We start from the raw sequence: 56883 nt of genomic DNA, 5'->3' as shown, positions 1-56883 counted from the left end.
CGTTGTCGTGCTTGTCCCGCATCAGCTCCAGCTCGTACTCCTTCCAGCCGAGGATGGACTCCTCCAGGAGCACCTCGGTGGTCGGCGAGAGGGTCAGGCCCTGGCCGGCGATCCGGCGCAGCTCCTCCTCGTCGTGGGCGAAGCCGGAGCCGGCCCCGCCCATGGTGAAGGAGGGACGGACCACGACCGGGTAGCCGCCGAGCTCCTCGACCCCGGCGAGCACCTCGTCCATGGTGTGGCAGATGACCGAGCGCGCGGACTCGCCGTACCCGGTCTTGCGGCGGACCTCCGCCACCACGTCCTTGAAGAGATCGCGGTCCTCGCCCTTGTTGATGGCCTCGACGTTGGCGCCGATCAGCTCGACGCCGTACTTGGCGAGGACACCGTTCTCGTCCAGCGAGATCGCGGTGTTCAGCGCCGTCTGGCCGCCCAGGGTGGGCAGCAGGGCGTCGGGGCGCTCCTTGGCGATGATCTTCTCGACGAACTCCGGGGTGATCGGCTCGACGTAGGTCGCGTCGGCGATCTCCGGGTCGGTCATGATCGTCGCCGGGTTGGAGTTGACCAGGATGACCCTCAGGCCCTCGGCGCGCAGCACGCGGCAGGCCTGGGTGCCGGAGTAGTCGAACTCGGCGGCCTGGCCGATGACGATCGGGCCGGAGCCGATGACCAGGACGGACTGGATATCGGTGCGCTTAGGCACGCTGGCCCTCCATCAGGGAGACGAAGCGGTCGAAGAGGTAGGCGGCGTCGTGCGGGCCGGCCGCCGCTTCGGGGTGGTACTGGACGGAGAAGGCCGGCTGGTCGAGCAGCTGCAGCCCCTCCACGACGTCGTCGTTCAGGCACACGTGGGAGACCTCGGCGCGGCCGAACTCGGTCTCGCTGACCTGGTCGAGCGGGGCGTCCACGGCGAAGCCGTGGTTGTGCGCGGTGACCTCGACCTTGCCGGTCGTACGGTCCTGGACCGGCTGGTTGATGCCCCGGTGGCCGTACTTCAGCTTGTAGGTGCCGAAGCCGAGGGCGCGGCCGAGGATCTGGTTGCCGAAGCAGATGCCGAACAGCGGGGTCCTGCGTGCCAGGACGGCGGCCATCAGGGCCACCGGCCCGTCGGCCGTGGCCGGGTCGCCGGGACCGTTGGAGAAGAACACGCCGTCCGGGGAGACGGCGTACACGTCCTCCTCGGTGGCGGTCGCGGGCAGCACGTGCACCTCGATGCCACGCTCGGCCATCCGCTGCGGGGTCATGCCCTTGATGCCGAGGTCGACGGCGGCGACGGTGAACCGCTTCTCCCCGACGGCCGGGACGACGTACGCCTCCTTGGTCGCGACCTCCTCGTAGAGGCTCGCGCCCTTCATGTGCGGCTGGGCCTGCACACGCGTGAGGAGCTCGGAGTCGGCGGCGACCGCCTCGCCCGAGAAGATGCCGGAGCGCATCGAGCCGCGCTCACGGAGGTGCCGGGTGAGGGCGCGGGTGTCGATCCCGGAGATGCCGACCACGCCCTGCGCGACCAGCTCGTCGTCCAGGGAACGCCGCGCGCGCCAGTTGGAGGGCACGCGTGAGGGGTCGCGCACGACGTAGCCGGAGACCCAGATGCGGCCGGACTCGTCGTCCTCGTCGTTCCAGCCCGTGTTGCCGATCTGCGGGGCGGTGGCGACCACGATCTGGCGGTCGTACGAGGGGTCGGTGAGGGTCTCCTGGTAGCCGGTCATGCCGGTGGAGAACACGGCCTCGCCGAAGGTCTCCCCCACGGCCCCGTAGGCGCGGCCGCGGAAGATCCGGCCGTCCTCCAGGACGAGTACGGCGGGAGTCGCCTTCTTGGCAGAGGCGGTTCCCCTGGTGGAGGTCGTCATCGTTCGGCGCCTTCCGTGCTGGGTGTCTTGATCATGGAGTTGAGGGTGTCGACCCACTCGGCGTGCTCGGCCGCGTGGTCGGACCGGAATCCGGAGTCGATCAGCCGGTCGCCGTGCTGCCAGGTCACCACGAGCAGTCCGCCCTCGGTGAGGACCTTGCCCGCGATGCCCTTGCCGAGCAGGGCCTCGCGGAGCGCGGCGGCGGGGATGAAGAAGTCGGTCGCCCCGGGGCGTACGACGTCGAGGCCCGCGTCGGTCAGGGTGAGCTCGGCCCGGCTGCGGGAGCCGAGGCCGTGGGCCACGATGCGGTCCAGCCACTGCCCGGCGGTGGTGGAGCCGTGGTAACGGCCGCTCATCGTCAGTCTCGCCGGGCCCGGGTCGTCCGGCGCGGTGGGCAGGTCCGGGAGGTCGCCCTGGAGGGTGCCGCGCCACTTCCAGCCCTCGCGCATCAGCCAGTAGACGAGCGCGACGAAGAGGGCGAGGCCGACGAGCCAGCCGATGCGCGCGGCCCAGTCGGTGACCGCGGCCGACTTCTTGTCGTCGGCCAGCAGGATCAGAGGTGTCACGTCAGCTTCCCGTCCACGAGCGTCGCCTTGCCCCGCAGCCACGTGTGGGTGACACGGCCCGGCAGCTCTCGCCCCTCGTACGGGGTGTTGCGGCTGCGCGAGGCAAAGCCCGCGGGGTCCACCGTGCCACGGTATTCCGTGTCGACGAGCGTGAGGTTGGCGGGCTCACCAGCCGAGACGGGGCGGCCGTGCCCGGCGGCCCGCCCGATCCGCGCGGGCTCGACTGACATCCGGTCGGCGACGCCGGCCCAGGTCAGCAGGCCCGTGTCCACCATGGTCTCCTGCACCACCGACAGGGCGGTCTCCAGACCGACCATCCCCATGGCGGCCGCGGCCCACTCGCAGTCCTTGTCCTCGTGCGGGTGCGGGGCGTGGTCGGTGGCGACGATGTCGATCGTGCCGTCGGCCAGTGCCTCGCGCAGGGCCAGGACGTCGCGCTCGGTGCGCAGCGGCGGGTTGACCTTGTAGACCGGGTTGTACGACCGCACCAGCTCGTCGGTGAGGAGCAGGTGGTGCGGGGTGACCTCGGCGGTGACGTCGATGCCCCGGGACTTGGCCCAGCGCACGATCTCGACGGACCCGGCGGTCGAGAGGTGGCAGATGTGGACGCGGGAGCCGACGTGCTCGGCGAGCAGGACGTCCCGCGCGATGACCGACTCCTCGGCGACGGCCGGCCAGCCGCCGAGGCCCAGCTCTGCGGAGACGACGCCCTCGTTCATCTGGGCGCCCTCGGTCAGCCGCGGCTCCTGCGCGTGCTGCGCGACGACGCCGCCGAAGGCCTTCACGTACTCCAGCGCGCGGCGCATGATCACCGCGTCGTCCACGCACTTGCCGTCGTCGGAGAAGACGGTGACCCCGGCGGCCGACTCGTGCATGGCGCCCAGTTCGGCGAGCTTCTTGCCCTCCAGGCCGACGGTGACGGCGCCGATGGGCTGGACGTCGCAGTAGCCGTGCTCCCGGCCGAGCCGGTAGACCTGCTCGACCACGCCTGCGGTGTCCGCGACGGGGAAGGTGTTGGCCATGGCGAACACCGCCGTGTAGCCGCCGCTCGCGGCCGCGCGGGTGCCGGTCAGCACGGTCTCGGAGTCCTCGCGGCCCGGCTCGCGCAGATGGGTGTGCAGGTCGACCAGGCCCGGCAGCAGCACCTTGCCGGCGGCCTCCACGACCTCGGCGCCCTCGGCGGACAGCCCGCCGCCCACCGCCTCGATGACCTCGCCGTCGATCAGGACGTCCTGCGGCTCACCGCCGAGCACCTTCGCACCACGGATCAGGATCTTGCTCATGGGTGTTACTTCTCCTCGATGGTGCGGGCGTGGCTGACGGCGGGTTCGTTGCCGCCGAGCAGAAGGTAGAGAACGGCCATCCGGATGGAGACTCCGTTTGCGACCTGCTCGACCACGGTGCAGCGGTCGGAGTCGGCGACCTCGGCGGTGATCTCCATGCCGCGGACCATCGGGCCGGGGTGCATCACGATGGCGTGCTCGGGCATCTTCGCCATGCGCTCGCCGTCGAGGCCGTACCGCCGCGAGTACTCGCGCTCGGTCGGGAAGAACGCGGCGTTCATGCGCTCGCGCTGGACGCGCAGCATCATCACCGCGTCGGACTTGGGCAGGACGGCGTCGAGGTCGTACGACACCTCGCAGGGCCAGTTCCCGATGCCGACCGGAACCAGGGTGGGCGGGGCGACCAGAGTGACCTCGGCGCCGAGGGTGTGCAGCAGGTCGACGTTGGAGCGGGCGACCCGGCTGTGCAGGACGTCGCCGACGATCGTGATGCGCTTGCCGGCCAGGTCCTGCCCTATCCCGGCGTCCCGGCCGACGAGCCGGCGGCGCATGGTGAAGGCGTCGAGGAGGGCCTGGGTGGGGTGCTGGTGGGTGCCGTCGCCCGCGTTGATGACGGCGGCGTCGATCCAGCCTGAGTTGGCGAGGCGGTAGGGGGCTCCGGAGGCGCCGTGCCGGATGACGACGGCGTCGACGCCCATCGCCTCCAGGGTCTGGGCGGTGTCCTTAAGGGACTCGCCCTTGGAGACGCTCGACCCCTTGGCGCTGAAGTTGATGACGTCCGCCGACAGCCGCTTCTCCGCGGCCTCGAAGGAGATCCGGGTCCGGGTCGAGTCCTCGAAGAAGAGGTTGACCACGGTGCGGCCGCGCAGGGTCGGCAACTTCTTGATCGGCCGGTCGGCGACCCGGGCCATCTCCTCGGCGGTGTCGAGGATCAGGACGGCGTCGTCGCGGGTGAGGTCGGCGGCCGAGATGAGATGACGCTGCATCTGTCAGGCTCCGTAACACAGTTCACATATCGGGAGATTACGGGCAAGCGTGGGCGCACCGGTGCGGTGCGGGCCCCGGGGCTTGCTAGGGGGTCGGCTTCGCGCCGAGCAGCACGGTGTCGCGACCGTCCTCCTCGGCGAGCAGGACCTTGACCGTCTCCCGCAGCGACGTGGGGAGGTTCTTGCCGACGTAGTCGGCGCGGATGGGCAGTTCGCGGTGGCCCCGGTCGACGAGGACCGCGAGCTGGACCGCGCGTGGGCGCCCGATGTCGTTCAGGGCGTCGAGGGCGGCGCGGATGGTGCGGCCGGAGAACAGCACGTCGTCGACGAGGACGACCAGCCTGCCGTCGATGCCGTCACCGGGGATCTCGGTGCGGGCCAGCGCACGCGGCGGGTGCATGCGCAGGTCGTCGCGGTACATGGTGATGTCGAGCGAACCCACGGGCATCTTGCGGTCGGTGATCTCCTCCAGCTTGGCGGCGAGCCGCCGGGCGAGGAAGACACCGCGGGTCGGAATACCGAGGAGCACCACGTCGTCGGCGCCCTTGGCGCGCTCGACGATCTCGTGGGCGATGCGGGTCAGTACCCGCGCGATGTCGGGCCCTTCGAGAACGGGCCGGGCATCGGATGCCTGGAGGTCTGGCTTTACTTGCTTGTCCATACGAAACGGACCCCCTTCTCCGCCTCACGGGACGGACCTTAAAGGACGTCGGATTTGCGCCATCCACCGTATCAGGCGCCGGAGAGGCCTCCGATCACCCCCTTGGCGTAATCGGCCACCGCGACCACGGAAGAGTCGGTGCGGACCATTCGGCTTGACGCGAGAGAGTAACGCTGCGTAACCTCACAGTGAGTTACCAGCCGCGCGGCGGGAACCAAAAGCCGGCCGCGTCGACACAGTGTCCGGGGAGCTATATGTCCAGCGAATACGCCAAACAGCTCGGGGCCAAGCTCCGGGCCATCCGCACCCAGCAGGGCCTTTCCCTCCACGGTGTCGAGGAAAAGTCCCAGGGTCGCTGGAAGGCCGTGGTCGTCGGTTCGTACGAGCGCGGCGACCGTGCCGTGACCGTGCAGCGACTTGCCGAGCTGGCGGATTTCTACGGGGTGCCGGTGCAGGAGCTGCTCCCGGGCACCACTCCCGGCGGTGCCGCCGAGCCGCCGCCGAAGCTGGTCCTGGACCTGGAGCGGCTGGCCACCGTGCCGGCCGAGAAGGCGGGCCCGCTGCAGCGCTACGCGGCGACCATCCAGTCCCAGCGCGGTGACTACAACGGCAAGGTGCTGTCGATCCGCCAGGACGACCTGCGCACTCTGGCCGTCATCTACGACCAGTCCCCCTCGGTCCTCACCGAGCAGCTGATCAGCTGGGGCGTCCTGGACGCGGACGCGCGCCGCGCGGTCGCGACCCACGAGGACGCCTGACCCCACGACGCTTCAGCAGAAACGTGCCGCCGGAGTGGCCGGAACTCGATGGTTCCGGCCACTCCGGCCGCTTTTTGTCATCGGCCGTCACGTGGTGACGGGCGGCCGCACGCCCCACCAGGGGCGCTGGGGGCACCCCAGGCCGAAGACCGGGGGAGGAACGGCCCGGCAAGCCCCCCACAGGCCCTGCAGCCGCCCGACGACCGCACCATGCGCCCCACGGGGCACACGAACGCCGGAGGGCCCGCAGCACACGGCTGCGGGCCCTCCGGCGTTCGTCGGCTCACGCCTCCCGGCGCAGCGACGGCTTGAGCTCCTTCAGCCGTCCGAGAAGCCCGTTCACGAACGAGGGCGACTCGTCCGTCGAGAACTCCTTCGCCAGCTGCACCATCTCGTCGAGGACGACCGCGTCCGGCGTCTCGTCGACCCAGATCAGCTCGTAGGCCCCGAGGCGCAGGATGTTGCGGTCGACGACCGGCATCCGGTCGAGCGTCCAGCCGACCGCGTACTGCGAGATCAGCTCGTCGATCCGCCGCGCGTGCTCGGTGTAGCCCTCGACCAGCTGCATCGTGTACTCGCTCACCGGCGGCTGTCGGGTGTCGTCCCGGGAGAGCCTGATCCAGTCCGCGAGAACGGTCAGGACGTCGGCCCCGCGCTGGTCGCCCTCGAAGAGGATCTGGAAGGCGCGCTTGCGGGCCGTGTTGCGGGCAGCCACGGTTAGCTGTTCACCCGGCCGAGGTAGTCGCTCGTACGGGTGTCGACCTTGATCTTCTCGCCGGTCGTGATGAACAGCGGGACCTGGATCTGGTGGCCGGTCTCCAGCGTGGCGGGCTTGGTGCCACCGGTGGAGCGGTCGCCCTGGACGCCCGGCTCGGTCTCGGCGACGACCAGCTCGACGGCGGCGGGCAGCTCGACGAAGAGCACCTCGCCCTCGTGCTGCGCGACGACCGCGGTGAAGCCCTCGATGAGGAAGTTCGCGGCGTCCCCGACGGCCTTCGGGTCGATGTGCAGCTGGTCGTAGGTCTCCATGTCCATGAAGACGAAGTACTCGCCGTCCTTGTACGAGTACTGCATGTCGCGCTTGTCGACGGTGGCCGTCTCGACCTTGACGCCGGCGTTGAAGGTCTTGTCGACCACCTTGCCGGACAGCACGTTCTTCAGCTTGGTGCGCACGAAGGCCGGGCCCTTGCCGGGCTTGACGTGCTGGAACTCGACGACGGACCAGAGCTGGCCCCCGTCGAGCTTGAGCACCAGGCCGTTCTTGAGGTCGTTCGTGGAAGCCACGGTTGCGGAATCTCCTGGACTGACGTACGACTTCGGGTCACGCGCTACAGCGCGAGCAGCTCCTTGGTCGTGATGGTGAGTAGCTCGGGTCCGCCGTCCGCCTCAGGGCGTACGACGAGCGTGTCATCGATCCGGACACCGCCCCGGCCCGGGAGGTGGACCCCCGGTTCGACGGTGACCGGCACGCAAGCGTCCAGTTTACCCATGGACGACGGGGCGAGCTGCGGGTCCTCGTCGATTTCGAGTCCGACTCCGTGTCCGGTGAGGGGCTGCAGTCCCCCGGCGTAGCCCGCGGAGTCCAGCACCTGGCGTGCGGCGCGGTCCACGTCACGGCAGGCCGCCCCTGGTACGAGGCCCTCCCGGCCGGCCCGCTGAGCGGCGAAGACGAGGTCGTAGAGCTCGATCTGCCAGTCGGCGGGCGAGGTGCCGATGACGAAGGTCCGGCCGATCTCGCAGCGGTAGCCGCGGTAGGCGGCACCGAGGCAGACGGAGAGGAAGTCGCCCTCCTCGACCCGCCGGTCGGTGGGGCGGTGGCCGCGGCGCCCCGAGTTCGGTCCGGTCGCCACGGAAGTCGGGAAGGCCGGGCCGTCCGCGCCGTGGTCGACCAGGCGGCGCTCCAGCTCCAGGGCGAGGTGCCGTTCGGTGCGGCCGACGAGGATCGACTCCAGCAGCTCCCCGAGGGCCTGGTCGGCGATCTCGGCACCGATGCGGAGACAGGAGATCTCCTCCTCGTCCTTCACCACCCTCAGCTGCTCGACGGCGCTGCCGAGGTCGGTGAGGCGGAGCCGGGGCGCGACCGAGGCGAGGGCGCGGTGCCGGGTCACCGTGAGGTGATGCTCCTCGACGGCGAGGGCGTCGGCGTCCTGGTCGGCGGCGAGACCGGCCGCCGCCACGGCGGGGTCGCCGCCGGGTCCCTCCAGGAGGTGCTGTCGAAGGGAGTCGTCGGGTCGGGCCTCGGTGGGGCGGTCGTCCTGCGGGCCGGGGCTGACGAGGAGGTCCTCGCGTCTGCCGAGCAGCAGGACGGAGCCGGCGGGAGCGGCGCCGGCGAGGTACCTCACGTTGGCCGGGCGGGAGACCAGGGCGGAGGCGCTGCCGCCGGCTTGGCAGCGGTCCCGTAGGCGGGCTCGGCGGGTGGCGTACACCTCTGACATGAGTCGAGCGTAGGAGTCGCGGGCGGTTTGTGCCGGTTGGGGAGAGCCGAGTGGGGTGACCGGGCGCTCCTGCCGCATGTGGGCTCCGGTGCGGATCCGGGTGCGGGTCCCGGTGCGGGTCGGCGGGGGCCGGTCGCGCGGTTCCCCGCGCTCCCGGAAGCACACCTGAACGCGCCTCCGGGGAATCAGCGAGCCGGTGCCACCCGTCCTCACCAGCTCGGTGGGCTCGCTATCGCCCGCGCCAGCACCTCGTCCAGCACCCGGGCCGTGCTCTCCACGTCCAGCTGGGAGTTGTCGATGATCGGGAGGCCCGAGCCGTACCATCCCGCCATGCGGCCGTGGATGCGGGCCACCTCCTCGTCGGTGAGGCGGCGGTTGCCCATGCGTTCGGCGTTGCGCTCCAGGACGATGTCGAGTCCGGGCAGCAGGACGACGGGGAGCAGGCCGGGGCCGACGTGGCGCTTCCAGCCGCCGAGGCCCACGACCGGGCGGTCGGGGAAGACCGCGTCGTCGAGGATGCACGAGATGCCGTTGGCCAGGAAGTTGCGCGCGGCGAAGCCGCAGGTGCGGCGGGCCAGGCGGTACTGGGCCTCGGAGTTGTCGTTCCACCCGGACTGGGGGTCGGCGAAACCGGAACGGACCCATTCGCGGACGTCGTCGAGGCTGATGTGGGCCGTGGGGACCCGGCGGTGGTCGGCCCAGTACTTGGCCACGCTGGTCTTGCCCGCGCCCGCCGGGCCGATGAGCAGGACGGCCAGGGTGGTGCTGGTCGCGTCGGGCACGGCGGTCGCGGCCGGGGGTGCGGCGGGGATGCCCACCGGCGCGCCCGGCGGCAGCGGCACATGACCCGTGGCGTCCGGGGGCGGCGGGGCCGAGGGCAACGGTGGCGGCGGAACCGGTGGTTGCGGCGGTGCGGCCGGGGGCGGCGGCACGGGCGCGGGGCCCTGCGGCGCTCCCGGGTGGTGTGCGGCCGGCGGCCAGCCGGTCGGTCCCTGCCCCGGCTGATGGGGCGGCGGCAGCGGAGATCCCACTGCGTGCTGCATCCGGTGCCACTCCGTCTCGTCATGTTCGGCTGCGCTCGTTACCGAACGGTACCGCCCCCGGTCGTCGTTTGGTGAAACGGCCGGGGGCGGTACGAAGTGCCCGTGCCGGGAGGCGAACCGGGCAGAAGGAACAGCCGCGGACCTACTGTCCGACCTCGCCGTAGGCGGCGAGCAGCACGGCCGGGTCCGGGCCCTCCAGGACGGTCGGCTTGGCGAGGCCGTCCAGGACGATGAAGCGGAGCAGGTCACCGCGGGACTTCTTGTCGACCTTCATGGTCTCGACCAGCCTGGGCCACTGGTCGTACCGGTAGTGCAGCGGAAGCCCCACCGACTCCAGGATCGCGCGGTGGCGGTCTGCCGTCGCGTCGTCCAGGCGTCCGGCCAGCCGGCCCAGTTCGGCGGCGAAGTGCATGCCGACGGCGACCGCGGCACCGTGCCGCCACTTGTAGCGCTCGTTCTTCTCGATGGCGTGGCCGAGCGTGTGGCCGTAGTTGAGGATCTCCCGCAGCCCCGACTCCCTGAGGTCGCAGGAGACGACCTCGGCCTTGACCCGGATGGAGCGCTCGATCAGCTCGGCCGTGTGCGGGCCGGCCGGGGTGCGCGCGGCCCCGGGGTCGGACTCGATGAGGTCCAGGATCACCGGGTCCGCGATGAAACCGGCCTTGATGACCTCGGCGAGCCCGGAGACGTAGTCGTTGACCGGGAGGGAGTCCAGCGCGGCAAGGTCGCAGAGCACGCCCGCCGGCGGATGGAAGGCACCGACCAGGTTCTTGCCCTCGGCGGTGTTGATGCCGGTCTTGCCGCCGACCGCCGCGTCGACCATGGCGAGGACGGTGGTGGGAACGGCGATCCAGCGGACCCCGCGCAGCCAGGTGGCGGCGACGAAACCGGCCAGGTCCGTCGTCGCCCCTCCGCCCACGCCGACGACGACGTCGGAGCGGGTGAACCCGGACTGTCCGAGCGCCTTCCAGCAGTAGGCGGCGACCTCGGCGGTCTTGGCCTCCTCCGCGTTGGGCACCTGGATGGCGACCGCCTCGTAGCCCTGCCCGGCCAGGTCCGCGCGGAGGGCGTCGCCGGTCTCGGCGAGCGCCTCGGGGTGGATCACCGCGACCCGCTTGACCCGCTCACCGATCAGCCCGCCCAGTTCGCCGAGCAGTTGCCGGCCCACCAGGACCTCGTACGGCTCGGTGCCCGCCGTGCCGCCGACCTGGATCCGGGTGACTGCCTCGCTCATGCTTCCTTCAACTCCAGTGCGTCCAGCGCTGCTTGGGTGACCTCTTCGGGCGTGCGCCCGTCGGTCGCCACGACGGCCGTGGCGACCTCCTCGTACAGGTGCCGCCGCGCCTCCATCAGCTCCCGCCACTGCTTGCGCGGGTTGATGGCCAGCAGCGGCCGGGCCGCGTTGAGGCCGGTGCGCTTCACGGCCTCCTCGACCTCCATGGAGAGGTAGACCACCCGCCGGCCGGCGAGCAGCGCCCGCGTGTCCGCGTCGAGGATCGCGCCGCCGCCGAGGGCGAGGACCCCCTCGTGCTCGGCCAGCGCCACCCGTACCGCCCGCTTCTCGATCTCCCGGAAGGCCGCCTCGCCGTCGGCGACGAAGATGTCGGCGATGGCGCGGCCCTCGGCGGCGACGATGTCCCCGTCGGTGTCGCGGTAGCCGATCCCGAGCCGCTGGGCGAGCAGCTCGCCGACCGTGGACTTGCCGACGCCCATCGGTCCGACCAGCACCACCCTCGGTGCGCGGTTCACCGGATGGCCAGGTTCTCGAGGTACGAGCGGACGTTGCGGCGGGTCTCGGGCACCGAGTCGCCGCCGAACTTCTCGGCGACCGCGTCCGCGAGGACGAGCGCGACCATCGCCTCGGCGACGATGCCGGCGGCCGGCACGGCGGAGACGTCGGAGCGCTGGTGGTGGGCCTGGGTGGCCTCGCCGGTGGTGACGTCGACGGTCTGCAGGGCGCGCGGCACGGTCGCGATCGGCTTCATCGCGGCCCGGACCCGCAGCAGCTCACCGGTGGACAGGCCGCCCTCGGTGCCGCCGGCGCGGCCGGAGGCGCGGCGGATGCCCTCGGGGGTGCCGACGATCTCGTCGTGCGCCTGGGAGCCGGGCACCCGGGCCAGCTCGAAGCCGTCGCCGATCTCGACGCCCTTGATCGCCTGGATGCCCATCAGGGCCCCGGCGAGCCTGGCGTCCAGCTTGCGGTCCCAGTGGACGTGGGAGCCGAGTCCGACCGGTACGCCGTAGGCGAGGACCTCGACCACGCCGCCGAGGGTGTCGCCGTCCTTGTGGGCCTGGTCGACCTCCGCGACCATCGCCTTGGACGCGTCGGCGTCCAGGCAGCGCAGCGGGTCGGCATCGAGCTTCTCGACGTCGGCCGGGGTGGGGTACACGCCCTTCGGTGCCTTCACGGAGCACAGCTCGACGACGTGCGAGACGATCTCGATGCCGGTCGTCTCCCTCAGGTACGACCGGGCGACCGCGCCGAGCGCCACCCGGGCCGCGGTCTCCCGCGCGGAGGCGCGCTCCAGCACCGGCCGGGCCTCGTCGAAGCCGTACTTCTGCATGCCGGCGAGGTCGGCGTGGCCGGGACGCGGACGGGTCAGCGGGGCGTTGCGGGCCAGCCCGGCGAGGATCTCGGGGTCGACCGGGTCGGCCGCCATGACCTGCTCCCACTTGGGCCACTCGGTGTTGCCCACCATGATCGCGACCGGCGAGCCGAGCGAGAGACCGTGCCGGACCCCGCCGAGGAAGGTGACCTGGTCCTGCTCGAACTTCATGCGCGCACCGCGCCCATAACCGAGCCGCCGCCGCGCGAGGTGGTCGGCGACCATCTCGGTCGTGATCGGCACGCCGGCGGGAAGGCCCTCCAGCGTCGCGACAAGTGCGGGACCGTGGGACTCCCCCGCGGTCAGCCAACGCAGCCTGCTCAACGGTGCTCCTCAGTGCTCGCGCCCTGGTACTGCCCTGCGTACACGCGTCCTCGCGTACGGCGACGGCCCGACCGGGTGCGCGGCCCCGGTCCGCCGTGTCCGATCCTCCCACGTCCGGGTGGTGGACCCGGTCCCCGGTCCAGCAGACGGACGCGGACGTGGACCGGGTCAGCGCTCGGCGAGCGCCTTCTCCCCGGCCCGGCGCATCGCCTCCACCGGCACCGGAACCCGTCCGGTCATCTGTTCGACCTGGAGCACGGCCTGGTGCACCAGGAGGTCGAGGCCGCTCACCACGGCTCCCCCGAACATGGACCAGCGTGCGGCCAGCGCCGTGGGCCAGGGGTGGTAGAGGACGTCGAAGAGGGTGGTGGGGCGCTCGGGTACGGCCACGGCGAGCGCGTCGGTGGCGCCGGCCGGGGTGGTGGCGATCACCAGGGGGGCGTGCAGGGCCTGGGCGGCGTCGGCCCAGTCGGCGGTGCGGACGTCGACGTCGAGCCGCTCGCCCCAGTGCCGCATCTCGGCGGCGCGCTCCTCGCTGCGGACGTAGGCGACGACCTCGCCGGTGCAGATCCGGGCGAGGGCGGCCAGCGCCGAGGAGGCGGTGGCCCCGGCGCCGAGGACGGCGGCGGAGTCGACCTGTTCGATGCCGTGCTCACGCAGCGCGGCGACCATGCCCGGGATGTCGGTGTTGTCCCCCAGGCGTCGGCCGTCCTCCGTGAAGACGACCGTGTTGACCGCGTCGACCGAGGCGGCCGTCTCGCTGATCTCGTCGACCAGCGGGATGACCGCCCGCTTCAGCGGCATGGTCAGCGACAGCCCCGCCCACTCCGGTCCCAGCTGCCCGAGGAAACCGGGCAGCCGGGTCTCGTCGACCTCGAAGCGCTCGTACGACCACTCGGTGAGCCCGAGTTCGTCGTACGCGGCCCGGTGCAGCACCGGGGAGAGCGAGTGGGCGATGGGCTTGCCGAGCACGGCTGCCCTGCGGGCGTCAGTGGCCCGAGGTGGCATTGAACTTTTCCTTGAGCTTCTCGAATTCGGTGTTGGTCTTGGCGAATTCGGTGTTGTTCACGCCGTCGGTCGCCACGAAATACATCCAGCCCTCGTCGGTCGGATTCAGCGCGGCCTTCAGCGCCTCGTCGCCGGGGTTGCCGATCGGGCCGGGCGGGAGACCCTTCTGGGTGTACGTGTTGTACGGGTCCTGGTTGCTGTTGATCTCCGACTCGCTGATGTGGATGTTGCTCGTGCCCTTCAGGTAATTGAAGGTCGAGTCGAATTGGAGCAACCGGTTCGTCTCGGTGTTCGTGGACTTGAGACGGTTGTAGACCACTTCCGCCATCTTGCGGAAGTCGTCGTGCGTCTTTCCTTCGGCCTGGACGAGGCTCGCGACCGTGATGACCTGCAGCGGGTTGTCCAGGTCGTACTTCTTGGCCTGGGCCGCGAGGTCGTAGGTGGCGTATTCCTCCTTCGCCGCGGCGACCATCTGTTTCAGGATCGCGTCGGGCTTCATGCCCTTGGCCGCGGGATAGGTACCCGGGAAGAGGAAGCCTTCCAGTGGGTCCATGATCTTACTGTCGGTGTTCGCGTAGCTCGGCAGCCCCAGGCTCTTGTATTCGTTCTTGGCGACCTTCCTGGTGGTGCCGGAGGAGAGGCCCAGCTGTTTGTCGAGGGCCACGTAGACGGCCGCCGCGCGCTCGCCCGGGGTGACCACCACATTGGCCTTGCTCTTCGGGTCGAGCATCAGCTGCACGGCACTGGCTGCGGACATCTCCTTCTTCAGGAGATAAGCCCCTGCCTGAATCGTTTTTCCGTCGGGATTCTGCGACTGGGCGGCCACGAACGCGTCGACGCTCTTGATGACACCGGCGTCCTTCAGCCGCCTGCCGATGTCGTATCCGCCCGCGCCCTTCGGAATCTCGACGGTCACCGAGCCGCTGCCGCCGCCCGCGTAGTCGGGGGCCGGGCCGAAACGGTTCTGGTAGAAGTGCCAGCCGTAGTAGCCGACTCCGGCCGCACCCCCGCCGAAGACCAGGCAGACCACCAGACAGGCGCAGCCGTTGCGCCGTTTCTTGGCTCCCTTGCCGCCCTTCGCGTCCTTGCCGCGGCCACCACCGCGACGCCCTTTCGGGTCGTCGTCATCATCGTCACCGTCGTCGGCACCCGTGAAGAAGGGGTGCTGGTCTTCCTCCTCCTCGACGGCGGGCTCCGGCTGCGGATCCGGGCGCCGGCGGCCGGGCGGCTCCGGCGGCGGGTAGGCGTCGTCGGTGCCGTAGAAGTCGGGCTGCTCCCCGCCGTACGCCACCGGCTGCTGGCCGTAGGGGTCGCCCGGGTCGGCGGCGTAGGGCACCTGGCCGTGGGTGCCGGTCGCGTCCCAACCGCCCTGGTGGTACTGCTGCTGTGTCTGGCCGGCGTGCTGCTGGTCGTACTGCTGCCGGCCCTGTCCGTCGGCGTACCGAAGCTGCCCCTGCTCGTCGTAGTACGCGTACTGCTGCCCGCCTTGGTGCTGGTCGTACCCGCCCTGCTGGTGCCGGCTCCACTCGCCGTACTGCTGCTGCGGCTGTTGCGGATAGTGCTGCGGCTGGCCGCCGTAGGGGGACTGCTGACCCACGTGGGCCTGCTGTCCTCCCCATCCGCCGTCCCCGTACAACGGGTCCTCCGGATGCCACGGTTCGGAGCCTTCGCCCCGGCCATACTCAGTCATCGATCCCCTAGAGCCGCGAGGCGGCGCGAAACGCGGCTGGTGGGCCGGTTGTCGTACCGACTCTTGCTGTGCGGTGGCTGTTCGAAAACCATCGCATCGCGCGGAACGTTACCGTATCGCGATCAGATGACCACTTCGACGCCCTCGCCGGGTGGTTTATCTGACACCCGTTCGGATTCCAACGCCTGTTGAAGGATGATGACCGCGGCCGCCTGGTCGATGACCGAGCGTCCCTTCTTGGACTTCACTCCCGAGGCGCGCAGTCCCTGACTGGCCGTCACGGTCGTCATCCGCTCGTCGACCAGCCGGACCGGCACCGGCCTGATGCCCTTGGCCAGCTCCTGGGCGAAGGCCCGGACCTTGACGGCGGCCGGACCCTCGCCCCCCTTGAGGGAGCGCGGGAGGCCGACGACGACCTCGATCGGCTCGTATTCCTCGACCAGCTGCCGCAGCCGGCGGTGGGCGGCGGGGACGTCCCGCCCGGGGACGGTCTCGACGGGGGTCGCCAGGATCCCGTCGGGGTCGCACGAGGCGACCCCGATCCGGGCGTCCCCGACGTCGACGGCGAGCCGACGTCCTCTGCGCATCCTCGTAACCGTTTCTTACTTGGCGGTCTCGGCCACGAGACGCTCGACGGCGTCGATGGCCTCGCCCACGGCGGCCGGGTTCTGGCCGCCGCCCTGGGCGACGTCCGGCTTGCCGCCGCCACCGCCACCGAGGGTCTTGGCGGCGGTACGGACCAGGTCACCGGCCTTGAGGCCGCGGTCGCGCGCGGCGTCGTTGGTGGCGATGACCGTGAGCGGCTTGCCGTTGTTGACCGCGAACAGGGCGACCACGGCGGCGCGTCCGCCCTGGATGCGGCCCCGCACGTCGAGGACCAGCTTGCGCAGGTCGTCCGGCGTGGTGCCGTCCGGGACCTGCCCGGTCACCAGGGCGATCCCGCGGACGTCCTTCGCCGAGTCGACCAGACCGCCGGCGGCCTGCAGCACCTTCTCTGCACGGAACTTCTCAATCTCCTTCTCGGCGTCCTTCAGCTTGCCGAGCATGGCGGAGACCTTCTCGGGGAGCTCCTCCGGGCGGCCCTTGACCAGCTCCTGGAGCTGGGCGACGACCGTGTGCTCACGGGCCAGGAAGTTGTAGGCGTCGACGCCGACGAGGGCCTCGATACGGCGCACACCCGAGCCGATCGACGACTCGCCGAGCAGCTTCACCAGGCCCAGCTGGGCGGTGTTGTGCACATGGGTGCCGCCGCACAGCTCCTTGGAGAAGTCGCCGATGGTCACCACGCGCACCCGCTCGCCGTACTTCTCGCCGAACTCGGCGATGGCTCCCTGCTTCTTCGCCTCGTCGATGCCCATGATGTCGGCGCGCACGTCCAGATCGCGGGCGAGCACCTCGTTGATCTTCTGCTCGACGTCGGTCATCACGGCCGTCGGGACGGCGGACGGCGATCCGAAGTCGAAACGGAAGCGGCCGGGCTGGTTCTCCGAACCGGCCTGGGCGGCCGTCGGGCCGAGGGCGTCGCGCAGCGCCTGGTGGGTGAGGTGGGTGGCCGAGTGGGCGCGGGCGATGGCGGTCCGGCGGCGCTGGTCGATCGCGGCGTGGGCCTTGGCGCCGACCGTCACCTCGCCGACCTGGACGACGCCCTTGTGGACGTAGACGCCGGGGACCGGCTTCTGGGTGTCGCGGATCTCGATGACGGCACCGGTGTCGACCTTGATCCGGCCGGTGTCGCCGATCTGCCCGCCGCCCTCGGCGTAGAACGGGGTGCGGTCCAGGACGACCTCGACCTCGTCGCCCTCGGTGGCGGCCGGCGAGGAGACGCCGTCGACGAGGATGCCGACGATCGTGCTCTCGCCCTCGGTGTCGGAGTAGCCGATGAAGTCGGTCTCGCCGGTCTTGTCGGCGATCTCGCGGTAGGCGCCGGCGCCGGCGTGCCCGGTCTTCTTGGCCTGGGCGTCGGCCTTGGCGCGGTCCCGCTGCTCCTTCATCAGGCGGCGGAAGCCCTCCTCGTCCACGGCCAGGCCCTGCTCGGCGGCCATTTCGAGGGTGAGGTCGATCGGGAAGCCCCAGGTGTCGTGGAGCAGGAAGGCCTTGTCGCCGGCGAGGACCGTGCCGCCGGACTCCTTGGTCTCGGTGACGGCGGTGTCGAGGATGTTGGTGCCGGCCTTCAGCGTCTTGAGGAAGGCGTTCTCCTCGGCGACGGCGACCTTCTCGATGCGCTCGCGGTCGGTGACCAGCTCCGGGTACTGCTGGCCCATCATCCGGATCACGGTGTCGATGAGGTCGAGGACGACCGGACCGGTGGCGCCGAGCAGCCGCATGTTGCGGATGGCGCGGCGCATGATCCGGCGCAGCACGTAACCGCGGCCCTCGTTGCCGGGAGTGACGCCGTCACCGATGAGCATCACCGACGTGCGCATGTGGTCGGTGACCACGCGCAGCGAGACGTCCGAGCCGTGCGCGTCGCCGTAGGCCACGCCGGTCAGCTCGGTGGCCTTCTCGATGACGGCCATGGAGGTGTCGATCTCGTACATGTTCTGCACGCCCTGCAGAATCATGGCGAGCCGCTCCAGGCCGAGGCCCGTGTCGATGTTCTTGCTCGGCAGCTCGCCGAGGATCTCGAAGTTGTCCTTGCCGATGCCCTCGCCACGCTCGTACTGCATGAAGACGAGGTTCCAGATCTCCACGTACCGCTCGTCGTTGACGGCCGGGCCGCCCTCGACGCCGAACTCGGGGCCGCGGTCGTAGTTGATCTCGGAGCACGGGCCACAGGGTCCGGGGACGCCCATGGACCAGTAGTTGTCCTTCATGCCGAGGCGCTGGATGCGCTCCTTGGGCACGCCGACGACCTCGTGCCAGATGCGCTCGGCCTCGTCGTCGTCCTGGTAGACGGTGATCCAGAGCTTCTCCGGCTCCAGGCCGTAACCGCCCTTGTCCTGGGGGCTGGTGAGCAGCTCCCAGGCGTACTTGATGGCGCCTTCCTTGAAGTAGTCGCCGAAGGAGAAGTTGCCGCACATCTGGAAGAAGGTGCCGTGCCGGGTGGTCTTGCCGACCTCTTCGATGTCGGGGGTGCGCACGCACTTCTGCACGCTGGTGGCGCGCGCCCACGGCGGCTTGACCTCGCCGAGGAAGTAGGGCTTGAAGGGCACCATGCCGGCCGGGACGAGGAGCAGAGTCGGGTCGTCCGCGATGAGCGACGCCGAAGGGACGACGGTGTGACCGCGCTCCTCGTAGAAGCTCAGCCAGCGGCGGCGGATCTCTGCCGACTCCATCAGTGGTCCTCATTCCGGTCGTACGAGTACGTCGTGTTCTCGATGTACTTCGGGTTGCTGCGGTTGTTCTCGATGGCGGTGAACCGCCGGGGTGCGGGGAGTTCGGGGTCCGCGTCGATGCCCAGCGCGTCGCCCAGCTCCGCTTCCCGCTGGGCCATGTTCTCGCGGACGTCGAGCGCGAAGCCGATCGCCCGGTCCTTGATCCGGTGGCCGGTCTCCAGCGCCTTGTTCGCGGCGGTGGCGGCGAGGCTCTCCGGGGTCAGCTGCCGGAGCTTGCGGTTGACCTTGGTGGTGGCCCAGACACCGGCGGCGACACCGGTGGTGAACCAGAAGGTACGGCGGAACATCTGCCTGGCTCCTACTTTCCCCGGTTCTTCCGCCGTGCGGCGGGCACGGTCCGGCCCACGATCACGGTACGCCTGGGCTCCCTGGCGGGCACGTCCGCCTTGCGGCCGGACAGTGCCCGGCGCACGCCGTAGCCGAACGCCGCGACCTTGACCAGCGGGCCGCCGAAGGTGGAGGCGACGGTGGTCGACAGCGCGGAGGCGTTGGAGGTGACCTCCTGGACGTCGGAGGCGATCGCGTCGACCCGGTCGATCTGGGTCTGCGCGGAGCGTACGGCCGCGGAGGCGTCGGCGAGCAGCGGGACGGCCTGGTCGGTCACGTCCGCCACGAGCTTGGTGGTCGCCCTGAGCGTCTGGGCCAGCCTCACGAGAGCCACCGCGAGGAAGGAGACCAGGATCGCCCAGAAGACGGCCACCAGGATCCCGGCCACCTCTCCACCGGACACCGCGCGCACCTGCTTCCCGCTCTTCCGCGAAAAATCAATGGAGCCCCGAGCCTATCGCGCGGGGCGTCGGGCTCCGAACCGGATTACCGCGCGCGAGCGGCGGAGTTGCGGGAACCGATTGTACGGACCGAACACGGTTAAGTACGCTCCGTGTCCCATGCGAGGTCCTCAGCGCCCCGACCCCCCGGCGGACGGCAATCTGCCCCTGGAACTGACCGCGTTCGTGGGCCGCTCGGCCGAACTCCGCGAGCTGGCCGGGGCCCTGGAGTCCGGCCGGCTGGTGACGGTGACCGGGGTCGGCGGGGTCGGCAAGTCCCGGCTGGCGGCGCGGGCGGCCGCCGCGGCGGCGCCCCGGGACGGGGTGTGGCGGGTGGAGCTGGCCGCGGTGCGCGATCCGCGGTTCGTGGAGTACGCGGTCGTGGAGGCGCTGGGGCTGACAGACCACACCACCCGGCTGCCGCGCGAGACACTCCTGGAACACCTGGCCGGCCGCCGTTGCCTGCTGCTGCTCGACGGCTGTGAGCACCTGGTCGAGAGGTGCGCGGACCTGGTGGCCGACCTGCTGCGGCGGCTGCCCGGACTGACCGTGCTGGCGGCGGCGCGGCGGCCGCTCGGCGTGGCGGGCGAGCGGCTGTTCCCGCTGGCACCGCTCGGCGAGGACGAGGCGGTCGAGCTGTTCGCCGAGCGCGCCGAGCGGCAGGGGCTGGGGGTCCGGGACGGCGTGGAGGTACGGGAGGTGTGCCGGCGCCTCGACGGGATCCCGCTGGCGATCGAGCTGGCGGCGGGCCGCCTGCGGATGCTGTCGCCGGGGCAGCTCCTGAAGCGGCTCGACGACCGGTTCCGGCTGCTGACCGGCGGCGGGCGCGACGGGCTCCCCCGCCATCAGACGCTGCGCACCGCGATCGGCTGGAGTCATGAACTGTGCACCCCCGCCGAGCGGTTGCTGTGGGCGCGGCTGTCGGTGTTCGCGGGCACCTTCGACCTGGAGGCCGCCGAGTACGTGTGCGGCGGGGACGGGCTGTCGTCCGAGGGGGTCCTGGACGTGCTGGCGGAGCTGCTCGCGCAGTCGGTGGTGTCCCGGGAGGAGACCCCGGCGGGGGTGCGCTACCGGATGCTCGACACCGTACGGGCGTACGGCGCCGACTGGCTGGCGGCGATCGGGGACGCGAGGCGGCTGCGGCGCCGGCACCGCGACTGGTTCATGGGACTGGCGACCTGGTGCGAGCTGGACTGGTTCTCGCCGCGGCAGGGCGAGGTGGCCGCGCGTGCCGAGGCCGAGCTGGCGAACCTGCGAGCCGCCCTGGACCACTGCCTGACCGAGCCGGACGAGGCGCATCTGGGCCAGTACCTGGCGGCCTCGCTGTGGTTCTACTGGGCCGGCTGCGGGCGGCTCTCGGAGGGGCGGCGCTGGCTGGAGCTGAGCCTGGAGCTGGACTCGGGGTACCCGCGGTCCCGGCTGAAGGCGCTGTGGGTGCTCGGCTACGTGGCGATCCTGCAGGGCGACGCGATGCCCGCGCTGGCCGCGCTCCAGGAGTGCCGTGAGGAGGCCGAACTGGCCGCCGACCCGACGGCGGTGGCGTACGCGGAGCACCGCACGGGCTGTCTGGCCCTGGTCACCGACGACATGGCCCGCGCGGAGACGCTGCTGCGCTCGGCGCTCGGCCGCTACCGGGAGATCGGCGAGCTCAACAGCAACGTCCTGATGGGCCAGGTCGAACTGGCGATGGTCCGGGCGTTCCTCGGCGATCTGCCGGACGCCGTGCGGCTGTGCGAGGACGTGCGGCAGGTGTGCGAGGACCACGGCGAGCGCTGGACCCGGTCGTACGCGCTGTATGTGCTGGCGTACGCGGCCTGGCGGGACGGCGATCACGCGGCCGCCCGCGAGCTGCTGACCGACTGCCTGGGCCATGCGCACGGCTTCCACGACCTGCTGGGTTCGGTGCTGGCGATCGAGCTGCTCGCCCTGGTGACGGTGACCGAGGGGGATCCGGCGGAGGCGGCGGTGCTGCAGGGTGCGGCGGGGCGGATGTGGCCGTCGGTGGGGCTGCCGCTGTTCGGCTCGGCCCACTACAACGCCCCGCACGAGCTGTGCGAGGCGACGGCCCGGCGGACGCTGGGCGAAGAGCGGTACGCGGAGTGCTTACGGCAGGGGGCCCTGCTGGACCGGGAAGCGGCGGTGGCCCGGGCCCTGGAGTACTTCGGGGTACGGCCGCTGGACGCGCTGCCGTCGCCGCGCGGGCCGGTACCGCGGCGGGAGGACGGTGCCGGCATGCGAAAGCCCGCCACCTCCCCCACCCGCAAGGGCGGGGAGACGGCGGGCTGACGCTGGAGTGCTGCGCCGGGGCTGGGATCAGCGGGCGTAGTACTCGACGACGAGCTGCTCGTCACAGATGATCGGAACTTCCTTGCGGTTCGGCTCGCGGTCCAGGCGGAACGCCAGGGCCTTGAGGTTCACCTGCAGGTAGCGCGGGATCTCGCCGTCGGGGGCGAAGCCACCCTCACGGGCGATCTGGAAGAGCGTCTTGTCCTTGGAGCGGTCGCGAACCTGGATCACGTCGTCCGGACGCACGCGGTAGGACGGCTTGTCGACCTTCTGACCGTTGACCTGGATGTGGCCGTGGACGACCATCTGGCGGGCCTGGTAGATCGTGCGGGCGATGCCCGAACGCAGGACCAGCGCGTCGAGGCGACGCTCCAGCTCGATGATCAGGGCCTCACCGGTCTTGCCCTGCACCTTGGAGGCACGCTCGTAGGCGCGGACGAGCTGGCGCTCGGACACGTCGTACTGCGCGCGCAGACGCTGCTTCTCGAGCAGACGGACCTTGTAGTCCGAGTTCTGCTTGCGGCCGCGGCCGTGCTCACCCGGCGGGTAGGGGCGGGCCTCGAAGTACTTGACGGCCTTCGGGGTCAGCGCGATACCGAGGGCACGCGACTTCTTGACCTTGGGGCGGGACTGGTTCGCCACTTGTCTCTTTCTTCCTTCTGATATCGGCTCGTCAGGGTTGAGGGAGGTCGCAATCCGCAGCCGGGGAGACCCTCCGGAACCCGTTGCCGGGCCTGGTGGGCAGCCGCTCCCCTGGTCTGGGCACATACGTGCAGCACGCGAGTGGCCCACCGGCCGGTCCCGCCGTGCGGCGAGGGGTGGTGGGCTGCCCGCGACACCGTTCGACGGTGCGCGACGCTCCTGGAACCCCCTTGCGAGGGTTCCGGCCGACTGTCCCGCTCTGACAGCGCGGGACTCAGCGCTGCGAGGGATTCTACAGGCTGCTCAGGACCGCCTGCGACCGAGGTGCTTCCTGGTCCACTCGACCGCGTCCGCGTAGCGCGCCTCGGAGCCGTGCCGGGTCGGGGCGTAGTACTCGCGGTCCTTGATCGGGTCGGGGGCGTACTGCTGCTCGGCGATGCCCTCGGGCAGGTCGTGCGGATAGACGTACCCCTGCGCGTGCCCCAGCTTGGCGGCGCCCTTGTAGTGGCCGTCGCGCAGGTGCGGGGGCACCTGTCCGGCCAGCCCCTTGCGTACGTCCTCCAGGGCGGCTCCGATCGCCGTGGTCGCGGAGTTGGACTTGGGAGCCAGGGCGAGGGCGATGGTGGCGTGGCTGAGGGTGAGGGCGGCCTCGGGGAAGCCGATCATGGCGACGGCCTGGGCGGCCGCCACCGCTGTGGGCAGCGCGTTCGGGTCGGCGAGGCCGATGTCCTCGCTGGCGGAGATCATCAGGCGGCGGGCGATGAAGCGGGGGTCCTCCCCGGCCTCGATCATCCGGGCCAGGTAGTGCAGGGCCGCGTCGACGTCGGAGCCCCGGATGGACTTGATGAGGGCGCTGGCGACGTCGTAGTGCTGGTCGCCGTCCCGGTCGTACTTGACCGCGGCCCGGTCGACGACCTCCTCCAGGGTCACCAGGCCGATCTCCGTCTCGCCCTTGTCGAGGGCGGCTCCGGCGGCGGCCTCCAGGGCGGTCAGGGCGCGGCGGGCGTCGCCGCCGGCGATCCGCAGCAGGTGCTCCTCGGTGTCCTCGGGAAGGGCGACGGAGCCCTTCAGGCCGCGCTCGCCGGTCAGGGCCCGGCGCAGCAGGCCGCGGACGTCGTCGTCGGTGAGCGGTTCGAGGGTGAGCAGCAGGGACCGGGAGAGCAGCGGGGAGATCACCGAGAAGTACGGGTTCTCCGTCGTCGCCGCGATCAGGGTGACCCAGCGGTTCTCGACGGCCGGGAGCAGGGAGTCCTGCTGGGCCTTGCTGAAGCGGTGGATCTCGTCGAGGAAGAGGACGGTCTCCTTGCCGTATCCCCCGGTGGCTCGGCGGGCGCCGTCGATGACCGCGCGGACCTCCTTGACGCCCGCGGTGATCGCGGAGAGCTCCACGAACCGCTTGTCGGTCGCCTTGGAGACGACGTAGGCGAGGGTCGTCTTGCCGGTGCCGGGCGGGCCCCAGAGGATCACCGAGGCGGGGCCGCCCGATCCCTCGCCGACCAGCCTGCGCAGCGGGGATCCCGGCTTCAGCAGATGCCGCTGGCCCACCACCTCGTCGAGGGTGCGCGGGCGCATCCGCACTGCCAGGGGGCTGCCGGCGGGGTCCTTCTCCTGGCGGTCTTCCGCGGCTGCGGTGAAAAGGTCGGGTTCCACGCTGAAACCCTAAATCACCGCACTGACAACGCGGCGCGCGCTGTCAGCTGGTCCAGAAGTCCCACCAGCGGGTCAGGATCAGCATGCCGATGATGCCGATGTGCAGGACCGGCAGCACCCAGGTGAACTCGCCGAAGAACGACTTCAGCCAGTTCGGGGCCGGCAGGAAGCCCTTGCGGACGTTGAAGGAGGTCACGTACCAGAACATGATGATCGTGGCGACCCAGGCCAGCGAGCACCACAGGCACAGCGCGTTGATCCGGTACAGGGACTGGAACTGCAGCCAGGTGCAGAATCCGACGCCGAAGAGGGTGCCGAAGTTGAAGGTCAGCCAGTACCAGCGGGGGAAGCGGGCACGGGCCAGCAGGCTCATGCCGACGCAGACGACGATGCCGTAGCAGACCAGGCCGAGCATCGGGTTCGGGAAGCCGAAGGCGGCGGCCTGCTTGGACTCCATGACGCTGCCGCAGGAGACGACCGGGTTGAGGCTGCACCCGGGGGTGAACGTCTTGCCTTCGACCTTGGCTTCCAGCAGCTTGAACTTGTCGATCGTGATGACCCAGGCGGCCAGCAGGCCGGCGGCGCCGGTGATGATCAGCAGCAGCCCGAAGGCGAGGCTGCCGCCCTCGGTCCGCGGTGCCGCGGAGGCGTGCTCGGGCTCGGGCTCGGTGGAGACGTCGTGGACTGTCGTCTTGCTCATCACGCCGATTCCGTCTGTTTGAGAGGTGGAACTCCTTCGGGCAGGGGCCATTGTGCCGCACGAGGCGCCCTGTCCACCGTTCGGTGGACATAAGGAAGTACGCACGGTCCTCCCGGAGCGTCCGGTTCTGGCCGATGCTCGGGACATGACAGCACACGCGAACGAACTCGCGGGGGACGTGCGGGGGCTGCGCAAGCGGTACGGGGGCGTGACCGCGGTGGGCGGTGTCGACCTGGGCATCCGGCGAGGTGAGGTGTTCGGCCTGCTCGGACCCGACGGGGCGGGCAAGAGCACGACGGTGGAGATCCTCCAGGGCAACCGGACCAGGGACGGCGGCGAGGTCTCGGTGCCGGGGCGGATCCGGCGACGGGCACGCGCGCGGGGCGGTCCCGGGTGGGAATCGTCTGGCAGGACGAATCGGCGCCCGCCGAGTTGACGGTCCGCGAGACGGTGCGGCCCTTCGCGCACTACTACCCGCGGCCGCGCGACCCGGAGCGGGTGACCGCCCTGGTCGGTCTCGAAGCCAAGGCCGACAGCCGGGTCAAGGCACTCTCGGGGGCCAGCGCCGCCGGCCGGACGTGGCGCTCGGGGTGATCGGCGGCCCCGAACTGCTCCTCCTGGACGAGCCGACGACCGGTTTCGACCCGGCGGCCAGGCGGCAGTTCCGGGATCTCGTCCGGCTCCTCGCGGACGAGGGCACCACGATCCTGCTCACCACCCACTACCCGGAGGAGGCGGAGGCGCTCGCGGACCGGCTGGCGACCGTGGCCGCCGGCCGGGTGGTAGCCGACGCGGCCAGCGGGCCGCAGGCGGAGACGCTGGCGGCCGAACTCCGCCCCGACACGGTGCTGATGGACCTGCGGATGCCGGGCGGCGCGGGCGTCGACGCGATCGTCCGCATGTCCGAGGCGGGGCTGCCCTGCCGGGTGGTGGTGCTGACCACGTACGAGAACGGCAGGGACACTGCGCGCCGTCGAGGCGGGTGCCGCCCGCTACCTGCTCAAGGATCTGCCCCGGGGTCAACTGGCGGACGCGGTACGGGCGGACGCGCGGTGCGAGACGGTGCTGGCGCCGTCGGTGGCGGCGCGGCTGGTGGACCGGCTGCGGGTCCGGCCGGAGCGCCCCCGCCTCTCGGAGCGTGAGGTGGCGGTGCCGCGCCCGGTCGCCGACGGCTGCACGAACGCGGAGATCGGCCGCCGGCTCTTCATCGGGGAGCCGACGGTGAGGACGCACCTGCTGCGGGCCTTCGCCGAACTCGGTGTGGACGGCCGGACGGCGGCGGTGACGCACGCGATGCGGTTCGGGCTGCTGGACTGAGCGGGGGTGAGGGGGCCCGCGGCCCCCTCACCCTGCCGGGCTCAGCCCAGCCTCGTCTCCAGCTCCGCCACGATCTCGTTCACGCCGATCGACGTCTGCTCGCCGGACTCCATGTCCTTCAGCTGGACGACGCCCTCGGCGAGGTCGCGCTCGCCGGCGACGATCGCGTAGCGGGCCCCGCTGCGGTTGGCGTTCTTCATCGCGCCCTTGAGGCCCTTGCCGCCGTAGGAGAAGTCCGCCGCGACGCCGGCCCGGCGCAACTCGGTGACCTTGGCGAACAGGATCCGGCGCGCTTCCTCGCCGAGCGGTACCGCGTAGACGCTCGTCGGGGAGGGGATGTCGAGTCCGACTCCCTCCGCCTCCAGCGCCAGCACCGTGCGGTCGACGCCCAGCGCCCAGCCGACGGACGGCAGCGCGGGGCCGCCGATCATCTCCGACAGGCCGTCGTAGCGGCCGCCGCCGCCCACCGCGGACTGCGAACCCAGACCGTCGTGGACGAACTCGAAGGTCGTACGGGTGTAGTAGTCCAGGCCCCGTACCAGCTTCGGGTCGTCCTCGAAGGCCACGCCCGCGGCCGTGATCAGTTCACGGACCTCCTCGTGGTACGCCTTGCAGGCGTCGCAGAGGTAGTCGCGGAGCAGCGGGGCACCGCCCAGCTGCTTCTGGACCGACTCCCGCTTGTCGTCCAGGACCCGGAGCGGGTTGATCTCCGCCCGGCGCAGGGTGTCCTCGTCCAGGTCCAGGCCGCGCAGGAAGTCCTGGAGCGCGGCCCGGTACACCGGACGGCACTCCTTGTCGCCCAGGCTGTTCAGCAGGATGCGGAAGTTCCTGAGGCCCAGCGAGCGGTACGCCTGGTCGGCCAGGATGATCAGCTCGGCGTCCAGCGCCGGGTCCTCCGCGCCGATGGCCTCGGCACCGACCTGCGAGAAGTGGCGGTAACGGCCCTTCTGCGGACGCTCGTAGCGGTAGTACGAGCCGGAGTACCAGAGCTTGACCGGCAGGTTGCCGGTCTTGTGCAGGTTCGCCTCGAGGGCGGCGCGCAGGACGGACGCGGTGCCCTCGGGGCGCAGCGCCAGCCTGTCGCCGCCCTTCGTCTCGAAGGCGTACATCTCCTTGGTGACGATGTCGGTCGACTCGCCCACCCCGCGCGCGAACAGCTCCACGTTCTCGAAGCCGGGCGTCTCGATGTAGCCGTAGCCGGAGCCGCGCAGCGGCGCGGCGATCGCCTCACGCACGGCCAGGTACTTGGCGCTCTCCGGCGGGATCAGGTCGTAGGTGCCCTTGGGGGCCTGAAAGGTGCTCACGGAAGGTCTCTCGTCACATTCCTCGTCGGGGAGCGTCCGCGCTCCCGAGGCCGGTCGCCACCTGCCGCAGATAGGCGTTGGTGGCGCGCTCCTGGCCGATGGTCGTCTGGGGGCCGTGGCCGGACAGCACCACGGTGGAGTCGTCGAGCGGCAGGCAGACACGGGCCAGTGAGGCCAGCATGTCGTCCATGGAGCCGCCCGGCAGGTCCGTGCGTCCGATGGAGCCGGCGAAGAGCAGATCGCCCGAGAAGAAGACCGACGGGACGTCGGCCGTCTGCGGCATCTGGAAGGTCACCGACCCCTTGGTATGGCCCGGCGCGTGCGCGACGGAGAGTTCGAGTCCGGCCAGCTCCAGCTTCGCGCCGTCGGTCAGTTCGAAGACGTCGTCGGGCTCCCCCACCGTCAGCTCGCCCATCAGCGGCATGCCGATGGACCGGCCGAGCGCCTTCTCGGGGTCGCTCATCATGTACCGGTCCTCGGGGTGGATCCAGGCCGGCACGTCGTGCGCGCCGCACACGGGGACGACCGAGGCCACATGGTCGATGTGGCCGTGGGTGAGGACGACGGCGACGGGCTTGAGCCGATGCTTCTTCAGTGCTTCCTCGACGCCTTCGGCGGCCTGGTGGCCGGGGTCGATGATCACGCACTCCGCACCGGCGGCGGGGGCGACGAGATAACAGTTCGTCCCCCAGGCCCCGGCGGGGAACCCGGCAATGAGCACGATCGTCCTTTGTTGTGTCGGTTCGGGTGGCTACCAGCTGTGGTCCAGAGCCTACCGGCGCTGCCGTTTCCTCAGCGAACCCATATACGGTACGGGGCTACACGCAGTGGTCGGCTCACACAGCGCACAGGACGCACGCGTACCGGTCGACATACGACACGCATGAGGAGAGAACCCGGTGGTCACCCAGGAGCAGCGGCGGCGTCAGCTCGCCCGGGAGAAGTTCTTGCGGCAGCAGCAGCGGCGTACCAGCGCACGGCGCAAGTCACGCATGCGCAACTCCGTGATCGCGTCCGTCCTCGGCGTGATCGTGATCGGCAGTGTGGCGCTGTACACGACCGGCGTGCTGAAGAACGACGACAAGGCGAACGTCAGCTCGGAGACGACCCCGAGCGCCGCGCCGTCCGCCAGCAAGCCGGCGGACCCGTGCGCGAAGCCCGCCGCCGGCAAGGTGGCGAAGCTGAGCTGGAAGAAGGAGCCGGCGATGTCGATCGACACGTCGGCGGACTACACCATGAAGCTGGCGACGACCTGCGGTGACATCGACGTGGCGCTGAAGACGGCGGCCGCCCCGCACACGGTGAACTCGTTCGACTTCCTCGCGTCGAAGGGGTACTTCGACCACACCAAGTGCCACCGGCTCACCACCAACGGCATCTACGTGCTGCAGTGCGGCGACCCGACGGCCACCGGCAGCGGCGGTCCCGGGTACACGATTCCCGACGAGAACCTCAAGGACAAAAGCCTGACGGGCGGCGTCTACCCGGCGGGCACGATCGCGATGGCCAACACCGGCCAGAAGCACACCGGCGGCAGCCAGTTCTTCCTGGTCTACCAGGACAGCCAGTTGCCGGCCAGCTACACCCCGTTCGGCACGGTGGACGCCGCCGGACTCAAGGTCCTCAAGAAGATCGCGGCCGCCGGCGAGAGCACCGGAGCCGGTGACGGAGCCCCGAACGCGACGGTCGTCATCAACAAGGCGACGGTCACGAAATCCTGAGGTCCGACTGCGAAACTTCGGTCGCGCGGGATGCGGACAGGCAACCCGCCGGTCGCCTATGTTGGCCGTGACGAAACTGTGGACGATGCCCGGGGGCGCTGAGGCCCCTCGCGGGCATCATGTGGAGGAGGCGCTGTGAGCAGCGACCCGTGGGGCCGCGTCGACGAGACGGGGACCGTGTACGTGCGTACGGCCGACGGCGAGCAGGTCGTCGGTTCCTGGCAGGCCGGCTCCCCTGACGAGGCGCTGGCCTACTTCGAGCGCAAGTACGAAGGCCTGGTTGTCGAGATCGGCCTCCTCGAGAAGCGAGTGCGGACCACCGACCTGTCCGCCAAGGACGCCCAGGCCGCCATCGACCATCTGCGCGAGCAGGTGGAGGCGCACCACGCGGTCGGTGACCTGCAGGCGCTGCGGAACCGGCTCGACGAGCTGGTCAAGACCGTCGAGTCGCGTCGCGAGGAGCGCCGGGCGCAGCGTGCCAAGCAGTCCGACGAGGCCCGCAAGGCCAAGGAGGACCTGGTCGTCGAGGCGGAGCAGCTGGCCCAGTCCGACCAGTGGCGGGCCGCCGGTGAACGGCTGCGCTCCCTCGTGGACACCTGGAAGGGCCTGCCCCGGCTGGACCGCAAGTCGGACGACGAGCTGTGGCACCGCTTCTCGCACGCCCGGTCGGCGTTCTCCAAGCGCCGCAAGGCGCACTTCGCGCAGCTCGACTCGCAGCGCGAGGACGCCCGCAAGGCCAAGGAGAAGCTGGTCGCCGAGGCCGAGGCGCTGTCGGACTCGACCGACTGGGGTCCGACGGCCGCGCGTTACCGCGAGCTGATGACGGAGTGGAAGGCCGCCGGCCGCGCCCAGCGCGAGCACGAGGACGACCTGTGGAACCGCTTCCGCGGCGCCCAGGACGTGTTCTTCGCGGCCCGCGGGTCCGCCTTCGCCGAGCGGGACGCGGAGCAGACCGAGAACCTGAAGCTGAAGGAGGAGCTGGCCGTCGAGGCCGAGAAGCTCCTGCCGATCACGGACCTGAAGTCCGCGCGGGCCGCCTTCCGCTCGATCAACGAGCGCTGGGAGGCCATCGGCCACGTGCCGCGCGACGCGCGTCCGAAGGTCGAGGGCCGGATGCACACCGTCGACCGGGCCATCCAGGAGGCCGAGGAGACCGAGTGGCGGCGGACCAACCCGGAGGCACGCGCGCGTGCCGCGGGTCTGACCGGCCAGCTGCAGGCCGCCGTGGACAAGCTGAGGGGGCAGATCGACCAGGCCCGCGCCCAGGGCAACACGTCGAAGGCGGAGAAGCTGGAGCGTGAGCTGGAAGGCCGACAGGCGCTCCTGGACCAGGCTCTGAAGGGCCTCCAGGAGTTCGGCGGCTAGCGCGCAGGACGATTCCCACGAGAGGGGCCCCGTACGACGTCGTACGGGGCCCCTCTCGTCGTCTCCCGGGCCCTACGACCGGTTGCGGGCCGACGTGACCCGGTAGACGTCGTAGACGCCCTCCACGCCCCGTACGGCCTTCAGGACGTGGCCCAGGTGCTTGGGGTCGCCCATCTCGAAGGTGAACCGGGAGGTGGCCACCCGGTCGCGGGAGGTCTGGACCGCCGCGGAGAGGATGTTGACGTGCTGGTCGGACAGGACACGGGTGACGTCGGACAGCAGCCGGGAGCGGTCCAGGGCCTCGACCTGGATGGCGACCAGGAAGACCGAGGACTGGGTGGGCGCCCACTCGACGTCGAGGATGCGCTCCGGTTCCCGGGACAGCGACTCCACGTTGACGCAGTCGCTGCGGTGCACCGACACGCCGCTGCCGCGGGTGACGAACCCGATGATCGGGTCGCCGGGTACGGGCGTGCAGCAGCGGGCCAGCTTGACCCAGACGTCGTCGACGCCCTTGACCACCACACCGGGGTCCTGGCTGCTGCGGCGCTTGCTGCGCCGGCCGCGGGACGGCGGTACCGCCTCGTCGATCTCCTCGGTGGCGGCCTCCTCGCCGCCGAGCGCCTGCACCAGCTTCTGCACGACGTTCTGCGCGGCGACATGACCCTCGCCGATCGCCGCGTACAGCGAGGAGATGTCCGGGTAGCGCATCTCGTGGGCGAGCGTGACCAGCGAGTCGCCGGTGAGGATGCGCTGGATCGGCAGGTTCTGCTTGCGCATCGCGCGGACGATGGCGTCCTTGCCCTGCTCGATCGCCTCGTCCCGACGCTCCTTGGAGAACCAGGCGCGGATCTTGTTGCGGGCGCGCGGTGACTTGACGAAGCCCAGCCAGTCCCGGGAGGGGCCGGCTCCCGGTGCCTTGGAGGTGAAGACCTCGACCAGGTCGCCGTTGTCCAGGGTGGATTCGAGCGGTACCAGGCGGCCGTTGACCCGCGCGCCTATCGTGCGGTGGCCGACCTCGGTGTGCACGGCGTACGCGAAGTCGACCGGGGTGGCCCCGGCCGGGAGCGCTATGACGTCGCCCTTGGGGGTGAAGACGAAGACCTCGTTGCGGGACAGGTCGAAGCGCAGGGACTCCAGGAACTCGCTGGGGTCCTCGGTCTCCTTCTGCCAGTCCAGCAACTGCCGCAGCCACGCCATGTCGTTGAGGTGGTCGTCCTTGCCCTTCCCGGACGACTTCGGCACGTCGGTGCGGACCTTGGAGGCGCCGGCGACGGCCTCCTGCTTGTACTTCCAGTGCGCGGCGATGCCGTACTCGGCGCGGCGGTGCATGTCGAACGTGCGGATCTGGAGTTCGACGGGCTTGCCGTTGGGGCCGATGACCGTGGTGTGCAGCGACTGGTACATGTTGAACTTGGGCATCGCGATGTAGTCCTTGAAGCGCCCCGGAACCGGGTTCCAGCGCGCGTGGACGGTGCCCAGGGCCGCGTAGCAGTCGCGGACGGTGTCCACCAGGACGCGGATGCCCACCAGGTCGTAGATCTCCGCGAAGTCCCGGCCGCGGACGATCATCTTCTGGTAGACGCTGTAGTAGTGCTTCGGCCGGCCGGTGACGGTCGCCTTGATGCGGGCGGCGCGCAGGTCGGCCTGGACCTCGTCGGTCACTATGGCCAGGTACTCGTCACGCTTGGGGGCGCGCTCGGCCACCAGCCGGACGATCTCGTCGTACATCTTGGGGTAGAGGATCGCGAAGGCGAGGTCCTCCAGCTCCCACTTGATGGTGTTCATGCCCAGGCGGTGGGCGAGCGGCGCGTAGATCTCCAGGGTCTCGCGCGCCTTCTTCTCCTGCTTCTCGCGCTTGAGGTAGCGCATGGTGCGCATGTTGTGCAGCCGGTCGGCGAGCTTGATGACCAGGACGCGCGGGTCCTTGGCCATGGCGACGACCATCTTGCGCACGGTCTCGGCCTGCGCCGCCTCGCCGAACTTGACCTTGTCCAGCTTGGTCACGCCGTCGACCAGCAGCGCGACGACGTCGCCGAAGTCGCGGCGCAGGTCCTCCAGGCCGTACTCGGTGTCCTCGACGGTGTCGTGCAGCAGGCCCGCCATCAAGGTCGCCGGGTCCATGCCCAGCTCGGCAAGGATCGTGGTCACCGCGAGCGGGTGGGTGATGTACGGGTCGCCGCTCTTGCGCTTCTGCCCGCGGTGCCAGCGTTCGGCGACCTGGTAGGCGCGCTCGATCTGGCGCAGCGTGGCGTTCTCGGTCTTGGGGTCGTTGCTGCGGACTATGCGCAGCAACGGTTCGAGGACCGGGTTGTACGGGTTGGCGCGCTGCACGCCGAGACGGGCCAGGCGGGCACGGACGCGGTTGGAGGAGCCGGTGCGCGCGGGCTGGCCGCTGTTGGGGCGGGTCGTGGGACGCTCGGCCGGGGCCGGTTTGGGGCGCGAGGACTCGGCCGACTTCTCGGCGGGCGCGGACTGGGCGTGCTCGACCGGCCCACGGGTGTCGTTCTTGGTCTGCGACACGTTCGGCGCGGGCTTGGCCGCGGGCGCCGAGGCGTGCTCGGGCTTGGCGGCGGTCAGTGGCTGGGCCTCGTCTGGCAAGAGGGCTCCTCGTGCGCGATCCGGGTCCCCCGGTCAGGCTCCGGAGTGCCCATGGTAGCGATCCTGGGCCATGTCATCGCCTGCAGGCGGAACCGGGAACCGTATACGGGAGTAACACGGGAGGCCACCGAGGGATTCCGAGCGGGTGGCCTAAAGGGTTGCGCGGGCCCCGGACACACGCGAACGGCCGCCCCCGAGGGGCGGCCGTTCGATCAGCCGTACGACGCTCAGATCTGGAGGAGAGCCTCCAGCGGCGCTCCGTCCAGGGCCGGCTCCAGGCGGGCGCGGCCGCTCAGGAAGCCCAGCTCCATCAGGACCGCGACGCCCGCGACCGCGGCGCCGGCCCGGTGGATCAGCCGGATCGAGGCCTCGGCGGTGCCGCCGGTGGCGAGCACGTCGTCGACGATCAGGATCCGGTCGCGCACGCCGACGTCCTCGGCGTGCACCTCGATCTCGGCCGAGCCGTACTCCAGGTCGTAGGCCTGGCTCAGGGTCGCTCCGGGGAGCTTGCCCGCCTTGCGGACCGGGATGAAGCCGAGGCCGGCCCGGACCGCGACCGGGGCGCCGAGGATGAAGCCGCGGGCCTCCAGACCGACGATCTTGGTGGCACCGGTGCGCGTGGCGATCTCCGCAAGGGTGTCGGTGAGCGCGGTGAACGCGGCGGGGTCGGCCAGCAGCGGGGTGATGTCCTTGAACATCACGCCCGGCTCCGGGTAGTCCGCGACGTCCCGGATGCGGCTGAGCAGCAGCTCCCGGATGTCGGTCATCGGCGCTTCCCCGACGGACGCCCGCGGCCGCCCCTGTTGCGGGGGGAGGCGGGCTGGTTGCGCGGGCCGACGACGGCCGGAGCGGCGTCCTCGGGTCCCTCCGCGCCACCGACCCGGGCCCCGGCGAGCTCCTCCTCGGCGGCGGCCTGGGCCCGCTTGGCGAGGACGCGCTTGCGCAGCGCCTTCATCTGCGGCTCGGCCTCCTTGAGGTCGGCGACCAGCGGCGTGGCGATGAAGATCGACGAGTAGGCACCCGCGGCCAGACCGACGAACAGCGACAGCGAGATGTCGTTCAGCGTGCCCGCGCCGAGGACGCCGCCGCCGATGAACAGCAGACCCGCGACCGGCAGCAGCGCGACCACCGTGGTGTTGATCGAACGGACCAGGGTGCCGTTGATCGACTGGTTGGCGATGTCGCTGTAGGTGAACCGGGTCTGCTTGGTGATGTCCTTCGTCTGCTCCTTGAGGCTGTCGAAGACGACGACCGTGTCGTAGAGCGAGTAACCGAGGATCGTCAGCAGACCGATGACCGTGCCGGGCGTGACCTCGAAGCCGACCAGGGCGTAGATGCCGGTCGTGATCGTGATGTCGTGGATCAGCGCGACCAGGGCCGCGATCGCCATCCGCCACTCGAAGGCGATCGCCAGGTAGATCACCACGAGGACCATGAAGATGGCGAGGCCTTCCCAGGCCTTGTTGGCGATCTGGTCACCCCAGCTGGGCCCGACCAGGTCGGCGGCGATGGACTCCGGGTCCAGCTTCATGTCCTTGGCCAGTTCGGCCTTGGTGGCGTCCGACTTCTCGGTGTCCATGCCGGCGATCTGGATGCGCAGACCGCCCGTGCCGAGCTTCTGCACGACCGCGTCGTGACCGGCGGCCTGCTGCGCGTAGGTCTCCGCCTGGGAGACCGAGACGCTGGTCTTCGGGGTGGTGAAGACCGCACCGCCCTGGAAGTCGATGCCCATGTTCAGGCCGCGCACCGCCAGGCCGACGATGGCCGTGATGGTGATCAGGATGGAGACGCCGTACCAGATCTTGCGCTTGCCGACGAAGTCGTAGCTGATCTCGCCGCGGTGGAGTCGGGCGCCGAGGCTGCCGAGTTTCGACATCGCTCACGCTTCCTTCGGGTCGACAGGGCCGGCGACGGGACCGGCGGGACGGCGGGTGCGGCGCAGCGGGGGCTTGGCGCCCAGACCCTTCGGGTCGAGCCCGGACCACTTGTGGCCGCTCGCGAAGAACTTACGCCGGGCGAGGATCGTCATCAGCGGCTTGGTGAAGAAGAAGACGACGACCACGTCGAGCACCGTGGTCAGACCGAGGGTGAACGCGAAGCCCTGGACCTTGCCGACGGTCACGATGAACAGCACGGCGGCGGCCAGGAACGACACGAAGTCGGAGACCAGGATGGTGCGCCGGGCGCGCGGCCAGGCCCGCTCGACGGCGGGACGCAGCGTGCGGCCCTCGCGGATCTCGTCCCGGATGCGTTCGAAGAACACGATGAACGAGTCCGCCGTGATACCGATCGCGACGATCGCACCGCAGACGGCCGGCAGGTTCAGCGCGAAGCCGATGGCCGGGCCGAGCAGCGCCATGAGCACGTAGGTCAGGATCGCGGAGACCAGCAGGGAGGCCATCGCGACCAGCGACAGGCCGCGGTAGTAGACCACCAGGTAGATCACGACCAGGGCGAGGCCGATGGCACCGGCCAGCAGACCCGCGTGCAGCTGCTCGCCGCCGAGCGCGGCGGTGACGGTGGTGACGCTCTGCTCCTTGAAGGACAGCGGGAGCGCGCCGTAGGACAGCATGTTGGAGAGGCTCTGGGCCTCCTCCTGCGTGAAGCTGCCGGAGATCTCCGCCTGTCCGCCGGTGATCGACTGGCTCACGTACGGGCTGGAGACGACCTCGCCGTCCAGGACGATGCCGAACTCGTTCTGCGGCTGCTGGTTCTTGGCCAGCTCGGCGGTGATGTCCGCGAACTTCTTGGCTCCGCTGGAGTTGAAGTTCATCTGGACCTGCCAGCCGGCGGCGGTCTGCGTGTCGAAGACGGCCTGGGCCTTCTTGACCTCGGTACCGTCGACGGCGGCCGGGCCGAGCACGTACTTGTACCAGACACCGGAGATCTGCCCGCAGGCCACCGTCGAGTCGGTGGGCTTGGCGCTCTTGCCGGCCGTGGCGCGCTGGGCGGCCTTGGAGCAGTCCAGCGCGGTGTACTGGGCCTCCAGCTTGCTGGCCGCGGCGGAGGCGCTCGGGTCGACCGAGGCGGAGGGGCTCGCGGACGAGTTCGCGGACGCCGAGGAGGACGGCGTGGAGTCCGCCTTCAGGGCGTCCGTGAGGGCGCGGCCCTGGGAGGTGGCGGACGAGGAGGGCGAGGCGGACGAACCGGTCGCCTTCTCGGACGACGACGCGCTGCTCGACGGGCTCGCGCTGGTGCTCGGGGAGGCGCTGGAGCCGCCGCTTGCGGACGCGCTCGGGGAGGCGGTCGCAGCGGCGCCGGCGCTGGCCTCGCTGGCCAGGACCGGACGGAAGTACAGCTTCGCGGTGGTGCCGACCTGCTGACGGGCCTCCTCGGAGTTGGTGCCCTTGGGGATGTTGACGATGATGTTGCTCGTCCCCTGGGTCTGTACCTCCGCCTCGGACACACCGAGGCCGTTGACACGGCGGTTCATGATGTCGACCGCGGTGTCCATGTTGGCCTTGTTGATCGCGTTCGGCTGGCCCGGCTCGTTCTCCGCCTGCAGCGTGATGCTCGTGCCGCCGGCAAGGTCGATGCCGAGACGCGGAGTGGTGTGCCCCGAGGCGAACATCCCTCCGGTGAGCGCCACGATGGCGATCAGGATCAAGGCCAGCGAGCGCCCTGGCTTGCTCTGGGCGCTCGCGCTCCGGCCCCTCTTAGGTGCTGCCACCTTCTCGTACTCCCTCTCGGGCCGCCGCGCGCCTGGTCGGCGCGGTCGGCCATGACATGGTGTCGGGATCCCGTGCGGGAAACAGACGCGCCCGGGGTGCGCCCGGCACGCCTGACGCGCGCCGTGCTCCCCGGGACACGGCTACTTCGTGTCGGAGTCGCCGTCGGTCTTCTTCGGCTCTTCGTCGGCCTTCGCCTCGGAGGGCTCCGTCTCCTCGGCCTTGGCCGCCACCGTGTCCTCGGCCTTCTCGTCGGCCTTCTCCCCGGCCACGTCCTTCTTGCCGAAGTCGACGGTCTTGTCGCCGGAGGCGGCGGCAGCGCCGGCGGGCTCGCCGTCGGTCTCGGTGAGGGAGGAGGCGTTGTCCGGAACGATGTCGGTGTCGGACTTCAGGTCGTGCTCGATGCCGTGCACGATGCGGTTGTACTCGTCGTCGGTCAGCACCGCGCCGATCGCGTTCTTCGCGAAGAGGAGGTCGACACCCGGGCCGGCGTCGAGGAGGACCGTGTCCTCGTTGACTTCCTTGACCGTCGCGTACATGCCCCCGATGGTGCGGACGCCACTGCCGGGCTGCATCTCGTTCCGCATCTGCTTCGCCTGCTGCTGGCGCTTCCGGTTGGAACGCGTCATCAGGAACATGGCTGCGATAAGGACGATGAAGAAGAGAAGAGGCAAGGTATTCACGAGACGGAATTTCCTTCGCGCAGCCGCGGCGGAGAGCGGCCTGGATGATGGGGGTGTGGTCGGCGCCGCCCGCAAAGGCAGCATCGGCGGAGTCTAAGCGAGTCCGCGCGCATGGAACAACGCTCAGCATGGCACCTGGGTTCCTGCACCCGCCAATGCCCCGCCGTCACGAAGAGATCACGTCTGCCCCACGGGCCCCGCGGGGCGGCGGCCCGACGACCGGGTCAAGGGTAAGAGGTGAGGGAGAGACGGGACACATCCCGCCGCAGACACGCGTACCGGGCACGGCACGACCGACGCCGCACACCGAGCCCGGGCCCATCGGGCCCGACGCCCGGTCCGACAGCAGAACGCGGCCCATCCGGCGCCCGCCGCGACGGCCGAGCACCGCGCATCCGGTGGCCGCTGCGACACGACGGCCGAGCACCGCGACATCCCGCGGCCGTACGCGAACCGACCGCAGCACGTCCCAGGGCCTGTGCAACCGCCGGCCGACACCCGACGCAACGGCCGGAAACCGCACCATCCCCAGCCCGACGCGACAGCCGGCCGAGTCCCACCCGAAGACCGGCGCGACAGTCCGGCCCGCCCTACGCCCGACGCCCGACGCCCGACGCCCGACGCGACAGCCGAGCGCCGCGCATCCGGTGGCCGCTGCGACACGACCGCAGCCGAGCGGGGTGCGGTTCGCGGCCTGGGCGACAGGCGAGCGCCGGCCCGCAGCATCCCGCGGCCGGTGCTGCCGCCGAGTGCGGCGCGCCTCGCGGCGCGGCGTCCGGGGCCGATGGTGACCGCGGCGTCGGCGCGGCGGTGTGCGGTGGAACCCGGGGGGCCGCCCCGTGTCAGGTGCCGAACAGGTCCTGCTGGCCTGATCCCGTCCCCCGGGGAGCCGTCAGGCCCAGGTGGGCCCAGGCGGCGGGGGTGGCGACGCGGCCGCGCGGGGTGCGGGCGAGGAGTCCCTCGCGGACCAGGAAGGGCTCGGCGACCTCCTCGACCGTCTCGCGCTCCTCCCCCACCGCCACGGCCAGCGTGGACAGGCCGACCGGACCGCCGCCGAACAGCTTGAGCAGCGCCTCCAGTACCGCCCGGTCGAGCCGGTCCAGGCCGCGCTCGTCCACCTCGTAGACGGCCAGTGCCGCGTGCGCGATCTCGCGGGTGATCAGTCCGTCGGCCTTGACCTGCGCGTAGTCGCGGACGCGGCGCAGCAGGCGGTTCGCGATCCGGGGCGTGCCACGCGAGCGGCCTGCGATCTCGGCGGCACCGGCCGGGTCGATCTCGACGTCCAGCAGGTGCGCCGACCGGTGCACCACCCGCTCCAGTTCCCTCGGCTCGTAGAACTCCATGTGCGCGGTGAAACCGAAACGGTCACGCAACGGCGGGGGCAGCAACCCCGCGCGCGTGGTGGCGCCGACCAGGGTGAACGGGGGCAGTTCCAGGGGGATGGCGGTGGCGCCGGGGCCCTTGCCGACGATGACGTCGACCCGGAAGTCCTCCATCGCCATGTACAGCATCTCCTCGGCGGGCCGGGACATGCGGTGGATCTCGTCGAGGAAGAGGACCTCGCCCTCCTGGAGGGAGGAGAGGATCGCGGCCAGGTCACCGGCGTGCTGGATGGCGGGGCCCGAGGTGATGCGGATGGGGGCGCCCATCTCCGCCGCGATGATCATCGAGAGGGTGGTCTTGCCGAGGCCGGGAGCGCCGGAGAGCAGCACGTGGTCGGCGGTGGCGCCGCGCGCGCGTGCGGCCCGCAGGACCAGGTCGAGCTGCTCGCGGACCTTCTCCTGGCCGATGAACTCGCCGAGGTCCTTGGGGCGCAGGGCGGCCTCGACGGCCTGGTCCTCACGGTCGGCGACGGCGCCCACCAACCGCTCCGCGTCGGCGCCGGTGTCGGTCGTGTCGTCCCAGTTCATAAGTGATGTGCCTCAGCGGTGGTGGGGTCAGCGAGCGCGGTTGAGGGTCTGCAGGGCCGCCTTGAGGAGCTGGCCCACCTGCGGGGTGCCGGCGGCGGCCTCGGCCTGCGGGGCGACGGCGGTGACGGCCTCCTCGGCCTCCCGGGTCGCGTAGCCGAGGCCGATCAGCGCGGCGTGCAGCTGGTCGCGCCAGCCCTGGCTGACCGGCGCGCCGATCGCGGGGGCGCCGAGGGGCTCGCCGAGCCGGTCCTTCAGCTCCAGGAGCAGCTTCTGGGCACCCTTCTTGCCGATGCCGGGGACGGCGGTGAGCGACTTCTCGTCGCCGGTGGCGACGGCCCGGCGCAGGGCGTCGGGGCTGTGCACCGCCAGCATGGCCTGGGCGAGGCGGGGTCCGACCCCGCTCGCCGTCTGCAGCAGTTCGAAGGTCTGGCGCTCGTCGTCGTCGGCGAAGCCGTACAGGGTGAGCGAGTCCTCCCGGACGACGAGGGAGGTGGCGAGCCTGGTCTGCTGGCCCATGCGCAGCCCGGACAGAGTGTTGGGCGTGCACTGGACCGCGAGGCCGATCCCGCCCACCTCGACGACCGCGGAGTCCGGGGCGAGGGCGGCGACCGGGCCGCTCACGAAGGCGATCATGCCGTACGGCCTTTCGTTGCGTTGGCTGCGTGCAGGGCGACGGCCTGCTGGAGTCGGTTCTGGGCGGGGGCGCGCCAGATGTGGCAGATGGCGAGCGCGAGGGCGTCGGCGGCGTCGGCCGGCTTGGGCGGCGCGTCGAGCCGTAGCAGCCGGGTGACCATGGCACCGACCTGGGCCTTGTCGGCGCGCCCCGAGCCGGTGACGGCGGCCTTGACCTCGCTGGGGGTGTGCAGGGCGACCGGGATGCCCCGGCGGGCGGCGCACAGCATGGCGACGGCGCTGGCCTGGGCGGTGCCCATCACGGTCCGGACGTTGTGCTGGCTGAACACCCGCTCCACGGCGACGCATTCGGGCCGGTGCTCGTCCAGCCACCGCTCGATGCCCCGCTCGACGGCGACCAGGCGATGGCCGAGTTCGGCGTCCGCGGGCGTGCGGACGACTCCCACCGCGACCATGGTGAGCGGCCGTCCTGCGACGCCGTCGACGACCCCGACGCCGCATCGGGTCAGTCCCGGGTCCACCCCCAGTACGCGCACCGCGCCCCCTCCCTTCGCTCTCTCCCGGCTGTCGCTGGGAGGTGCCCCCAGTTCGTGCAGGCTAGCCGGTGCCACCGACAACGGCCGACATGACGACGGGCCGACGGGTGTGTCCCGTCGGCCCGCTCGGTCGGCTCAGCCCGCGGCGGCGCTACGCGTCGACCTTCTCCATGACCTCGTCGCTGACGTCGAAGTTGGCGAAGACGTTCTGCACGTCGTCGCTGTCCTCGAGGGCGTCGATCAGCTTGAAGATCTTCCGGGCGCCCTCCTCGTCCAGCTCGACCTGCATGGTCGGGACGAAGTTGGCCTCGGCGGAGTCGTAGTCGATCCCGGCGTCCTGGAGGGCGGTGCGGACGGCGACCATGTCCGTGGCCTCGCTGAGCACCTCGAAGGACTCACCGAGGTCGTTGACCTCCTCGGCGCCCGCGTCCAGGACGGCGCCGAGGACGTCGTCCTCGGAGAGCTCGCCCTTGGGGACGATCACGACGCCCTTGCGGTTGAAGAGGTACGACACCGAGCCGGGGTCGGCCATGGAGCCGCCGTTGCGGGTCATGGCGACCCGGACGTCGGAGGCCGCGCGGTTGCGGTTGTCGGTGAGGCACTCGATGAGCACCGCGACACCGTTCGGGCCGTAGCCCTCGTACATGATCGTCTCGTAGTCGGCGCCGCCGGCCTCGAGTCCACCGCCGCGCTTGACCGCGGAGTCGATGTTCTTGTTCGGGACCGACTGCTTCTTCGCCTTCTGGATGGCGTCGTAGAGGGTCGGGTTGCCCTCGATGTCGACGCCGCCCATCCGGGCAGCGACCTCGATGTTCTTGATCAGCTTCGCGAAGAGCTTGCCGCGCTTGGCGTCGATCACGGCCTTCTTGTGCTTCGTCGTGGCCCATTTAGAGTGGCCGGACATCTGCCTGTCTCCTTCGCGTAACCCATCTCTGCAACGAACGCCAGAGATCCTACTAGGACTCCGCCGCCCGGTTCGCGTGCACCATGTCGACGAACAGGGAGTGCACTCGGTGGTCGCCGGTCAGCTCCGGGTGGAACGACGTGGCGAGCGCGTTGCCCTGGCGGACCGCGACGATGTGGCCGCCGTGTTCGGCGAGCACCTCGGCCGCGGCGCCGACCGACTCGACCCAGGGCGCGCGGATGAACACGCCCTCTACAGGATCGCCCGCGACACCCTTGACGTCGACCGCCGCCTCGAACGACTCGTTCTGCCGTCCGAAGGCGTTACGGCGCACGATCATGTCGATGCCGCCGATCGTCTCCTGGCCCGAGCGCGGGTCGAGGATCTTGTCGGCGAGCATGATCATGCCCGCGCAGGTGCCGTAGACGGGCATTCCGGCCCGCACGCGCGCGCGGAGCGGTTCCATCACGCCGAACAGCACGGCCAGCTTGGAGATGGTGGTGGACTCGCCGCCCGGGATGACCAGGCCGTCCACCTCGGCGAGTTCCTCGGGACGGCGGACCGGCCGGCCCACGGCGTCGGCCGCGGCCAGGGCGACGAGATGCTCCCGTACGTCGCCCTGGAGCGCGAGCACGCCGACCACGGGAGTGGTCATCACCAGCCCCGGTTCGCGTAGCGCTCGGTCTCGGGGAGGGTGTCGCAGTTGATGCCGACCATGGCCTCGCCGAGGTTGCGGGACGCGTCGGCGATGATCTTCGGGTCGTCGTAGAAGGTGGTCGCCTTGACGATGGCGGCGGCGCGCTTGGCCGGGTCGCCGGACTTGAAGATGCCGGAGCCGACGAAGACGCCCTCGGCGCCGAGCTGGCGCATCAGGGCGGCGTCGGCGGGGGTGGCGACACCGCCGGCGGAGAACAGCACCACCGGCAGCTTACCGAGCTCGGCGACCTCCTTGACCAGCTCGAACGGGGCGCGCAGCTCCTTGGCCGCGGCGTAGATCTCGTTGTTGTCGCAGCCGCGCAGCTTGGCGATCTCACCCTTGATCTGGCGCAGGTGACGGACGGCCTCGACGACGTTGCCGGTGCCGGCCTCGCCCTTGGAGCGGATCATGGCCGCGCCCTCGGCGATCCGGCGCAGGGCCTCGCCGAGGTTGGTGGCGCCGCAGACGAAGGGGGTGGTGAAGGCCCACTTGTCGGAGTGGTTGACCTCGTCGGCCGGGGTGAGGACCTCGGACTCGTCGATGTAGTCGACACCGAGTGACTGGAGGACCTGGGCCTCGACGAAGTGGCCGATCCGGGACTTGGCCATGACCGGGATGGAGACGGCTTCGATGATGCCCTCGATCATGTCCGGGTCGGACATGCGGGCCACTCCGCCGTCCTTGCGGATGTCCGCCGGGACCCGCTCCAGGGCCATGACGGCGACGGCGCCCGCGTCCTCGGCGATCTTCGCCTGCTCCGGCGTGACGACGTCCATGATCACGCCGCCCTTGAGCTGCTCGGCCATGCCGCGCTTCACGCGGGCGGTACCGGTCTCGGGGGCCTGGTTGTCGATGGTGGACACGGGTGACCTCACTCGCTGAAAGAGGGTTTCTGCAAACACCGAGGAAACGCGAGTGGACCAGTCCACAGCAAGGGCCAATGGGAAGGCGGTGGATCGTTTTCCGGTCAGGCCGTGCGCTCCACCAGCGCGGCCGGCGGTTCGTCGTCCATCTCGAAGGCCAGCGGGAAGGGGGCGTGTCCGGCCAGCCGGAACCAGCGGACCTTGCGGTGTTCACGCAGCCGGCGGGCGGCACCGACGGCGTCGTTGTGGAAGCGGCGGGCCATCGGGACCCGGCGTACGGCCTCGGCCAGCTCGCCCGTGGCGGCCTCACCGCCGGGCGCCGCGCGGACCTCCTCGACCTGCTGAGGGTGCTCGAAGACCGCGCGCAGGGCCTGGCTCAGGTCGCTCTCGGCGACCTCCCGCTGGTCCTCCTCGGCCTGCCGGGCGGCGTGCGCGGCCTCGTACAGCACGATCGAGGAGGCCGGGTCCAGTACGCCCGAGGTCGCCAGCTCCTGGGCCACCGAGGCGCGCCGCAGCAACTGGGCGTCGAGGGCGGCACGGGCGGCGTCGATGCGCGAGTGCAGCCGGTCGAGACGGCCTGCGGTCCAGCTCAGGTACAGGCCGGTCACCACGAGGGCGGCGAGGATCCAGAGCGTCCAGATGAGCGTTGCGGTCACGGGCGGAACGCTATAGGAAACGCCCGCGGCAGCGCCCCGTCAGGGGCGCGGGGAACCGGCCGCCCGGCCACAAGGGCGCCGCGGCCGTCGGACGACGCACCGCGGCCGTCCCGGCGGGGCGTTCAGTCCCGCGCCAGCCCGAACCGCGCCCGCAACCCCGGGCGTTCGTCCGCCGCCACCGCCGCCGCGCCCGCCGTCACCGTCTCGTAGACCGACAGGATGTCCGCTCCCACGGTCGACCAGTCGAAGCGGCGCACATGGACGCTGCCTCGCTCCCGCAGCTCTGCCCGGCGCTCCGGGTTCCCCAGCAGCCGTACCGCCGCCTCGGCCAGTGCGTCGGCGTCCTCGTTGGCGAAGAGCTCACCGGCCGCCCCCTGGTCGAGGACCTGGGCGAAGGCGTCGAGGTCGGAGGCGAGGACCGGGGCCCCGGCGGAGAGGGCCTCGACCAGGATGATCCCGAAGCTCTCGCCGCCCGTGTTGGGCGCGATGTACAGGTCGAGGCTGCGCAGGAAGCGGGCCTTGTCCTCGTCGCTCACCATGCCGAGGAACTCGACTCGGGAGCGCAGCTCGGCGGGCAGGGACTCGACCGCGGCCTCCTCGTCGCCGCGGCCGGCCACCAGGAGCCGGGTCTGCGGACGGGCGGCGAGGATCTTGGGCAGGGCCTTCATCAGCACCGGCAGGCCCTTGCGGGGCTCGTCGATCCGCCCGATGAAGCCGATGGTGTCGCCCTGCCACTCGGGGCGCGGCTCGGCTTTGGCGAAGAAGTCGACGTCGACGCCGTTGGGGATGACCACCGCGTCACCGCCCAGGTGCTCCACCAGGGTGCGGCGGGCGTACTCGCTGACCGCGATCCGGGCGCTGATCTTCTCCAGGGCGGCCTGCAGGATCGAGTAGGCCGCGATCATCGCGCGGGAGCGCGGGTTGGAGGTGTGGAAGGTCGCGACCATCGGGCCCTGCGCAGCCCAGCAGGTCAGCAGGCCCAGGGAGGGCGAGGCCGGCTCGTGGATGTGGACCACGTCGAACGCGCCGTCGTGCAGCCAGCGCCGTACCCGCGCGGCGGACAGGAAACCGAAGTTGAGGCGGGCCACGGAGCCGTTGTACGGCACCGGGACGGCGCGGCCGGCCGAGACCACGTAGGGCGGGAGAGGGGTGTCGTCGTCCGCGGGAGCCAGGACGGAGACGTCGTGGCCGAGGCGGATGAAGTACTCGGCGAGGTCCCTGATGTGGAACTGGACGCCACCGGGCACGTCCCAGGAGTAGGGGCAGACGATGCCGATCCTCACGACGGTCCCTTCGCGGGGTCGAGGTCGGCCAGCCACAGTCGCTGGAGCATGTGCCAGTCCTCCGGATGGTCGGCGATCCCGGTGGCGAAGGCATCGGCCAGCGCCTGTGTCATGACAGACGTCCTGGACTCCCGGTCACCTGACTCGGGTACGTCGATCGGGGCGTGCACCCGGCCCTTCATGACGGGCGTGTCGTCGTACCAGAGGGTCACAGGGAGCAGGCGGGCGCCGGTCTGCTGGGCCAGCAGGGCCGGTCCCGCGGGCATCCGGGCGGTGTCGCCGAAGAAGTCGACCTCGACGCCGGAGGCGGACAGGTCACGGTCGGCGACCAGGCAGATCAGGCCGCCGTCGCGCAGCCTGCGGGCCAGCGCGCCGAAGGCGGAGCCGCCGCTGTGCGGCAGGACCTCCATGCCGAGGCCCTCGCGGTAGGCGACGAAACGGTCGTAGAGCGTCTCCGGCTTGAGGCGCTCGGCGACCGTGGTGAACGGGGTCTCCAGCTCGGTGGTGACCCAGGCGCCGGCCAGGTCCCAGTTGGCAAGGTGCGGCAGCGCGATGATCACACCCCGGCCGGAGGCGAGGCCGTCGGTGAGGTGGTGGACGTCCTTGACGTCGAAGCCGGCCCGGATCCGGTCCTCGCTCCAGGCCGGCAGCCGGAAGGACTCCATCCAGTACCGCAGGTACGACCGCATGCCCGCACGGGACAGCTCGCGCAGCCGCTGAGGGCTCGCGTCGCGCAGCACGCGCGCGTAGTTGGACTCCAGGCGCTGGACGCCCTTGCCGCGCTGCCGCCAGGCGAGGTCCGCGACCGTCCTGCCGAGGCGCACGGCGACCGGCTCGGGCAGCTTCTTCACGGTGCTCCAGCCGAGCCCGTACAGACCGTCGGTGAGCCGGTCGGCGGCGGTCACTGCCCGGCCTCGCTCCCGTGGGCGGTCTTCTCCCGCTCGGCCGCGGCCTCCGCCTCGGCGGACTCCCGGCGGACCGTGACGACCCGCTGCACGAGAGTGACCAGGCTGCCCACGGCGACGACCCACAGGGCGATCGGGAGCAGGATCTGGATGCCCGGCACACCGAACTTGTGGAGACCGGCCAGACCGGCGGCCACCAGCGAGATCACCAGGCGCTCGGCCCGCTCGACCAGGCCGTTGACGGCCACCGGCAGTCCGATCGACTCGCCGCGCGCCTTGGTGTACGACACCACCTGACCGCTGGCCAGGCAGAAGATGGAGACCGCGCACAGGACGTCGTTGTTGCCGTTGCCCGCGTACCAGAGGGCGAAGCCGCCGAAGATGGCGCCGTCGGCGACCCGGTCCAGGGTGGAGTCCAGGAAGGCGCCCCAGCGGCTGGTACGGCCCAGCTGGCGGGCCATGTTGCCGTCCACCAGGTCCGAGAAGACGAAGAGCGTGATCACGATCGTTCCCCAGAAGAACTCGCCCCGGGGGAAGAAGACCAGCGCGCCCGCGACCACTCCGGCCGTGCCGAGGAGCGTGACCGTGTCCGGGCTCACACCCCGGCGGATGAGAAACGTGGCGAACGGCGTGAGGACACGCGTGAAAAATGCACGCGCGTACTTGTTCAGCATGGCCTTCCCGACGGTCGTTGCGCCGTGCGGCCCCTGCTGGCCACCCCGGCTGGCCCATCGTAGCCACGCGCGCGGGGGTGCGACGGGTGGGCACTCGCAGTCGCGACCGGTGGCGGGGTGCCGGGGGGCGCACGGGCACGGTCGCGTCCTTCGTATGGACGCACCGTGACGGGAGTGGAAAGCTCGAATAACCGCGGGCGTCATCGCAGCCGCCGCCGCACGCGGCCCGGCTCGCTCGCCCGCGCCCACACAGACCTCACCGTGCACGGGAGGCATAGCCATGGGCGACAAGGTCAGGGAACACCCCGGAGCCGCCGGCAGGGCGACAGCGGCCGACCACCCCGCGTCCGTACGGAATGTGGTGCTGGTCGGCCACTGCGGATCGGGCAAGACGACATTGGTGGAGGCTCTCGCGCTGACCGCGGGAGCGGTGAACCGGGCGGGCCGGGTGGAGGACGGCGGCACCGTCTCGGACTACGACGACATCGAGCACCGGCAGCAGCGGTCCGTACAGCTGTCACTGGTACCGGTCGAATGGAACGGAATCAAGATCAATATCCTGGACACCCCGGGATACGCCGACTTCGTCGGTGAGCTGAGGGCCGGTCTGCGTGCGGCGGACGCGGCCCTCTTCGTCGTCTCGGCCTCGGACGGGGTGGACGGCTCGACGCGGATGGTCTGGGAGGAGTGCGCGGCCGTCGGGATGCCCCGGGCGATCGTCGTCACGCACCTGGAGGCCGCCCGCGCGGACTTCGAGGAGATGACCCGGGTGTGCGCCGAGGCGTTCGGCGCCGACGACCCCGACGCCGTGCTCCCGCTCTACCTGCCGCTGCACGGCGCGCAGGGGCCGGACGGGCACGCGCCGGTGACCGGCCTGGTCGGGCTGCTCACGCAGAAGCTGTTCGACTACTCGTCCGGGGAGCGCAGGGAGTCCGAGCCCGGGCCCGACCAGTTGCCGGACATCGACGAGGCCCGCAACCGGCTGATCGAGGGGATCATCTCGGAGAGCGAGGACGAGACGCTCATGGACCGCTATCTGGGCGGCGAGCGGATCGACCTCAAGACGCTGATCGAGGACCTGGAGCGGGCCGTGGCACGCGGGGCGTTCTTCCCCGTGCTGGCCGCCGCTCCGGCCACCGACGGCGCCCGCCAGGGGCTCGGCACGGTGGAACTGCTGGAGCTGATCACGGGCGGGTTCCCGACCCCGTTCGAGCACCCCACTCCGGGGGTCACCACCATCGGCGGCGAGCCGCGCGAGATCAAGCCCTGCGACACGGGCGGTCCGCTGGTCGCCGAGGTGGTGAAGACCGCCTCCGACCCGTACGTCGGCCGGGTCTCGCTGGTCCGGGTCTTCTCCGGCACCCTGCGCCCCGACGAGACGGTCCACGTCTCCGGGCACGGCCTCGCCGACCGCGGCCATGAGGACCACGACGTCGACGAGAAGATCGGCGCCCTGTCCACGCCCTTCGGCAAGCAGCAGCGGCCGGTCACCCATGTCATCGCCGGCGACCTCGCCTGCGTGGCCAAGCTCGGCCGCGCGGAGACCGGGGACACCCTCTCCGGCAAGGACGACCCGCTGCTCATGGAACCGTGGGAGATGCCCGACCCGCTGCTGCCGCTGGCCATCCAGGCACACAGCAAGGCCGACGAGGACAAGCTCTCGCAGGGCCTCGCCCGCCTGGTCGCCGAGGACCCGACCATGCGGCTCGAACAGAACCCGGACACCCACCAGGTGGTGCTGTGGTGCCTCGGGGAGGCGCACGCGGACGTCGCCCTGGAGCGGCTGCGCAGCCGGTACGGGGTCCAGGTCGACGTCGTACCGCACAAGGTGTCCCTGCGGGAGACGTTCGCCGGCCGGTCCGCCGGGCGCGGACGGCACGTCAAACAGTCCGGCGGGCACGGGCAGTTCGCGATCTGCGAGATCGAGGTGGAGCCGCTGCCGGGCGGCTCCGGCATCGAGTTCGTCGACAAGGTCGTCGGCGGCGCGGTGCCCCGGCAGTTCATCCCGTCCGTCGAGAAGGGCATCAGGGCCCAGGCGACCAAGGGCGTCGCCGCCGGCTACCAGCTGGTCGACGTGCGGGTCACCCTGCTCGACGGCAAGGCGCACTCGGTGGACTCCTCCGACGCCGCTTTCCAGACGGCGGGCGCACTGGCGCTGCGGGAGGCCGCGGCGGACGCCAGGATCCATCTCCTGGAGCCGGTGGCCGAGGTCTCCGTGCTGGTCGGCGACGACTACGTGGGCGCGGTGATGAGCGACCTGTCCGGACGGCGCGGCCGGGTGCTGGGCACCGAGCAGACCAATGGCGGACGGACGCTGATCAAGGCCGAGGTGCCCGAGTTCGAGATCGGCCGGTACGCGGTCGACCTGCGCTCCCTCTCGCACGGTACGGCGCGTTTCAGCCGCGCGTACGCCCGTCATGAGCCGATGCCGCCACAGATCGCCGAGAAGATTCGCGAACAGGTCGGGGAAGCCTCGTAGGAGGCCTCATAGTCGACGACAAGGGCCCGACAAGGACGTCCGGCGGACGGCTTCGGCCGTCCGCCGACGGTTGTCGGTGGCCGGGGATACCCTGAGTACTTGATCAACAGGTGTGCGGAGTACGGAAGTCGGGAAGGCCGCAGAAGCGGGACGGCGGCAAGGGGGCGGGAATGAGCTTCGAGGACTTCTTCGGGCCACAGGTGCCGAGGCCGGGTGGCGAGGCGCAGGCCCCGACCTATGCCCTGGCCTCGGCGGCCTACCGGGACACGCCGATGGAGGAGATCAAGAAGGCCGACAACGAGTGGCACCAGTCCACGGTCAACGAGGGCCGCGCATGGGCGAAGATCTTCCGGCCCAACTTCGGTGAGGCGTACTCCCAGGCGGTCATCGACCGGATGCTGGGTGTCGGCCGCAAACCGCTCATCCAGTCCTTCGGCAGCGAACCCCAGGTGGTCGTCGAGCACTGCCTGGCGGCCAACCGCATCCGCAAGGAACGCGACCAGCGTCTGACCGCCATCATGTTCCTGTGCGGCGTGCTGTTCCTGCCCGGCCTGGTGATCTGGCTGCTGGTCTTCCAGCTCCGCGCGACCATGCTGAAGGCCGGCGACAAGCGGGTCTCCGGGTTCGGCAGCGCCCTGCTGGCCGCCGTCGGCGTCCTCGCGGTGATCTTCCTGATCCGGATGCCGTTCACCGGCTTCTGGGGCTGGTACGCGCGCGGCTGCATCGTGCTCCCCGTGGTCGGCTGGTACCTGGCCAAGCGGCTCTGCGAAAGGACCGCGACGGACCTGCGCGCGGCCTGGGACGGCCTGCTCTCCGGCGGCAGCGTCGGCGCGAAGGTCCCCGAGGCGGTGCCGACCAGCCCCGACCAGGCCGCGGCCGAGCAGCTGCGCCAGTCACTGGCCCGGCTCAGCGCCGAGCAGCAGTCCAACTCGGTCTTCTACGCCGGCACCAAGGGCATACTCGGCATGGGTACCCGCTGGGGTTCCTGGGTGCTCGCGGAGGAACTGGTCCCGCTCGATCCGGTCAAGGGCGTCCACGAGTTCCGGGCCTGGACGGTCGTCCGGGAGATCGAGAAGGAGCTGAGCGTGCTGCACCGGCAGCACCTGAAGACGGGCGGCTTCCCCGAACCCCAGGTCAAGCACTGGATCGTCACCCATGTCGGAGCGGGCGCCAAGGCGGTGTCCCGGTCCGAGGGCACCGACTACAAGGTGGGGCCCAAGGTCGTCGAGGACATCTGCAACAACAACCACTTCGACAAGGGCGACCGCCACTACCTGGGCGTGCAGTGGCCCCACCTGTGGAACGGTGACCTGATCATCACGATGATGGCGACCGTGACCGTGCTGAAGGAGACCCTCCGCATCGAGGTCACCGGACACGCCCTGGGCCCGGTCAACGGCCTGTTCAACGAGAAGCCCGCCGCCCCCACCAAGACGGTCGCCAAGACCGTGCGGTTCTGGGAGACCCGGACCGTCAAGCTGCCGCTGGTCACCCCCGACGAGGTGGTCCGGCTCGGCGCCCGTGCCACCATCAGCTGGTACCCGCCGCTGCTGAAGTGGCTCGGCGGTTCGATAGGCCTGCCCGAGCCGTTCGGTCTGCGGCACGCCTGGGCCGACCAGCCCTGGGACCACCGCTTCATGGCCGACGACGCGCTGCGCGCGGCCACGCCGATACTCCGTGCCGTGCACCGGGCCGCGCTCAGCGTGCTCAGGGAGCACGACGTCAACCTCGACAAGTTCAACTCGCGGGCCGGAGCGCTCAGCGGATCGGTCCAGGAGGCGTCGCCCAAGAAGGCCGACAAGTACGACGCGTGACCCCTCCCCGCGCCGGGAGACGCTCACCGGGGAAACCGCCCCCGGGGAGGGAACCGTCAGGCCCCCGCCGCCGGCCAGGCCTCGGCCAGCATCTTGCGGGTGTCGGCGAGCAGCTGGGGCAGCACCCGGGTGTGGCCCACCACCGGCATGAAGTTCGTGTCGCCGCCCCAGCGGGGGACGATGTGCTGGTGCAGGTGGGCCGCGATGCCCGCACCCGCCACCGTGCCCTGGTTCATGCCGATGTTGAACCCGTGGGCACCGGACGCCGTGCGCAGCGCGGTCATCGCCTGCTTGGTCAGCTCGGCCAGTTCGGCCGTCTCCGGGCCGGTCAGGTCCGTGTAGTCGGCGACATGGCGGTACGGGACCGTCATCAGGTGGCCACCGTTGTACGGGTAGAGGTTGAGCACCGCGTAGACGTGCTCGCCGCGCCGGACGATCAGCCCGTCCTCATCGGATTTGGCCGGGATGGAGCAGAAGGGACAGCCGTCGTCGGCCCCCGGGCCGGTCGGCTTGTTCTCACCCTGGATGTAGGCCATCCGGTGGGGCGTCCACAGGCGCTGGAACGCGTCCTGCGTCCCCACTCCGATCTGCTGCTCCGGCTCACTCGTCATGCTAGGCAGCATATGGCTTCGCCCGTTCGCGGCGTGTCGCCGGGGCCAGCGGAAACGGCCGTGCGGCGAAGCTGGGCGGATGGACGACGACAGCCCCCTGGACCGCTGGCAGCACGGGACGGACCTTCCTCTCGCCATCGCGTCCCTGGTCTTCCTGGGCGCGTACGCGGTGCATGTGCTGGCGCCCGGTCTGCCCGGGGGCGTACACGACCTGTTCCTGTCGCTGACCTACGGGGCGTGGGCGCTGTTCGCCGTCGACTACGGGGTGCGCTGGCGGATCAGCGGTGACGGCCCGTACTTCGTACGACGGCAGTGGCTGGACACCGTCGTCCTGCTGCTGCCCCTGCTGCGGCCGGTGCGGATCGTGCGCACCTACGAGGCGATGCAGCGCAGGCACGGGCACACCCGGCTCGCGCTGCAGGCCCGCGTGATGGCCTACGCGAGCCTGTCGATCGCCCTGCTGGGCTTCGCCGGGGCGCTCGCCGTCTACCAGGTCGAACGCGGCGCCCCGAACGCCACGATCCGCACCTTCGGCGACTCCGTGTGGTGGACGTGCTCGACCCTGTCGACCGTCGGCTACGGCGACGTCACCCCGGTGACCACGCTCGGCCGGACCATCGCGGTCGGGCTGATGGCCTGCGGGATCGCTCTGCTGGGCGCGGTCACCGGTTCGTTCTCCTCGATGCTGCTGCAACGGTTCGCACTGGAGGGCGAGGAGGACGCGCTGGTGGGCCGGACGGACGACAGGCCCGCGGAGAAGTGATCCCCGGGGGCCTGTCTCAGGGGTGCGGGATCAGACCTGGGTCCGGTCCTCGACAACCTTCGCGATCTTGGCGATGGCCTCTTCGAACGGGATGCCGTTCTCCTGCGAGCCGTCGCGGTAGCGGAAGGAGACCGAACCGGCCGTCATGTCCTCGTCGCCCGCGATGACCATGAAGGGCACCTTCTGCTTCTGGGCGTTGCGGATCTTCTTCTGCATCCGGTCCGACGACGCGTCGACCTCGACCCGCAGGCCCTTCTTCTTGGCCTCGGCCGCGAACTTCTGCAAGTACTCGACGTGTCCGTCGCCGATCGGGATGCCGACCGCCTGGACCGGCGCCAGCCACGCCGGGAAGGCGCCCGCGTAGTGCTCCAGGAGCACCGCGAAGAACCGTTCGATGGAGCCGAACAGGGCACGGTGGATCATCACCGGGCGCTGCTTGGAGCCGTCGGCCGCGGTGTACTCCAGGTCGAACCGCTCGGGCAGGTTGAAGTCGAGCTGGACGGTGGACATCTGCCAGGTGCGGCCGATGGCGTCCTTGGTCTGCACGGAGATCTTCGGGCCGTAGAAGGCGGCGCCGCCCGGGTCGGGGACGAGCGGGAGGCCCTGCTTCTCGGCGACCGCGCGCAGCGTCTCGGTCGCCTCCTCCCAGACCTCGTCGGATCCGACGAACTTCTCCGGGTCCTTGGTCGACAGCTCCAGGTAGAAGTCGGTGAGGCCGTAGTCGCGCAGCAGGTTCAGGACGAAGGTGAGCGTCTTGTCGAGCTCCTCCGCCATCTGCTCCTTGGTGCAGTAGATGTGCGCGTCGTCCTGGGTGAAGCCGCGGGCCCGGGTCAGGCCGTGCACGACACCGGACTTCTCGTAGCGGTACACGGTCCCGAACTCGAAGAGCCGCAGCGGCAGTTCACGGTAGGAGCGGCCGCGCGCGTCGAAGATCAGGTTGTGCATCGGGCAGTTCATGGGCTTGAGGTAGTAGTCCACGCCCTCGTCGAGCTGCATGGGCGGGTACATGCCGTCGGCGTACCAGTCCAGGTGCCCGGACGTCTCGAAGAGCTTCCCCTTCGTGGCGTGCGGGGTGTAGACGAACTCGTAGCCCTCCTCCTCGTGCCGGCGGCGCGAGTAGTCCTCCATCACCCGGCGGATCACGCCGCCCTTGGGGTGGAAGACGGCGAGGCCGGAGCCGATCTGCTCCGGGATGGAGAACAGGTCCAGCTCGTTGCCCAGCTTGCGGTGGTCGCGCTTCTCGGCCTCGGCGAGGAAGTCGAGGTACTGCTTCAGCTCGTCCTTGGACGGCCAGGCGGTGCCGTAGATGCGCTGGAGCATCGGGTTCTTCTCGCTGCCGCGCCAGTAGGCGGCCGCGTTGCGCATCAGCTTGAACGCCGGGATGAGGCGGGTGGAGGGCAGGTGGGGACCGCGGCAGAGGTCCTTCCAGCACAGCTCGCCGGTCTTGGCGTCCAGGTTGTCGTAGATCGTCAGCTCACCGGCGCCGACCTCGACGTCCGCGCCGTCGTCGCTGGAGGCCGAGCCCTTGAGGCCGATCAGCTCCAGCTTGTACGGCTCGTTCGCCAGCTCCTCGCGGGCGGCCTCGTCGGTCACCACCCGGCGGGAGAACCTCTGCCCGCGCTTCTGGATCTCCTGCATCTTCTTCTCGATGGCCTTGAGGTCATCGGGGTGGAACGGCTTCTCGACGTCGAAGTCGTAGTAGAAGCCGTCCTTGACGGGCGGGCCGATGCCGAGCTTCGCCTCGGGGAACAGCTCCTGCACGGCCTGGGCCATGACGTGCGCGGTCGAGTGGCGCAGGATGCCCAGCCCGTCCTCGGAGGAGATCTCGACGCCCTCGACGGTCTCGCCGTCCTTCAGCTCGTACGCGAGGTCCTTGAGCTCGCCGCCCACCCGCGCGGCGATGATCGAGCGCTCGCCGGCGAAGAGCTCGGCGGCCGTAGTGCCCGTCGTCACCACGCGTTCTTCCCGCTCGGAATCGCGTTGGATGATCACACGGACGTCTGACACCGGTCTCTCCTGCCTGAAGGTGGATGCGGCGCCATACCAGGAGCGCGCGCAATACCGGATCGTACCGACCCGGCCCCACCGACCGCTAAACGGTTACCCGCAGTCCCCGGTCAGTCGCAGTCGTCGCCGCTGCACGCCTCCTCGAAGAAGTCGAGGTTCTCCTGCAGCGATTTCACCAGCCGGTCCCGCTCGGCCTCGTCCACCTGCACCGGTACGACCCCGCCGGCCCCCGACAGCCGCCGGAACCCGCCCCGGCTCTCCAGCCGCCCGTGCACCCGCACCGGAAGGCCGACCAGGTGGGCCTGCCCGGCGATGCGGTAGTCCTCCTCGTCGAGGGTGAGCCGCACGTAGGGCACCTCGGCGCCGGCGAGGACCCGCAGCCGTACCGTGCCGGCACCGCGCGGCTCCGGGCGGCGCATCCGGACCACGGTGCCGGTGATCCGGACCGGTACGGAGGGTTCGTCGCGCAGGAAGCGGGCGCCCGCCTCGCGCAGCACGGGCAGGTCGCCGGGCGAGAACTCGACGGGCTCGGCGGTCGACGCGCAGTCGTCGGGGGCCCCGGCGCCCGGCGCCCACTCGACGGAGATCCGGGCGCCCTCGGTGCCGCGCACGAGCGTGATCAGGGCGTCGGTGAGCTCACGGCTCACGCCGGCCTCGACGGCTCCGTCGAAGGCGTCCATGCCGCCGGTGGCCCGCTGGTAGTCGATGGCCTCACGGGTGGCGTACAGAGCCTGGTGGAGGCGTACGGCGAGGGGCCGTCCGGTACCCACGGGCACGAAGGCGGTCAGACCCCGGCCGCCCTCCGCCGAGCCGACCAGGACGGTCTCCAGCAGGGCGGCGGCCGCGCGCTTGTGCCGGGCGCCGTAGTAACCGGCACGCGCGCGCGTGGCGAGCGCGCCGGCCAGCAGTGTCTGCCGGGCGGCGGTGCGCAGCTGCTCCTCGACCGTCCAGGGCGCCGTGTCCGCGGGCCCGCCCGGCACATCGCGCCACCAGCGGATCTCGTCGCTGGGTACCGCGAGAGCGACCAGCACCTCCCGGGCGGCGGGCGTCCCGCTGCGCACGAGAGCCGTGAGCGCCTCCCCGAGCAGGTCGTCACTGTCCGGGAAGGCGCGGCTCTCGGGTACCAGCAGGCTGGTGCCGGTGTTGCCCGGCCCGGGTGGAGTCCAGCGGCCGTAACGCCCCGGGGCTCCCCCGCGCCGCTGCCAGCCGTGCCTGCGCAGCAGGGCGCCGAGGACCGCGGGGTCGACGTCGGTGGGCTCGGGAGGACGGTTCCAGTGGGGGTCCACCGGATGCGGCCGGACTTCCCTCAGCTGCTCCTCGTACGGACGGTGCCTCATGGTCGTCCTCCCGTCCCGACCCGCGTCATGATCTCGCAGAGCGCCCGGTCGTCGAAGATGCGCGAGGCCGGAATCCGCACGGTGGTCCGGTTCCGGCCGGTGATCGGATGCCCTGCCAGGTTGACCCAGTAGCAGCAGTGGCGCAGATCGAGCCGGTCGTGGCTGGCGCGCAGCCAGTCGTCCTGGGAGCGCGGAACCAGCATCACCACGAGGATCTTGTGCACCGACACCGGTGTGCGGGCGAGCTTGCGCAGGTGGTCGTTGTCCAGCGTGAAGGAGAAGAAACGTCCCGGAGGGTTGGGTGCGACCTGGTACGTGCACTTCAACTGCACCTTTATCGTCACCTCGTCGTCGACGGTGTGACCGGGCGAGCCATGGCTGACGTGCCAGTCGATGCCGTTGTCCGGGAACGGCTGCGAGAGCGAGCAACCGGCCGCCGCGGCGACGGCGTGCAGATATCCCACCTGCAGTGTCTCCATGCAGGCGGTGGTGGCGAGTGTGCCGCGATGGGGGCCCGTGCGTTCGGGCAGCAGCCCGCCCCGCTCGGGCTGCGCTATCGCCATGACCAACAGCCTTCCCAGCCAAAGAGTTTCCCCGTGGCGAGCCGCTGAACTGCAAAGACCCGCACTCCTGTTGTGTCCTTCCGGCGTACGCCGCAAACGGCCCGGGTATCACCAAACAGGCAGAAGACGGAACGTCAGCTGCCGTGGGTGAACAAGGAGTTGTATTGGCATGACGTGCTGGTACGAGGGGCCCTTGGCGGCCTTCGACACGGAGACCACGGGCGTGGACGTGGAGACCGACCGCATCGTGTCCGCCGCGGTCGTCGTCCAGGACGCCCCGGGCACCCGGCCCCGGGTGACCCGCTGGCTGGTCAACCCGGGCATGCCGGTGCCGGAAGCGGCGACGGCGGTGCACGGGCTGACGGACGAACACCTGCAGCGCAACGGCCGCTGGCCGGCGCCGGTGATGTACGAGATAGCCGAGCATCTGGCCGAGCACGCGGCGATGCACCGCCCGCTGGTGGTGATGAACGCGCCGTTCGATCTGACGCTGCTGGACCGCGAGTTGCGGCGGCACCGGGCGTCCTCACTGGACCGCTGGTTCGAGGCGAGCCCCCTGCTCGTCCTCGACCCGCGGGTCCTGGACAAGCATCTGGACCGCTACCGCAAGGGCCGTCGGACCCTGACCGACCTCTGTGCGCACTACGAGGTCACCCTGGAGGGCGCGCACGACGCGGCCGCCGACGCGCTGGCCTCACTGGATCTGGTACGAGCGCTGGGCCGCAGGTTCGCGGCCCGGCTGGAGCGCCTGAGCCCCGCCGAGCTGCACACGTTGCAGACGACGTGGCACGCGGCGCAGGCACGCGGGCTGCAGGCGTGGTTCGCGCGCAGCGGCACACCGGAGACGGTGAACACGTACTGGCCGCTGCGGCCGGAACTGCCGGCGGCAGCGTGAGTGGCGGGGGGGCCGGCCCCCCCCGCCCCCCCCCCTGACCGCGCGGGGGCGCTGGGGGGGGCGGGCAGCCCGGGTCGCGCGCGGGGGAAACAAGGGCCGGGGCGCAA

General features: G+C 70.9%; 52 protein-coding genes and 1 pseudogene (1 of these 53 cut by a window edge). 10 read left to right on the top strand and 43 right to left on the bottom strand.

All coding sequences use genetic code 11. The features are described 5' to 3' along the window. The 6 genes from carB to pyrR form a co-directional block, all read right to left on the bottom strand. Positions 1-700 carry the 5' portion of a carbamoyl-phosphate synthase large subunit gene (gene carB, locus ACFXI4_RS23085; protein ID WP_384993860.1) on the bottom strand. It extends 2609 nt beyond the left edge of the window, so the window shows 700 of its 3309 coding nt (coding positions 1-700); it begins with the start codon at positions 698-700; the stop codon falls past the left edge of the window. Next, positions 693-1847: a glutamine-hydrolyzing carbamoyl-phosphate synthase small subunit gene (gene carA / locus ACFXI4_RS23080; RefSeq protein WP_384993857.1), complete on the bottom strand. Its 1155-nt coding sequence runs from the start codon at positions 1845-1847 to the stop codon at positions 693-695. The genes carB and carA overlap by 8 nt, the downstream gene beginning before the upstream one ends. Next, positions 1844-2413, bottom strand: coding sequence for a hypothetical protein (locus ACFXI4_RS23075; protein WP_384993854.1), 570 nt, complete (start codon positions 2411-2413; stop codon positions 1844-1846). The genes carA and ACFXI4_RS23075 overlap by 4 nt, the downstream gene beginning before the upstream one ends. Beyond that, entirely contained in the window at positions 2410-3696 is a 1287-nt protein-coding gene (locus ACFXI4_RS23070; RefSeq protein WP_362721532.1) for a dihydroorotase, read from the bottom strand. The genes ACFXI4_RS23075 and ACFXI4_RS23070 overlap by 4 nt, the downstream gene beginning before the upstream one ends. A 5-nt stretch (positions 3697-3701) precedes the next feature. After that, a complete protein-coding gene (locus ACFXI4_RS23065; RefSeq protein WP_384993851.1) occupies positions 3702-4682 on the bottom strand; it encodes an aspartate carbamoyltransferase catalytic subunit in 981 nt (326 codons plus the stop codon). Positions 4683-4767: 85 nt separating this feature from the next. Next, positions 4768-5343 carry a bifunctional pyr operon transcriptional regulator/uracil phosphoribosyltransferase PyrR gene (pyrR, locus tag ACFXI4_RS23060; protein WP_384993848.1) on the bottom strand — a complete coding sequence of 192 codons (576 nt, stop codon included), beginning with the start codon at positions 5341-5343 and terminating at the stop codon, positions 4768-4770. 254 nt (positions 5344-5597) lie between these two features. Here pyrR and bldD point away from each other — a divergent pair, with 254 nt between their 5' ends. Next, a complete protein-coding gene (bldD, locus tag ACFXI4_RS23055) occupies positions 5598-6101 on the top strand; it encodes a transcriptional regulator BldD (protein WP_020938842.1) in 504 nt (167 codons plus the stop codon). Between the two features lie 283 nt (positions 6102-6384). Here bldD and nusB read toward each other — a convergent pair whose 3' ends face one another. From nusB to ACFXI4_RS22990, 13 genes are all read right to left on the bottom strand, one after another. Next, entirely contained in the window at positions 6385-6816 is a 432-nt protein-coding gene (nusB, locus tag ACFXI4_RS23050) for a transcription antitermination factor NusB (protein WP_384993846.1), read from the bottom strand. A 2-nt stretch (positions 6817-6818) separates the two neighbouring features. Next, positions 6819-7385 (bottom strand): elongation factor P, encoded by a 567-nt coding sequence (efp, locus tag ACFXI4_RS23045; RefSeq protein ID WP_384993843.1) that lies wholly within the window; start codon positions 7383-7385, stop codon positions 6819-6821. 44 nt (positions 7386-7429) lie between these two features. Beyond that, the gene (locus tag ACFXI4_RS23040; protein ID WP_362731103.1) at positions 7430-8536 is read right to left on the bottom strand and encodes an aminopeptidase P family protein; all 1107 of its coding nucleotides are present in this window, start codon (positions 8534-8536) and stop codon (positions 7430-7432) included. A gap of 209 nt (positions 8537-8745) precedes the next feature. Next, complete coding sequence (locus ACFXI4_RS23035) at positions 8746-9579, bottom strand: Pro-rich N-terminal domain-containing protein (RefSeq protein WP_384993840.1); 834 nt, start codon at positions 9577-9579, stop codon at positions 8746-8748. 142 nt (positions 9580-9721) lie between these two features. Beyond that, positions 9722-10813, bottom strand: coding sequence for a 3-dehydroquinate synthase (gene aroB, locus ACFXI4_RS23030; RefSeq protein WP_384993838.1), 1092 nt, complete (start codon positions 10811-10813; stop codon positions 9722-9724). Further along, positions 10810-11292: a shikimate kinase gene (locus tag ACFXI4_RS23025; RefSeq protein WP_384994068.1), complete on the bottom strand. Its 483-nt coding sequence runs from the start codon at positions 11290-11292 to the stop codon at positions 10810-10812. The genes aroB and ACFXI4_RS23025 overlap by 4 nt, the downstream gene beginning before the upstream one ends. 32 nt (positions 11293-11324) lie before the next feature. Then, positions 11325-12509: a chorismate synthase gene (gene aroC, locus ACFXI4_RS23020; protein ID WP_362728041.1), complete on the bottom strand. Its 1185-nt coding sequence runs from the start codon at positions 12507-12509 to the stop codon at positions 11325-11327. A gap of 168 nt (positions 12510-12677) precedes the next feature. Continuing rightward, positions 12678-13517: a shikimate dehydrogenase gene (locus ACFXI4_RS23015; RefSeq protein WP_384993834.1), complete on the bottom strand. Its 840-nt coding sequence runs from the start codon at positions 13515-13517 to the stop codon at positions 12678-12680. Then, positions 13498-15207, bottom strand: a complete 1710-nt coding sequence (gene mltG, locus ACFXI4_RS23010) for an endolytic transglycosylase MltG (RefSeq protein ID WP_384993830.1) — start codon at positions 15205-15207, stop codon at positions 13498-13500. The genes ACFXI4_RS23015 and mltG overlap by 20 nt, the downstream gene beginning before the upstream one ends. 122 nt (positions 15208-15329) lie before the next feature. Beyond that, positions 15330-15794 carry a Holliday junction resolvase RuvX gene (gene ruvX, locus ACFXI4_RS23005; RefSeq protein ID WP_384993827.1) on the bottom strand — a complete coding sequence of 155 codons (465 nt, stop codon included), beginning with the start codon at positions 15792-15794 and terminating at the stop codon, positions 15330-15332. Positions 15795-15809: 15 nt separating this feature from the next. Next, positions 15810-18482, bottom strand: a complete 2673-nt coding sequence (alaS, locus tag ACFXI4_RS23000) for an alanine--tRNA ligase (protein WP_384993824.1) — start codon at positions 18480-18482, stop codon at positions 15810-15812. Continuing rightward, positions 18482-18829, bottom strand: coding sequence for a hypothetical protein (locus tag ACFXI4_RS22995; protein WP_384993821.1), 348 nt, complete (start codon positions 18827-18829; stop codon positions 18482-18484). The genes alaS and ACFXI4_RS22995 overlap by 1 nt, the downstream gene beginning before the upstream one ends. An 11-nt stretch (positions 18830-18840) precedes the next feature. Then, on the bottom strand, positions 18841-19281 hold the full coding sequence (locus ACFXI4_RS22990; RefSeq protein ID WP_384993818.1) for a DUF948 domain-containing protein: 441 nt from the start codon (positions 19279-19281) through the stop codon (positions 18841-18843). Positions 19282-19429: 148 nt separating this feature from the next. Here ACFXI4_RS22990 and ACFXI4_RS22985 point away from each other — a divergent pair, with 148 nt between their 5' ends. Then, positions 19430-21595, top strand: a complete 2166-nt coding sequence (locus ACFXI4_RS22985; RefSeq protein WP_384993816.1) for an ATP-binding protein — start codon at positions 19430-19432, stop codon at positions 21593-21595. 27 nt (positions 21596-21622) lie between these two features. Here ACFXI4_RS22985 and rpsD read toward each other — a convergent pair whose 3' ends face one another. From rpsD to ACFXI4_RS22970, 3 genes are all read right to left on the bottom strand, one after another. Next, positions 21623-22237, bottom strand: coding sequence for a 30S ribosomal protein S4 (rpsD, locus tag ACFXI4_RS22980; RefSeq protein WP_351707197.1), 615 nt, complete (start codon positions 22235-22237; stop codon positions 21623-21625). Positions 22238-22540: 303 nt separating this feature from the next. After that, complete coding sequence (locus ACFXI4_RS22975; protein WP_384993812.1) at positions 22541-23887, bottom strand: replication-associated recombination protein A; 1347 nt, start codon at positions 23885-23887, stop codon at positions 22541-22543. 43 nt (positions 23888-23930) lie between these two features. Next, positions 23931-24587, bottom strand: coding sequence for a vitamin K epoxide reductase family protein (locus ACFXI4_RS22970; RefSeq protein ID WP_384993809.1), 657 nt, complete (start codon positions 24585-24587; stop codon positions 23931-23933). Positions 24588-24732: 145 nt separating this feature from the next. Between ACFXI4_RS22970 and ACFXI4_RS22965 the strand changes: the two are divergent. Then, positions 24733-25534, top strand: a pseudogene (locus ACFXI4_RS22965) (ATP-binding cassette domain-containing protein); the annotation flags it as partial. Positions 25535-25730: 196 nt separating this feature from the next. Continuing rightward, positions 25731-25904, top strand: coding sequence for a LuxR C-terminal-related transcriptional regulator (locus ACFXI4_RS22960; RefSeq protein ID WP_384993807.1), 174 nt, complete (start codon positions 25731-25733; stop codon positions 25902-25904). A gap of 41 nt (positions 25905-25945) precedes the next feature. Here the strand turns inward: ACFXI4_RS22960 and hisS are convergent, their stop codons facing one another. Both hisS and ACFXI4_RS22950 read right to left on the bottom strand, forming a co-directional pair. Next, complete coding sequence (gene hisS / locus ACFXI4_RS22955) at positions 25946-27208, bottom strand: histidine--tRNA ligase (protein WP_384993805.1); 1263 nt, start codon at positions 27206-27208, stop codon at positions 25946-25948. Positions 27209-27221: 13 nt separating this feature from the next. Further along, a complete protein-coding gene (locus ACFXI4_RS22950; protein WP_362713793.1) occupies positions 27222-27929 on the bottom strand; it encodes an MBL fold metallo-hydrolase in 708 nt (235 codons plus the stop codon). Between the two features lie 178 nt (positions 27930-28107). On the opposite strand from ACFXI4_RS22950, the gene ACFXI4_RS22945 reads away from it, so the two are divergent. Then, positions 28108-28929 carry a peptidylprolyl isomerase gene (locus ACFXI4_RS22945; RefSeq protein ID WP_384993801.1) on the top strand — a complete coding sequence of 274 codons (822 nt, stop codon included), beginning with the start codon at positions 28108-28110 and terminating at the stop codon, positions 28927-28929. 135 nt (positions 28930-29064) lie between these two features. Further along, the gene (locus ACFXI4_RS22940) at positions 29065-30294 is read left to right on the top strand and encodes a DUF349 domain-containing protein (protein ID WP_362713789.1); all 1230 of its coding nucleotides are present in this window, start codon (positions 29065-29067) and stop codon (positions 30292-30294) included. Between the two features lie 72 nt (positions 30295-30366). Here the strand turns inward: ACFXI4_RS22940 and ACFXI4_RS22935 are convergent, their stop codons facing one another. The 15 genes from ACFXI4_RS22935 to pgsA all read right to left on the bottom strand — a co-directional run bounded on the left by ACFXI4_RS22935 (position 30367) and on the right by pgsA (position 46307). Beyond that, positions 30367-32895, bottom strand: a complete 2529-nt coding sequence (locus tag ACFXI4_RS22935) for a RelA/SpoT family protein (RefSeq protein ID WP_384993798.1) — start codon at positions 32893-32895, stop codon at positions 30367-30369. 227 nt (positions 32896-33122) lie between these two features. After that, positions 33123-33662: an adenine phosphoribosyltransferase gene (locus tag ACFXI4_RS22930; RefSeq protein WP_362713785.1), complete on the bottom strand. Its 540-nt coding sequence runs from the start codon at positions 33660-33662 to the stop codon at positions 33123-33125. Then, on the bottom strand, positions 33659-34771 hold the full coding sequence (gene secF / locus ACFXI4_RS22925; protein WP_362713783.1) for a protein translocase subunit SecF: 1113 nt from the start codon (positions 34769-34771) through the stop codon (positions 33659-33661). Before secF ends, ACFXI4_RS22930 begins: the two co-directional genes overlap by 4 nt. A 3-nt stretch (positions 34772-34774) precedes the next feature. Next, a complete protein-coding gene (gene secD, locus ACFXI4_RS22920; RefSeq protein WP_384993795.1) occupies positions 34775-36565 on the bottom strand; it encodes a protein translocase subunit SecD in 1791 nt (596 codons plus the stop codon). 141 nt (positions 36566-36706) lie between these two features. After that, positions 36707-37246: a preprotein translocase subunit YajC gene (yajC, locus tag ACFXI4_RS22915; RefSeq protein ID WP_384993793.1), complete on the bottom strand. Its 540-nt coding sequence runs from the start codon at positions 37244-37246 to the stop codon at positions 36707-36709. A gap of 842 nt (positions 37247-38088) precedes the next feature. After that, a complete protein-coding gene (ruvB, locus tag ACFXI4_RS22910; RefSeq protein WP_384993790.1) occupies positions 38089-39156 on the bottom strand; it encodes a Holliday junction branch migration DNA helicase RuvB in 1068 nt (355 codons plus the stop codon). A 27-nt stretch (positions 39157-39183) separates the two neighbouring features. After that, positions 39184-39789: a Holliday junction branch migration protein RuvA gene (ruvA, locus tag ACFXI4_RS22905; RefSeq protein WP_362726722.1), complete on the bottom strand. Its 606-nt coding sequence runs from the start codon at positions 39787-39789 to the stop codon at positions 39184-39186. Further along, a complete protein-coding gene (gene ruvC / locus ACFXI4_RS22900; RefSeq protein WP_384993787.1) occupies positions 39786-40325 on the bottom strand; it encodes a crossover junction endodeoxyribonuclease RuvC in 540 nt (179 codons plus the stop codon). Before ruvC ends, ruvA begins: the two co-directional genes overlap by 4 nt. A 151-nt stretch (positions 40326-40476) precedes the next feature. Beyond that, on the bottom strand, positions 40477-41229 hold the full coding sequence (locus ACFXI4_RS22895) for a YebC/PmpR family DNA-binding transcriptional regulator (RefSeq protein WP_362643727.1): 753 nt from the start codon (positions 41227-41229) through the stop codon (positions 40477-40479). Positions 41230-41281: 52 nt separating this feature from the next. Beyond that, positions 41282-41884, bottom strand: a complete 603-nt coding sequence (gene pdxT / locus ACFXI4_RS22890; protein ID WP_362726730.1) for a pyridoxal 5'-phosphate synthase glutaminase subunit PdxT — start codon at positions 41882-41884, stop codon at positions 41282-41284. Beyond that, positions 41884-42789 (bottom strand): pyridoxal 5'-phosphate synthase lyase subunit PdxS, encoded by a 906-nt coding sequence (pdxS, locus tag ACFXI4_RS22885; protein ID WP_362726733.1) that lies wholly within the window; start codon positions 42787-42789, stop codon positions 41884-41886. The genes pdxT and pdxS overlap by 1 nt, the downstream gene beginning before the upstream one ends. Before the next feature lie 104 nt (positions 42790-42893). After that, the gene (locus ACFXI4_RS22880; protein ID WP_362726737.1) at positions 42894-43445 is read right to left on the bottom strand and encodes a hypothetical protein; all 552 of its coding nucleotides are present in this window, start codon (positions 43443-43445) and stop codon (positions 42894-42896) included. Between the two features lie 122 nt (positions 43446-43567). Then, positions 43568-44728 carry a glycosyltransferase family 4 protein gene (locus tag ACFXI4_RS22875; protein ID WP_384993781.1) on the bottom strand — a complete coding sequence of 387 codons (1161 nt, stop codon included), beginning with the start codon at positions 44726-44728 and terminating at the stop codon, positions 43568-43570. Beyond that, positions 44725-45633, bottom strand: coding sequence for a phosphatidylinositol mannoside acyltransferase (locus tag ACFXI4_RS22870; RefSeq protein ID WP_362719316.1), 909 nt, complete (start codon positions 45631-45633; stop codon positions 44725-44727). Before ACFXI4_RS22870 ends, ACFXI4_RS22875 begins: the two co-directional genes overlap by 4 nt. After that, positions 45630-46307, bottom strand: a complete 678-nt coding sequence (gene pgsA, locus ACFXI4_RS22865) for a phosphatidylinositol phosphate synthase (protein ID WP_384993778.1) — start codon at positions 46305-46307, stop codon at positions 45630-45632. Before pgsA ends, ACFXI4_RS22870 begins: the two co-directional genes overlap by 4 nt. Before the next feature lie 280 nt (positions 46308-46587). Here pgsA and ACFXI4_RS22860 point away from each other — a divergent pair, with 280 nt between their 5' ends. Further along, positions 46588-48786: an elongation factor G-like protein EF-G2 gene (locus tag ACFXI4_RS22860; RefSeq protein ID WP_384993775.1), complete on the top strand. Its 2199-nt coding sequence runs from the start codon at positions 46588-46590 to the stop codon at positions 48784-48786. Positions 48787-48956: 170 nt separating this feature from the next. Next, positions 48957-50600: a hypothetical protein gene (locus ACFXI4_RS22855; protein ID WP_384993772.1), complete on the top strand. Its 1644-nt coding sequence runs from the start codon at positions 48957-48959 to the stop codon at positions 50598-50600. A 56-nt stretch (positions 50601-50656) separates the two neighbouring features. On the opposite strand, the gene ACFXI4_RS22850 is transcribed toward ACFXI4_RS22855, so the two are convergent. Beyond that, positions 50657-51223, bottom strand: coding sequence for an HIT family protein (locus ACFXI4_RS22850; protein WP_384993769.1), 567 nt, complete (start codon positions 51221-51223; stop codon positions 50657-50659). Between the two features lie 67 nt (positions 51224-51290). On the opposite strand from ACFXI4_RS22850, the gene ACFXI4_RS22845 reads away from it, so the two are divergent. Beyond that, a complete protein-coding gene (locus ACFXI4_RS22845; protein WP_384993767.1) occupies positions 51291-51974 on the top strand; it encodes a potassium channel family protein in 684 nt (227 codons plus the stop codon). Positions 51975-52004: 30 nt separating this feature from the next. On the opposite strand, the gene thrS is transcribed toward ACFXI4_RS22845, so the two are convergent. The 3 genes from thrS to ACFXI4_RS22830 all read right to left on the bottom strand — a co-directional run bounded on the left by thrS (position 52005) and on the right by ACFXI4_RS22830 (position 55881). After that, a complete protein-coding gene (gene thrS, locus ACFXI4_RS22840) occupies positions 52005-53981 on the bottom strand; it encodes a threonine--tRNA ligase (protein WP_384993764.1) in 1977 nt (658 codons plus the stop codon). A gap of 110 nt (positions 53982-54091) precedes the next feature. Beyond that, positions 54092-55318, bottom strand: coding sequence for a hypothetical protein (locus tag ACFXI4_RS22835; RefSeq protein WP_384993761.1), 1227 nt, complete (start codon positions 55316-55318; stop codon positions 54092-54094). Next, positions 55315-55881: a DUF4365 domain-containing protein gene (locus ACFXI4_RS22830; RefSeq protein WP_384993759.1), complete on the bottom strand. Its 567-nt coding sequence runs from the start codon at positions 55879-55881 to the stop codon at positions 55315-55317. Before ACFXI4_RS22830 ends, ACFXI4_RS22835 begins: the two co-directional genes overlap by 4 nt. 169 nt (positions 55882-56050) lie before the next feature. Between ACFXI4_RS22830 and ACFXI4_RS22825 the strand changes: the two genes are divergently transcribed. Next, positions 56051-56776 carry a 3'-5' exonuclease gene (locus tag ACFXI4_RS22825; RefSeq protein WP_384993756.1) on the top strand — a complete coding sequence of 242 codons (726 nt, stop codon included), beginning with the start codon at positions 56051-56053 and terminating at the stop codon, positions 56774-56776. The last annotated feature ends 107 nt before the right edge of the window (positions 56777-56883 follow it).

Origin of the sequence: Streptomyces sp. NPDC059224, from assembly GCF_042754285.1 — a bacterium.
Taxonomy (GTDB): domain Bacteria; phylum Actinomycetota; class Actinomycetes; order Streptomycetales; family Streptomycetaceae; genus Streptomyces.
The sequence above is the reverse complement of the archived record's forward strand: the minus strand, read 5'-3'. Positions and strand labels throughout refer to the sequence as shown.

Excerpts from the sequence above, each read along its gene's own strand:
- carA (WP_384993857.1), bottom strand. The coding sequence starts at position 1,847 with ATGACGACCTCCACCAGGGGAACCGCCTCTGCCAAGAAGGCGACTCCC.
- ACFXI4_RS23070 (WP_362721532.1), bottom strand. The coding sequence starts at position 3,696 with ATGAGCAAGATCCTGATCCGTGGTGCGAAGGTGCTCGGCGGTGAGCCG.
- ACFXI4_RS23065 (WP_384993851.1), bottom strand. The coding sequence starts at position 4,682 with ATGCAGCGTCATCTCATCTCGGCCGCCGACCTCACCCGCGACGACGCC.
- pyrR (WP_384993848.1), bottom strand. The coding sequence starts at position 5,343 with ATGGACAAGCAAGTAAAGCCAGACCTCCAGGCATCCGATGCCCGGCCC.
- bldD (WP_020938842.1), top strand. The coding sequence starts at position 5,598 with ATGTCCAGCGAATACGCCAAACAGCTCGGGGCCAAGCTCCGGGCCATC.
- ACFXI4_RS23040 (WP_362731103.1), bottom strand. The coding sequence starts at position 8,536 with ATGTCAGAGGTGTACGCCACCCGCCGAGCCCGCCTACGGGACCGCTGC.
- ACFXI4_RS23035 (WP_384993840.1), bottom strand. The coding sequence starts at position 9,579 with ATGCAGCACGCAGTGGGATCTCCGCTGCCGCCGCCCCATCAGCCGGGG.
- aroB (WP_384993838.1), bottom strand. The coding sequence starts at position 10,813 with ATGAGCGAGGCAGTCACCCGGATCCAGGTCGGCGGCACGGCGGGCACC.
- ACFXI4_RS23025 (WP_384994068.1), bottom strand. The coding sequence starts at position 11,292 with ATGGGCGTCGGCAAGTCCACGGTCGGCGAGCTGCTCGCCCAGCGGCTC.
- ACFXI4_RS23015 (WP_384993834.1), bottom strand. The coding sequence starts at position 13,517 with ATGCCACCTCGGGCCACTGACGCCCGCAGGGCAGCCGTGCTCGGCAAG.
- mltG (WP_384993830.1), bottom strand. The coding sequence starts at position 15,207 with ATGACTGAGTATGGCCGGGGCGAAGGCTCCGAACCGTGGCATCCGGAG.
- ruvX (WP_384993827.1), bottom strand. The coding sequence starts at position 15,794 with ATGCGCAGAGGACGTCGGCTCGCCGTCGACGTCGGGGACGCCCGGATC.
- alaS (WP_384993824.1), bottom strand. The coding sequence starts at position 18,482 with ATGGAGTCGGCAGAGATCCGCCGCCGCTGGCTGAGCTTCTACGAGGAG.
- ACFXI4_RS22995 (WP_384993821.1), bottom strand. The coding sequence starts at position 18,829 with ATGTTCCGCCGTACCTTCTGGTTCACCACCGGTGTCGCCGCCGGTGTC.
- ACFXI4_RS22985 (WP_384993816.1), top strand. The coding sequence starts at position 19,430 with ATGCGAGGTCCTCAGCGCCCCGACCCCCCGGCGGACGGCAATCTGCCC.
- ACFXI4_RS22970 (WP_384993809.1), bottom strand. The coding sequence starts at position 24,587 with ATGAGCAAGACGACAGTCCACGACGTCTCCACCGAGCCCGAGCCCGAG.
- ACFXI4_RS22930 (WP_362713785.1), bottom strand. The coding sequence starts at position 33,662 with ATGACCGACATCCGGGAGCTGCTGCTCAGCCGCATCCGGGACGTCGCG.
- secF (WP_362713783.1), bottom strand. The coding sequence starts at position 34,771 with ATGTCGAAACTCGGCAGCCTCGGCGCCCGACTCCACCGCGGCGAGATC.
- ruvB (WP_384993790.1), bottom strand. The coding sequence starts at position 39,156 with ATGAACTGGGACGACACGACCGACACCGGCGCCGACGCGGAGCGGTTG.
- ruvA (WP_362726722.1), bottom strand. The coding sequence starts at position 39,789 with ATGATCGCCTTCGTGAGCGGCCCGGTCGCCGCCCTCGCCCCGGACTCC.
- ACFXI4_RS22895 (WP_362643727.1), bottom strand. The coding sequence starts at position 41,229 with ATGTCCGGCCACTCTAAATGGGCCACGACGAAGCACAAGAAGGCCGTG.
- pdxT (WP_362726730.1), bottom strand. The coding sequence starts at position 41,884 with ATGACCACTCCCGTGGTCGGCGTGCTCGCGCTCCAGGGCGACGTACGG.
- pgsA (WP_384993778.1), bottom strand. The coding sequence starts at position 46,307 with ATGCTGAACAAGTACGCGCGTGCATTTTTCACGCGTGTCCTCACGCCG.
- ACFXI4_RS22860 (WP_384993775.1), top strand. The coding sequence starts at position 46,588 with ATGGGCGACAAGGTCAGGGAACACCCCGGAGCCGCCGGCAGGGCGACA.
- ACFXI4_RS22855 (WP_384993772.1), top strand. The coding sequence starts at position 48,957 with ATGAGCTTCGAGGACTTCTTCGGGCCACAGGTGCCGAGGCCGGGTGGC.
- ACFXI4_RS22850 (WP_384993769.1), bottom strand. The coding sequence starts at position 51,223 with ATGCTGCCTAGCATGACGAGTGAGCCGGAGCAGCAGATCGGAGTGGGG.
- ACFXI4_RS22845 (WP_384993767.1), top strand. The coding sequence starts at position 51,291 with ATGGACGACGACAGCCCCCTGGACCGCTGGCAGCACGGGACGGACCTT.
- ACFXI4_RS22835 (WP_384993761.1), bottom strand. The coding sequence starts at position 55,318 with ATGAGGCACCGTCCGTACGAGGAGCAGCTGAGGGAAGTCCGGCCGCAT.
- ACFXI4_RS22830 (WP_384993759.1), bottom strand. The coding sequence starts at position 55,881 with ATGGCGATAGCGCAGCCCGAGCGGGGCGGGCTGCTGCCCGAACGCACG.
- ACFXI4_RS22825 (WP_384993756.1), top strand. The coding sequence starts at position 56,051 with ATGACGTGCTGGTACGAGGGGCCCTTGGCGGCCTTCGACACGGAGACC.